The organism is Corynebacterium sp. HMSC062E11 (assembly GCF_001811845.1).
GTDB classification, from domain to species: Bacteria; Actinomycetota; Actinomycetes; order Mycobacteriales; family Mycobacteriaceae; genus Corynebacterium; species Corynebacterium hesseae.
This window is the reverse complement of record NZ_KV806831.1, coordinates 57,672-113,625: the sequence shown is the minus strand read 5'-3', so window position 1 is coordinate 113,625 and position 55,954 is coordinate 57,672. Positions and strand designations below refer to the sequence as shown.

Sequence of the window (55,954 nt, the reverse complement as noted above, 5' to 3'; positions counted from 1 at the left end):
CGGAAGATCGCGTAGAGGCAGGCGAAGATCAGCGCATCCGAGAGGACGATCATGATATCGCCCGCAAGGGCGTCGCTCATCCAGTCAAAGGCTGTCAGCGGCACCATGACCAGTGCCCCGAAGGGCGGGTAGATAAAGGGGAGTGCCAAATCCCCAGCGTACATGGGCTCCGAGTAGACCGAGCGGCCCTCCATGAAGGCGCGGACGCCCTCACGGTAAATGATCATGTCCACAGGGTAGTCCGTGTGGAGAACATGGCGTATGACGCCCACCAGGCCAATGATGAGCCCGGCGGCGGTCAGGAGTGTGCGCCTTGCGGCGATAGTGGCGAAATTCATCGCCCCATACTCTAATTGACGTAACCATCCACCACGCGCACCGCACCACGGTCAGCGGACGTGGCCATGTTGGCATAGGCACGCAGGGCCTTGGTGACCGGGCGGTTGCGGTCCTTCGGCGTCCAGGGCTTCTCGCGTTGCTCCTCGGTGGCGCGGCGGCGTTCCAAGACTTCTTCGTCTACATCGAGAGTGAGCTGGCGCTCGCGGATGTTGATGGTGATGGGGTCACCGTTTTCCACTAGGCCGATGAGGCCGCCGTGGGCAGCCTCGGGGGAGATGTGTCCGATGGACAGGCCGGAGGTGCCGCCGGAGAAGCGGCCATCGGTAATCAAGGCGCAGGCCTTGCCCAAACCGGAACCCTTGAGGAAGGAGGTCGGGTGCAGCATCTCCTGCATGCCGGGACCGCCCGCGGGGCCCTCGTAGCGGATGACGATGACATCGCCAGGCTGGACCTCCTTTTTCAGGATGATGGACACGGCCTCTTCCTGGGATTCCACCACGCGGGCTGGGCCGGTAAAGGTCCACAGTTCCTCTTCAACGCCGGCGGCCTTGACGATGGCTCCGTTGGGGGCGAGGTTGCCGCGCAGGACAACGAGGCCGCCGTCGGAGGAGAAGGCATGCTCGGCGTCGTGGATGCAGCCATTGGAAGCGTCAGTATCCAGCTCATCCCAGCGGTTGGACTGGCTGAAAGGCTCGGTAGTGCGCACGCCGCCGGGGGCGGCGAAGAAGAGCTCGCGGGCAGCGTCGGTAGCCTTGCCGCCGCGGATATCCCACTCGTCGAGCCACTCCTCGGCGTTGTCGTAGAGGGCGGTATGGACCTTGAGGTTCAAGTGGTCGGCGCGGCGCAGCTCGCCCAGAATGGCGGGGATGCCGCCGGCGCGGTGCACGTCCTCGATGTGGTAGGTGCCGTTGGGCGCCACCTTGGACAGGCAAGGCACGCGGTAGGAAATCTCGTTGATATCCTCCAGCGTGAAGTCCACCTCGCCCTCCTGCGCGGCGGCCAGCGTGTGGAGGATGGTGTTGGTGGAACCGCCCATGGCCATATCCAGCGCCATGGCGTTGGTGAAAGCTTCCTTGGTCGCAATCGAGCGGGGGAGGACTGCGTCATCCTCTTCGCCGTAGTAGCGCTGGCACATCTCGACGATGGTGTGGCCTGCTTGTTCGAAGAGATCGCGGCGTGCGCTGTGGGTGGCCAGCGTGGTGCCGTTGCCTGGCAGTGCGAGTCCGAGCGCTTCGGTGAGGCAGTTCATGGAGTTGGCGGTGAACATGCCGGAGCAGGAACCACAGGTGGGGCAGGCGGATTCCTCCACGCGGGTTAGGCCCTCGTCGGAGACGGCGTCGCTTGCCGACGCCGTGATTGCCGTAATCAGATCCGTCGGCGCGTGCGCCACGCCATCGACAACAACGGCCTTGCCGGCTTCCATCGGGCCGCCGGAGACGAAGATGGTGGGGATGTTGAGGCGCAGCGCGGCGTTCAACATACCCGGGGTGATCTTGTCGCAGTTGGAGATGCACACTAGGGCGTCGGCAGTGTGGGCGTTGACCATGTACTCGATGGAATCGGAGATGATTTCGCGTGAAGGCAGGGAGTACAGCATGCCGCCGTGGCCCATGGCGATGCCATCGTCGACGGCAATGGTGTTGAATTCCTTGGGCACACCGCCGGCTTCGCGCACGGCATCGGCCACGATGTCACCGACGTTCTTGAGGTGGACGTGGCCGGGGACGAACTGGGTAAAGGAGTTGGCAATAGCGACGATTGGCTTGCCAAAGTCACTCTCCTTGGAGCCGGTAGCGCGCCATAGTGCGCGCGCACCGGATGCCTGGCGGCCAACAGTCGTGACTTTGGAGCGGAGCGGGTACATGGTTAATCCTTTAATTCGGGGTGTTTCTTGAGGTACTCGGCGTATTCCTCCTTGGTGAGGAGGACTTGCTGGCCATCGCGGTGGACGATGATGACCTTGTCGTCGGCGGCGTTGCGGCCTGCAGTCAATGCGTCGGGGATGCGCCCATTGGAAGCGGCGGCAAGGCGGGGGAGGGAGTTGAAGGTCACTCCCGGCAGGTTGAAGTTGTTGCCGCTTGTGGTGCGGGCGTAGGCCCGCGAGCGCTGGAAGCCGATTCCCTTGAAGTTGCCCCACTCGATGTTCTTGGGGCCGCGGAAGCCATAGGTGATGTGGATGCCCTTGCCGTCGACGGTGGTGCGTGCGCGTAGAACCCACCAGATGGCCAGCACTGGGAAGATGAGTACCCAGAAGAGGTACTTCGGGGCCCAGCCAATGCTGAGAAAAGCAATGGCGGCGAGGCTGCCAATGCCGAGGAGGTGTTCGCGGGTGGGCTTGAACGTTTCGGCCGTGGGGTGTTCGGCACGAGTTGATGCGTTCTGCGGATGTGAGGACGTCATAGTGGGCCATCGTAATTGACTGTGCGGCGCGGTGGCGAACCGCCCCACCTGTGCAATCTCGCAAAATGAGAAAAAGATCCCAAAAATGGGGGTAAATGCCAGCGGTGGTGTTTCTATCAGTGTACAGTTTGTCCCATGATCATTATTCGACTTCACCTCGTAGTAGTACCCGGGCGGCGCGAGCCGTAGCGAGTCCACAAGTGACGTCGACCAGCAAGCGCCCCCGTTACCTTCACACCCAGGAAGGAAAGACGGGGGCGTTACTCGTTGGATGATCTCTTCACCACCCACCCCACTGAAGGAGCACATCAACCGTGACAGCTTCCACACCGCCACAGCGGGCGCCCGAGCGCATCACGGGCGCACACGCCATTGTCCGCACCCTCGAAGATCTCGGCACCGAGCTTGTCTTCGGCATTCCGGGTGGCGCCGTGCTTCCGCTGTACGACGCCCTCTTTGAATCCACGAAGCTGCGCCACGTGCTCACCCGCCACGAGCAGGGGGCCGGCCATGCAGCCGAAGGCTACGCCCAAGCATCCGGAAAGGTCGGCGTCATGATTGCTACCTCCGGCCCGGGTGCGACCAACCTGGTGACCCCGCTGGCTGACGCCAACCTGGACTCGATTCCCGTCGTGGCAATCACGGGCCAGGTGGGCAGCTCCCTGCTGGGCACCGATGCCTTCCAAGAGGCTGATATCCGTGGCGTGACGATGCCGATTACGAAGCACAACTTCATCGTCACCAAGGCAGAAGATATCCCCGGGGCGATCGCGGCCGCCTTCCATTTGGCCGCCACTGGGCGCCCTGGGCCTGTGCTCGTGGATATTCCGAAGGACGTGCAGAACGCTTATATGGAATATTCGGGCCCAAAGATGCCGGAGCTACCGGGGTACAAGCCCACGACTACTCCGCATCCGCGCCAGATTACCCAGGCCGTTCAGCGCATTGCGCGCGCCGAGCGTCCGGTGCTCTACGTTGGCGGCGGCGTCATCAAGGCCGAGGCCTCCCGCGAGCTGCGCGAGTTCGCGGAGCTGACCGGAATCCCTGTGGTGACCACGCTCATGGCTCTCGGTGCCTTCCCGGATAATCACCCGCAGCACATGGGTATGCCCGGCATGCACGGTACCGTTCCCGCGGTGGCGGCCCTGCAGCGCGCGGACCTTATCATCGCCGTGGGCGCACGCTTCGACGACCGCGTGACCGGTGATACGGACACCTTTGCTCCCCACGCCGAGGTGATCCATGCCGACATTGACCCGGCGGAAATCGGCAAAATCCGCGAGGTGGCTGTTCCCATCGTGGGTGATGCCCGCGAGGTGCTCCTGCGCCTGACCAAGGCTTATGCCAATGACGCGGAGCTGGATGCCCCGCGCATCGGGCCGTGGATGGAGTATTTGGGGGACCTGCAGAGCCGCTTCCCGCGCGGTTTCGAGCCGACAGCAGACGGCCTGCTCAATCCGCAAGAGGTTATTCAGCAACTCAGCTCCATTGTTGGCCCGGAGGCCATCTACTGTGCGGGCGTGGGCCAGCACCAGATGTGGTCGGCGCAGTTCTTAGACTTCGAGCACCCGCGCAGCTGGATCAACTCCGGTGGCGCCGGCACGATGGGTTACGCAGTGCCCGCGGCGCTCGGTGCAAAGGCTGCCTGCCCGGAGCGAGAGGTCTGGGCAATCGATGGCGATGGCTGCTTCCAGATGACGAACCAGGAGCTGACCACCGCTGCAGTGGAGGGATTCCCCATCAAGGTTGCTGTGATCAATAACGGCAACTTGGGCATGGTGCGCCAGTGGCAGACGCTCTTCTATGACAACAAGTACTCCCATACCAAGCTGCGCGAGCGCGACGAGTATGTTCCGGACTTTGTCAAACTCAGCGAAGCCCTGGGCTGCGAATCAATTCGCGTAACCACGGTAGAAGAAATCGGCCCCGCTATTGAGCGTGCGCGCTCAATTAATGACCGTCCGGTGGTCATTGACTTCATCGTCGGGCATGACGCCCAGGTGTGGCCGATGATTGGCGGTGGTGCCTCGAATGAGGAAATCCAATACGCCTTGGGCCTGCGCCCGCTGTTTGATGAAAATGAGTCAGCGGCCGAGGAACCGGCCGACATCCACGAATCTCTCGAGGAGGCCGAAAACAATGGCTAAAGACGACATCACCCGACACATCCTCTCCGTTCGGGTTCAGGATATTGAGGGCATCATCTCCCGTGTGACCGGCATGTTCACTCGCCGTGGCTATAACCTCATTTCGCTGGTGTCCGCTCGGACCGAGACGGAGGGTATTAACCGCCTGACCATCGTCGTGGATGCCTCCGAGGTCATCATCGAGCAGGTGACGAAGCAGCTCAACAAAATCGTCCCGGTGCTCAAGGTGGTTGAGCTCGAGGAAGAGAACACGATTGCGCGCTCCATCATGTTGGTGAAGGTAGCCGCGGATAACTCTTACCGCCCCCAGGTGGTCGATGCAGTGAACATCTTCCGCGCGCGCATCGTGGACGTATCGCCGGAGTCCGTGGTGGTTGAGGCCACCGGTACCCCGGGCAAGCTGCAGGCGCTTCTCGACGTCCTCGAGCCCTTCGGTATCCGCGAACTGGTGCAATCTGGCAACGTCGCACTGGGGCGCGGCCCGAAGGCAATGGCGCCGACGAAATAAAATCTCACAAGGTGGGCACATCGTCCCAAAGTGTGATACAAATTCAATAGACCGAGTCACTACTGGATGCGTAGTGCGAACGAACCCAAAGAGAAAAGGAACATCAAACATGGCTATTGAGACTCTGTACGATTCTGATGCAGACCTGACCATCATCCAGGGCCGCAAGGTCGCCATCATCGGCTATGGCTCCCAGGGCCACGCCCACGCTATGAACCTGCGTGATTCCGGCGTTGAGGTCGCCATCGGCCTGCGCGAAGGCTCGAAGTCCCGCGAGAAGGCTGAAGAGGCTGGCTTCAAGGTTTTCAGCAACGCTGAGGCCGCCAAGTGGGCTGATGTCATCATGCTGCTGGCACCGGATACCTCCCAGGCGGCGATCTTTACAGAGGATATCGAACCGAACCTGGAGGACGGCAACGCGCTGTTCTTCGGTCACGGCCTCAACATCCACTTTGGCCTGATCAAGCCGGCGGAGAATATCACCATCGGCATGGTTGCTCCGAAGGGCCCGGGCCACCTGGTTCGCCGCCAGTTCGTCGACGGCAAGGGCGTTCCCTGCCTGATTGCAACCGAGCAGGATCCGAAGGGCGAGGGGCGCGAGCTGACCCTGTCCTATGCTGCGGCCATCGGCGGTGCCCGAGCCGGCGTTATCCCAACCACCTTCAAGGATGAGACCGAGACCGATCTCTTCGGTGAGCAGGCGGTCCTGTGCGGTGGCGTGGAGTACCTGATCATGAACGGCTTCGAGGTCCTGACTGATGCTGGCTATGAGCCTGAGATGGCTTATTTTGAGGTCTGCCACGAGCTGAAGCTCATCGTTGACCTCATCGTTGAGGGTGGCATCAAGAACATGAACTACTCCTGTTCCGACACCGCTGAGTTCGGTGGCTACCTCTCTGGCCCGCGCGTCATCGACGCCTCCGTGAAGGAACGCATGAAGGATGTCCTCACTGATATTCAGGACGGCACCTTCGTCAAGCGCCTCGTCGCCAACGTTGAAGGCGGCAATAAGGAGCTGGAGGAGCTGCGCGCCAAGGTGAACTCCCACCCGATTGAGCAGACCGGCTCCCAGCTGCGTGATCTCATGAGCTGGGTCAAGAATCCGTTGGATGCAACTGCCTAAACTGCGCTTCGACTAAAGAATCCCGTTGGCCATTGGTCAGCGGGATTTCCTTTTGATGTGATGTTCGCACATAAACGGGCATATTCCCACATTTAGTTGTAGGCTCGGGGCCATGGGTTTCTCTACGCCAAGCTATGACCTTAATGACCTTTTCGCTCGCATCGATCGCGGTGATATTCAGCTGCCCGATTTCCAGCGCTCCTATGCCTGGGATGAAGACCGAATTCGATCGCTGATCGTCACCGTCCTGCGCGGCTACCCGCTCGGTGCATTCATGGCCTTGGATACCCGCAATGAAGCCATGCGCTTTCGGCCACGGCCTCTCGCGGGCGCGCCTAACACTGGGGTGAACCCCGGCCTGCTCCTGCTCGATGGGCAACAGAGGCTCACCACCCTGTATCACTGCTTCCGCGGTGAGGGCTTTGTGGATACCACCGATTTCCGCTCCAAGAAAGTCTCCCGCAAGTACTTCGTGGACCTGCGCAAAGCTACCTCCGAGGACATCATGCCGGATGAAGCTGTCTTCGCCATCAACCAGCACGGCGAACTGCGCTCCCACTTCGCGCCGGACATCGAGGGCACCTTGGATAGTCGCGAGGCCGCAGTGCAGGCGTGCTGCATCCCGGTTTCGGCGTTGCTGAGTGAGGAAGGCACCAGCATGCTCTTCGAGCTCGCCGCTGCCAACGATGGCGCCACCCGTGACGTCGTCGCTGCCTTCAATAACCGGATTCTACGGCCCCTGTCCGGCTACACGGTGCCGATGATTCGCCTCTCCCGCGAGACGGCGAGCTCGGGAATTGGCTCCATTTTCGCTCAGGCCAACTCGGCCGGTTTGCAGATGGACGTCTTCGATCTCCTGACGGCTGTCTTTGCCTCTGAAGATCCGGACTTTCACCTGGCGGAGGATTGGGCAGGCGTCGAGAAGCAGCTGCGTGCCTTCCCTGCGCTCGACGGCATCGGCCGCAACGAGTTCCTTTCGGCAGTATCGCTGCTGGTGTCCGGGGAGAAGGGGAACGCTGGCGGCCAGCGCGAAGATATCTTGCAGCTGTCACTGAATGAGTACCGCAAGGCCTCGCAAACCCTGGTGATTACTTTCCGTGAGGTCGCTGAGTTCTTGGCCGAGCGCTGCATTCTCTCCCTTGAGCAGGTGCCTTATTCCGAGCAGATCATTCCGCTGGCTGTCATCCTTGCGCGCCTGGCAGAAAAGAAGGGCGTGCTGTCCAGCCAGGACGCATGGGACCGCCTCAACCAGTGGTTCTGGAGCGGCGTCTTTGGTGAGCTTTATGGCTCTTCTGCAGTGAGGCTGCGCGCTGCGCGTGATGTCGATGAGGTCACCGCTTGGGTCGCGGGTGAGACCGAGGATGTCCCGAAGACTGTGCGCGATGCCTCCTTCCGCGAGTCCCGCTTGTTGTCTGTGGGGGAGCACGACGGGGTGTGGCACGGCCTCTATGCTCTGCTCATGGCACGCGGCGCGAAGGACTGGCGTACCGGCCGCCCGTTCAACCGCCACAGCTTCGAGGAGCTGCAACCAGGCTTCTTCCCGGTCTTCCCGCTTCGTTGGTGTGAGCGCCACGGCGTCAGCGGTGTACTGGCTAATTCCGTGCTCAACCGCACGCCGATGGGCAAGCGCACCGAGGTTGTCCTCGACGGGCACTCGCCGGAGCGCTACCTGCCGCGCGTGCAGTCGAAGTCGATTATGGAAGACGCCGAGTTCGACAGCGTGCTGGCCTCCCATGACTTAGAGCCGGAGCTGCTGACCGCGAAGACTGCGCATCAGTTCTTCGCCGATCGCCGCGAGCGCTTCGTGGGCATCGTTGAGTACGCGCTCAACAAGAAGGTTGTGCGCGACGTGGATGAGGCGAACCTTTCCGGCGGCGAAGAGGGCCCGCAGGCCTTTGCACGTTAAGGTGTCGTCGCCGGGCGCGCTGCGGGCCGTGCCTGTAGCGCTGCTGCTGGGCATGAGCGCGCTTGCGGCCGTGGGCTGCTCCTCGCTTGGGCGCGGTGAGCCAATCCTGACGCAGGACATCACCGCCCGCCCTGAGGCGGAGATTGACCTAGCCCGCGCGAGCGAAGAAAACCGTCTGCGGCTTATTGACCCGCAATTCGCCAACGAGGTTACGGTGGTTGAGGACCGCTGGGGAATTGACTCCGCGCGTTTGTTCTTCAAGGAAAGCAATACGCTGATCTTGGCCGAAGACTCAGATGCCGCTGCCCTGCGGGCCGCGACGCTGAGCGTATCGCAGCGCGTGCCAATGGTGACCTACGATTCCTCGATTCGCCCGCAGATCTCGCAGCTGCTTACCGACCTTGACGTTGACCAGATCCTCGTCATCGGGGATGTCCCATGGGCTAGCCACAATGGCGAACGCGAAGTGGTGCACGATCCGGGAAACACCAAGGCGCTGGGGGAGTACACCGCATTCCGCTTTGAATCCAAGGTGGTGGTGAATCGCGAACGCATGGTGGACAGCATCACGCGCCTAGATTCTTCGACCAAGACGGAGTTGAAGGCCGCGTGGGAACCCCTGCCGCAGCACCTTACGAAGGAAAAGATGCCAGCGATTCCTGCCCAGGCGCGCCGTGATGCGCAGATGGCACCGGTGATCGTGGCGACGAAGGACAGCCCTTTAGCAAACGTGGTGAACGCCACCGCGTATGGCGGTACGGTGTTCGTGATGGCGCAACCGGATCCGACGGCAACGAAAGCCGGCGCGGCGATTACTGCGGGGTTGGCGGATGGCCCGATCGTGGCCCTCGGGCCGGAATTCGGTTCAGTGACAGAATTCACGCATAAAATCGCTCAGGGCTGGAAAGAATAAACTACACTTCTCGGCATCCACATTTCAGACTAGTGAAGGAAGTTATGTCGAAGCCGGTCGTACTTATCGCCGATAAGCTTGCAGAATCCACCGTCGATGCTCTCGGGGACAAAGTTGAGGTCCGCTGGGTTGACGGCCCCAACCGCGCGGAGCTGCTTGCCGCGGTGCCGGAGGCAGACGCCCTCCTCGTCCGCTCCGCTACGACCGTGGACGCGGAGGTGTTGACCGCAGCGAAGAACCTGAAGATTGTGGGGCGTGCTGGCGTCGGCTTGGACAACGTTGATATCCCCGCTGCTACCGAGCGTGGCGTCATGGTCGTCAACGCGCCGACCTCCAACATCCACTCCGCCTGCGAGCAGGCGATCGCGCTGCTTCTCGCTACCGCGCGTCAAGTTCCGGCGGCGGATCAGTCCCTGCGCCAAGGTGAGTGGAAGCGTTCCTCCTTCAAGGGTGTTGAGGTGTACGGCAAGACCATCGGCATCGTGGGTTTCGGTCATATCGGCCAGCTCTTTGCCCAGCGCCTGCTGGCATTTGAGACCACCGTCATCGCACACGACCCTTATGCCAACCCGGCCCGTGCGGCAGCGCTGGGCGTGGAATTGGTGCCCCTTGAGGAGCTCATGTCTCGCGCTGACTTCGTGACCATTCACCTGCCCAAGACCCCGGAGACCGCCGGCATGTTTGACGCCGAGCTCCTGGCGAAGGCCAAGAAGGGGCAGATCATTATCAACGCTGCCCGCGGCGGCTTGGTCGACGAGGCAGCCTTGGCTGCTTCGATCAAGTCCGGTCACCACCGCGGCGCCGGTTTCGATGTCTATGCTTCCGAGCCCTGCACGGATTCCCCGCTCTTCGAGCTTCCGCAGGTGACCGTCTCCCCACACCTTGGCGCGTCTACGGTAGAGGCCCAGGACCGCGCGGGTACCGATGTGGCTGCCTCCGTGCTCAAGGCACTGGCCGGCGAGTTCGTTGCGGATGCCGTCAACGTCGAAGGCGGCCGGGTCGGCGAAGAGGTTGCCGGCTGGTTGGATCTGACGCGCAAGCTGGGCCTCGTCGCAGGCAACCTGTTGGACGCTGCGCCGGTTGCCGTCGAAGTGGAGGCTTGCGGCGAGCTGGCCAACGAGGATGTTTCGGCTCTTGGTTTGTCCGCTGCTCGCGGGCTGTTTTCTGGCGTGGTCTCGGAGACCGTTACTTTTGTGAACGCGATGCAGATCGCCGAAAGCCGCGGCGTGAGCGTGGACGTCAAGACCAACGTGGAATCGAAGGGGCACCGCTCCTCCGTGAGGGTCAAGGTTATCGGCCCCGACGGCTTGGTTTCGCAGCTCACTGGTGCCCTGACTGGCATCGACGGCGTCGAAAAGATCATCCGCATCAATGGCCGTGGCGTCGACATGCGCGCAACGGGCCGCAATCTCTTCTTCTCCTACAAGGATGCCCCGGGTGCCTTGGGCACTGTGGGCACGAAGCTTGGCGCTGCCGGCATCAACATTGTGGCGGCTGCATTGACCCAGGGCAAGGATGTCTCCGATGCAGTCCTTATCTTGCGAGTTGAGCGCGAGGTACCGGAGGAGCTTGTCGAGGAAATCAACGCGGCGCTGGGTGCTACCTGCCGCCAGCTTGATTTGGATGCCTAGTCTGGACAGCTGAACCTTTCATCCCAGCCCCCCGTGAAGGACCGAGAACGGTTCTTTGCGGGGGTTTCGCCGCCCTCAAGGCAGAGGGGGTGGTACTCTCACATATATCCAATATGTGAGAAAGGAATCCCACAAAATGAAACTGGCAGTGATTGGCGGCGATGGAATCGGTCCCGAGGTAACCGCGGAAGCACTCAAGGTCCTGCGCGCGGTACGCCAGGATGTCGAGGTAACGGACTATGACCTCGGTGCCCGACGCTACCTGCGCAACGGGGAGCTGCTTACCGACGCCGACCTGGCCTCCCTGCGCGAACACGACGCCATCCTGCTCGGCGCCATTGGTGCGCCCGATGAGGTCCCGCCCGGTGTGCTTGAGCGCGGCTTGCTGCTGAAGATGCGTTTCGCCCTGGACCATCACGTCAACCTGCGCCCCTCCAAGCTGTACCCGACGTCCACCTCTCCGCTGGCAAACCCGGGCGATATCGACTTTGTCGTCGTCCGTGAGGGCACCGAAGGTCTGTACTGCGGAAACGGCGGCACGCTGCGCGAAGGTACCGAACACGAGGTGGCCTCGGAGGTCTCCCAGAACACGCGCTTCGGCGTTGAACGCGTGGTGCGTGATGCCTTTCAGCGTGCGATGGGCCGCCGCAAGCACGTGACTTTGGTGCACAAGACCAATGTCCTTGTTAATGCCGGTGGCCTCTGGCAGCGCACGGTGGACGAGGTTGCGAAGGAATTCCCCGAGGTCACCGTAGATTACAACCACATCGATGCCGCAACGATCTACATGGTCACCGACCCAGCGCGCTATGACGTCATCGTGACCGACAACCTCTTCGGCGACATCCTGACCGACTTGGCGGGTGCAGTTACCGGCGGTATTGGTCTGGCTGCCTCCGGCAACATCGATGCCTCCGGCGCTAACCCCTCCATGTTCGAGCCGGTCCACGGCTCCGCCCCGGATATCGCAGGCAAGGGCATCGCGGATCCCACCGCGGCGATCCTGTCGGCGGCCATGCTGTTGCGCCACCTCGGGGATGAGGAGAACACCGTGCGCATCGAGGAGGCCGTGGCTGCCGACGTCTCCTCCCGCGGCGACGCACCGGCGGGCACCACCGAAATTGGTGATCGAATCGCCTCCGCGCTCAGCGCCTAGCCCTGTATGGTTGGCGCATGAGCGTCGAAATAGACGAGGTCACCAGCTTCCTGGCCAAGAATGAGCCTTTCTCCCACTTGCCGGAGGAAGAGCTTAACGCGCTGTCCTCACAGTTGAGCATGATCTACCTGCGCCGAGGGGATATCCCCATCAAGCTGGGGCAAGAAAATGCCAACCTGCACATCATCCGCACCGGCGCGATTGATGTGCTGGGGGAGGACGGCATGCTGCTAGACCGCCGCGAATCCGGCCTCACCTTTGGCTATTCCACGCTGCAGGGGGAGCCTCACTCCGCTTATGAGATGGTCGCGGTGGAGGACAGCCTCGTCTTCACCCTGGCGCAGGAGGACTTCAGCGAGTTGTCCCGCCGGAACCCCGACATTGGGCGATTCTTTTCAGCGCAATCGCGCCAGATCCGCGCCGCAGCGCGCGAGCTTTCTGAATCCACTTCGACCGACGTTTTACGCACGCCGCTGCGAGAGCTCATTCGCGCCGACATACTGACTGCGCCGGCTGCCACTACCATCCGTGAAGCCGCGATGCTAATGACGGACCGCGGTGTGTCCTCACTGCTCGTTGTTACACCGGGTTCAGATTCAGCCAAGCATCTTGCCGGCATTGTGACCGACCGTGATCTGCGCACCCGCGTGCTCGCCGCGGAGCGCGACCCTGCTGAATCGGTGGGGGAGATCATGACGCCTCAGCCCCTCACGGTGTCGGCGGATGCCCCGGCCATGGAAGCACTCTTGCACATGGCCGAGCGCGGAATCCACCACCTGCCGGTGGTTAAAGAAGGCAGCCTACAGGGAATAGTCACGCAATCGGACATCACGCGGCTGCTCTACAATGATCCGGTCTACCTCGCAGCAGATCTCTCGCGGCGCGCCAATGCCGCTGAGCTTAGTGAAGCCTTCAGCGAAGCCACGCTTCTTGCCGGGCGTTTCGTGGAACGCGGCTCTACGCCGGCGGAAGCGTCCAGCCTGGTCACGCTGGCCGCCGATGCGGTAGCGCGCCGTCTGTGCACCCTCGCCGAGGAAGAACTGGGTCCTCCGCCAGTGGAGTATGCCTTCGTGGCCGTGGGTTCGCAGGGGCGGCGCGAGATGGCGCTGGCCTCGGATCAGGATAATGCGCTCGTCCTCGCGGATGATTATGATGCCAGCGCGCACGGCGAGTATTTCGCTCGGCTTAGTACCTTCGTGTGCCAGGGCCTTGCCGCCGCCGGTCAGGCTCTGTGCCCAGGTGACATGATGGCCATGAACGCCGAGTGGCGGATGACGCGCTCCCAATGGATCGACACCTTCCGCAAATGGATCCGGGACCCCCAACCGGAGGCGCTGCTCAACGCCCAGATTTTCTTCGACTTCCGCGTGCTCTACGGAAGCGAGGAGCTGGCCCGCGAGGTCCACACTGCCGCCGTGGAGATGGGCAAGGGTGCGACGCGCCTGCACGCCCACCTGGCTAGCCTGGCCGCGCGCCGCGAGCCGCCGCTGACGCTTTTTCGCGGACTCGTGGTGGAGCGCGATGGCGACTATGCACATACCCTCGACATCAAAAAGGGAGGTACCGCGGGTATTGTCCAGATGGCCCGGCTCTTTGCCCTAGCATCCGGCTCCACGGTTGTGGACACCCGCCAGCGCCTAAGCGAAGCCGCCGGGAACGCGGTGAGCCGCCGCGGTGCACAGGAGCTTCTCGACGCCTTCGACTACCTCCGATCCCTTTCCTTCGAGCACCAAGCCCGACAGTTGCGAGAAGGGCACAAGCCGGACTACCACATTGACCCCAAGAGCTTGGGCCGCATGGACCGCGAGCACCTGCGCGATGCTTTCCGTGCGATCAAATCCATGCAGAACGCGCTTGCCACCAAGTACCCGGTGAGGAGTATCTAGATGTGGAGCCGGTGGAGCCGCCGCGCGGATTGGGGCGCGCCTGTACGAAGTACCCCGCTCGATGAGCTGGGATTGCTCGCCGTAGATATGGAGACCACGAGTCTTGATCCGCGCACAGGAAATATTGTTTCTATTGGGTGGGTACCGGTGAACGGCGGTGTTATCGACCTATCTGGCGCCGGCTATACCGTGGTGCGCGGCGCGAAGGTGGCCGAAGATGCACATGTCCACCTGCTGACGCAGGAGGTTATTGATGCCGGCGAGGAACGCGAAGTGGCGATGAAGCAGTTGCGAAAGGCCCTGAACGGCCGAGCGCTACTCGCTCACTTCGCGCCTGTGGAGGTGGGCTTCATAGAAGCGGCTTCCAAAGAGATATTTGGTCAGGTCCCTCGGCTGAGCGTGGTTGATACCTTTGCTATCGAGCGGCGCCACATGGAACGCATGGGCACTTATCCGCGCGGCGAGGACCTGCGGCTTCCCCGAGTTCGCGCGAGATACGGTTTGCCACGCTATGGCAATCACAATGCGCTGAGTGATGCTTTGGCCTGCGCTGAGCTATATCTAGCACTGCGGGGGAGCACGCGGGCGGTGACCTTGGGGGACGTCGCCAAGCGCTAGGCGGCCGAGCGGGCGTTGTACCACAAGTTGGACGCCTGCAGTATCATCGCGTTCTTTGCAAGCTTTACACCTAGCCCCTGAACGCGAGTGAAAAACCCTTGCGAGTAGTATGGCCGTCATGCGTTTAGGACGAATTGCTCACACCGAAGGTATTTGTTTCGCCATCATTGATGGCCCCGCCGACGCCCCGCTTGACCAGCTGGTGGCCAAGGAAATCTCCGGCACCCCGTTTACCCCGCCGGAGCCAACTGGCCGCGAGTGGCCGCTGAGCGAGGTGCGCTTGCTGGCGCCGACCCTGCCCACCAAGGTCGTGGCGCTTGGCCGAAACTACGCCGACCACGTGGCTGAGGTCTTCAAGGAATCCGCGGAGCACCTGCCGCCGACGATCTTTATTAAGCCCTCCACCGCGGTCATTGGCCCTGGTGCCCCCATCAAGATCCCGGAGTTCGCCACCAACGTGGAGTTCGAGGGAGAGCTCGCGGTGGTGATCTCAAAGGTCTCGAAGAATATTGATCCGGAGAAGTGGCGGGATCACGTCGTTGGCTACACCATCTGCAACGACGTTTCTTCGCGCGACCTGCAGTTCCAGGATGGCCAGTGGGCACGTGCGAAGGGCATTGACACCTTCTGCCCGCTGGGCCCGTGGATTGAGACGGACCTGGACTGCATCGACCTTGATGACCAGAAGATCAACGCTTACCTGACCCACGATGGCAAGCGCGAGCAAAAGCAGGATTCCAACACCGACCAGATGATCGTGAAGATGGGCGGCATCATCGCGGAGATCTCGCAGTCGTACACGCTTCTGCCCGGCGATGTCATCACCACAGGTTCCCCGGCTGGTACGGCGCCGATGGTGCCGGGCGATACCATCGAAATTGAGATCCCCGGCGTGGGCAGCCTGACCAACCCGATTGAGCGCGCCTAAAGGCCGCTTTAGAGGCCGAGTGCTTTGAGAATGGTACGCAACTTCGCCGTGGTTTCCTGAAGCTCGGCCGTCGGGTCGGAATCCACGACGATTCCGCCGCCCGCCCACGCGCGGGCGGAGAGTCCATCGCCGGCTACTTCGGCGCAGCGGATGGCCACCATGTACTCGCCATCGCCGGAGTCATCGCACCAGCCCACTGCACCGGCGTAGAAGCCGCGGTCGGCTTCGGCGGTTTCGATCAGCGCTTGCGCGGCTTCCGTGGGGGTACCGCAGATAGCGGGGGTGGGGTAGACCAGCTCGGCCAGTTCGAGTGCCGTGAAATTCGAATCCTTCAGTGTTCCCGCAATCGGGGTCCCCAGATGCCACATCTCGTTCGTGGAGGTCAGCTGCGGGGTGGTGGGGGCGTCGAGAGTACTGCACAGCGGCTGCAAGATCCGGCGGATGTGGTCCACGACGAAGGCATGCTCGCGCAGATCCTTGCCTGAGTTTTGGAGGTCTTGACCGGCCTTGATATCGCGTGCTTTATCGGTCTGGCGGGGCGCCGAGCCAGCTAGGGGGAAGGCCGTAACCGTTGAGCCTTGCTTCTTAATCAACACTTCCGGGGAGGAGCCCACGAGCATAGATCCTGGGCGTCCCGCCGGTGACAGGTCGGCGATGAAGCCATCGCGGTGCGAGGATAGATCGATCAACCGCGCGGCCACGAGAAGCGGATCCACCGGAGCATTGAACTCAATGTCAACGGCGCGAGCAAGAACCACCTTGTCCAGTTTGGAGGCTTCGATCGTAGCGATGGCGGCCTCAATGCGGCGCAGGTGCTCTTCCGGCTCCGGATCAAAACCGGTCACGCGCGCATTGAGCTTGCCGCTGCGGTAGTAGGCATGGGGCTCAAGAGGCCCGTCCTCACGAATGATGCTGCGCGGCACGGTGAGCGCAGCTGGATCACCCTTGTGAAAGGGAAGTGCGCCGACGACCATGGGCGCGCTGCCGGCACGTAGTGCGGACACTGCATCATCGACAGCGCTAAAGGTGGTGGTTGAACCTTGGGTACGCACAGACCCCGTCGCGCGGGACAGGAGGAAGTCGGGGGCGGTAGAGGGTCTGTTTTCACACATAAGGAATAACTCTAGTTCCTTCCGCTGCTAGCGCCGAAACCAGATCCCTTGCTTTTGTGATATGACCGGTATCGAGGTGCTAGTCGCGATTGCGCGGGCGGAAGAACTGCACGGCAACAAACAGCCCGATACCAAGTAGCAGGGCCAGGGAGCCCATGCCTGCGAGGAAGCCTGCCCAGAAGCCGACCATCGGGGCTCCATAGCTCATGGCCTGGATGTTTTCGGCGTCAGCATAGTCTTCGTTGGAGTCGGACGCAGAGTGCTGTTGCTGTGCTTCCTGCTTTGCGCCGCGTTCCCGGTTGGCAGCGGTGTTGCGCGTGGAGCCTTTTTCTCCTGAGGAAGCAGTGCTTTGCGACGCCCCACGATGTGCCGAATCTCTCTGTCCTTGCGCTGTGTGGGCTACACCGTTCTGTGCCGAGTTCTGGGACTGCGACACTGAGCGCTGGCCATCAGCTGGGCGTTCAGTACTGGGCTCTTTAGACGTTGGTGATGTTCCTGGTTGTTCTTTACTGCGCGCACTCGGACGCGTGGAGTGCCGCGAATCCTGAGCCCGACTTGTTTCGGAGGGCTTTCCACCGTTGAGGAGGGTATCTGCCTCCTTGAGTGTTTTGTCCATAGTCTTATCCAACTGTGCGATGGACTTGGAGGTGTCATTGATGTCCTTGGCCAGTTGCTGCGGCCGGTTCTTCGGGCTGCCCGAGCCGGCATTGTCGCCTTCGCTGGAGTCCCACTCCAATTCGCAGATGTCGGAGGCATCGGCGTCGCCGACCAAGAACGGTACGTCGATGGAGTGCTCGGAGCCATCGTTGAGCGTGAACGTGAAGGTAGCGGCGTATGCTCCCGGTTCGGTGAAGATTATCCCGGTGTGGCTGTGGAAGTGATCGGGGTAGTCCCAAGTGATATCCGGGTTATCTGAATCAAAGAGCACGGTGGGCGCAGCGCCCAAGGTGTTCTGGAAGCCCACCATGCGTCCGCCGTCCGGCGCGGCGTGCAGCGTTAAGGATAGGGTGGCGTCGGCTGCCGCAGCCTCGTCGAGGTAGCTGGTGTTGAATCCAACCCACGGGATATCCGGGTTCTGGGTTTGGGGAATCTGCCAGCCTTTCGATGGGATGTCGTTGCCTGCGGATTCTTCAAAGGCGGCGTTGCTGCCCACCTCCACGTAAAACTCGCCAGAGGTGTAGTCCTTGCCTGACTCGTCATCGCGGGCCAAGAAGGAGAGGTTTCCGGAATCTCCGACCAATGCTAGGTCTTGGTGCCCGCGGGTAAAGGCGTGCAGGGAGTCGGCATCGCAGGAGGCCTCGCTCGCGTGCTCTTCGGCGAGGGCTGGCGGTGCAGCGGCCACCAAGGGCGGGGTACTGAGAGCTAGTGCAGCGACAGCGGTCAGGGTAAGCGGGCGGAAGCTCATACGTGTCATATGGAAAGAGTTCATGCGGACAAGGTCTCCTTCGAGGTGTGTGATTGCGAGGTGGATGCCGCGTCGCGGCGGGAATGCAGTAGAGGGGAGAGTGCCCACGCCACAAGGAAGCAGGCGGTAAGCAGCAGCACGATGGTTGCGCCGGCGGGAAGATCGATGGCCCATGCGAGGTAGATTCCGAAGAAACTGCCCAGCGAACCGATCACCGCGGAGGCGACCATCATTGACCCCAGCGAGTCACAAAGCAGCCTGGCGGTCGCGGCTGGGGTGATGAGGAGGGCCAGGACGAGGACGTTGCCGATGGTTCCCACGGAGATAACCACCGCGCCCGTGACGCAAAGGTAAAGCACGATGTCTAGGACAAAGACGGGAAGCCCCATGGCACGGGCAGTCTCTTTGTCCAGGCAGGTGGCTGTGAGCTGGGGGCCGAGGAGCAATACTGTGGCCACGATAAGCACCGAGACGGTGAACGCGGTGTAGAGATCTGCGTGGGAGACGCCCGTCAGCGAGCCGAAAAGAAAGCTGGTGAGCGAAGCCGTGTAACCCTCCACGCGTGAGATGATCACCATGCCGAGCGCAAAGGAAGCGGCAAAGAAGATGCCGATGACGGAATCTTCGCGCACAGTTCGCCGCTGGGAGAAGCACGCGATGAGCACGGCCACCGCGCAACCCGCCACGGCGCCGCCCAGCAGTACTGACCCGTGAAGTGCGAAGGCGATGGCCAGTCCCGGGAACACTGCGTGGGACACTGCATCGCCGATGAAGGCCATTCCACGTAGCACGACGTAGCACCCCACCACGCCGCACACGATTGCGGCGAGGAGGGAGATCCCTACTGCGCGGGCGAGGAAGTCCAAGTGCGGGTTGGTGAGGTCTTGGAAGAACTCAACTAGCGAGATGTCGATCATGCCGCCACCCCAATCGCGGAGAGCAGGGGCGAGGAGGCTGAGACTCCGAAGGTGGTGCTCCAAGGCTGTGGGGTTAAGCGCAGGGTTTCCGCTGGGCCGTCAGCGATGATGCCCCGGTTGAAGAGCACAAGCCGTGAGCAGGAATGTGCGGCCTCTGAGAGGTTGTGCGTGGACATGACAACGCTGGTGCCATCTGTAGTGAGCTTGTCAAAAAGAAGCAAGAGCTCCTCGGTATTGGGGGCGTCGAGGCCGGTGAAAGGTTCGTCGAGAAGCAGCACCTCTGGTTCGCAAGCTAAGGCGCGGGCGATGAGGACGCGCTGGCGTTGCCCGCCGGAAAGCTGGGCTATAGGACGCCGTGCGAATTCTTCCAGGTTGGTCAGCTCGATGGCCCGCCGCGCGGCCTCCTTATCGGAGCGCCCTGGGCGCCGGAACCACCCCACTAGTCCAGTGCGCCCACTCAGCACCGCCTTGGCCACGCTGATGGGGAAGTCCCACTCTACGTCGTGGCGCTGCGGGACATAGCCAAGCGAGGTGGTCACGTCGATGGTCCCGGTAAAGGGCACGAGGCCTAAGACAGCGCGCATGAGCGTGGTTTTGCCAGCACCGTTCGGGCCGAGGAGGCCGATAAACTCGCCAGGGTTAACAGAAAAGCTTGCCCCGTCGATGACGCGGCGGCCGGACAGCGATACGGACAGATCGTTTACCGTAATGAAGGGATTAGCCACGCCGCCCACCCTTCGCGCGCACGACGGCGATGATGGCACCGATGAGCACGAGGACGCCTACGCCCGCGAGCGCCCAGATCCACGTGGGCACCGACGCCGACATAGAGCCGGACGTGGCGGAGGACTCGGCATTGGGGTCCCATTCCACGGCCTGTGCTTGCGCAACGTCGGCGTCATCGCCCACAGCGAAGGTCAAGGTGGCTTCGGCAGCTACCTCTTTTCCGGCGCTTTCTCCTGCGCCCTCGCCGCTCATGCGGACCCGGATCTGGTGAATGCCGGGCTCGGTGAACACCCAATTGGCGTGGGTATGAGTGCCCAAGTCCACCCAGAAGCCTTCTGAGTCCCCGGTTGCTGTAGACCACAGCAGCTGAGGTTCTTCGAAGCCGCCGTTTTGCAGGAAGAGGGAGAACTCACCCGGGCCTTGGTGCCCGAGGAACTCCATTGTCACTCCTCGCTCAACGTTGTCTGCCAATGAGGGAGCTTGGGTATTCCAGCCCAACCACGGAACGTCAGCCTGCTCCGTTTGCGGTACGACCCACACCTGCGAGCCAGGTTCTGCGCCAACGAAGGAGAATGCCTTGTCCTCCGGCAGAGTCAACAGGGCGTTGTCACCCACCTGGAAGACCACATCCTCGGGCTGGCGCCACACGGGTGTTTCAGCCGAATCATCGCGAGCGAGGAACTCAGCTTGGCCTTCGGAGAGCAGGAGCCCTAGGTCGACGTGGCCGTGATCGATGGTGGCAGCCGTTCCAGGCGCGGCTACCTCTTCGTTAGAGCTGACCACCTGGGCGAGATCTCCGGCGAAGGCAGCTGCCGGTGCGAAAGCCAAGGCCGCGGCGGTAAGCGTTGCCGCAAGCGGCATAGTGACGGTTCGGATGGTGAGTTTAGACATGAGATTCCTTTGTTGTGTTGCTGAGACAGCGGTTGAGTGAGTGCGCGTTGAAGCGCAAGAGGTCGAGATACGTCGGAACGGCGTCATCAAGCGTGTCGCCGTAAATCGGGCATACAGCCACCCCGAGGGAATCGGCGGCTTCCCGGATGACATCCGCGCTGGCTTGTTGCGTTGGTTCTACGAATACGGCGGGAAGCTGGAGGTTCTCCAAGGTGCGGCGCAGAGCAATGACATCGCGCGGCGAGGGCTCGATGGCCGGGTTCGGAGTAACGAAGCCCGCGATATCAATGCCGTAGCCTTGCTCCAGGTAGGCGTATCCGTGGTGGGGTGTGACGAGGTGGCGGTTGCGCTCAGGAATGGCAGAGATGAGCTGCCGGACTTCGTCGTCAACGTCCCGCACCTGTGTGATGTAGTCCTGTGCGCGGGCACGGTAGTCCGCACCGTGTGAGGGGTCCGCCTGTGCAAGCTGCTCAGCGATGACCTCGGTGAAACTGACAACGTTGGCGGCGTTATGCCACAGATGTGGGTCTACTTCGCCGTGAATGTGCTTGCCCAAGACAGCTTGGGGCAGGAGATAGGTCTCATCCCCGGGCCGGCCCAAGAAACGGTAAGAGGGATCCGGCGGGATCTCCTGCAACGCGGAGTTCGGGACGCGCAACACCGTGGTCTTCGGATCAAAATGCTCGCCTTGGTCCTCCAAGTCGAGTTTTCCCGTAGCCATGTCCGCGGTGATATCCACGTGACCTGCATCGAGTGTGCGCATTCCCGCAGGGGCGCTAACGCCCACCGCCACCGTGAACTCCTGCGGGGTGCTGTTGGTAGCGCCAAAGCTCAACCTGTAGATACCGGGCTTGCTAAAAGCCCAGGAAACGTGCGTGTGGGCGTTGGCTGGCAGCGTCGTGGAATCCTCGCGCGGATCTATCCCATCGGCGCTGTTAAAGAGTGGTTCAGGTGTCCCGAACGTAGAGACCACGTAGGCCGCGACATCGCCGGGTCCTTCCACACCGAGCAGACGCATGTCGACGCTCGTGGTACCTGGGGCTGCGTTGCGCACGCGCAACCCCAGCCACACGGCGTCGAGCGCGATGTTCTCCACCAGCGGGACCAGCTTCGCTCCACGCGTGGAGGCCTGATCCGCCACCTCCGTGACGGGCACATCCGACGACTCCTTCATGGACTTCAGCAGATTCTGTGGCTCGAGAAGGAACCCGTTGGACAGCAGTACGTCTGCGTTTGCGATGTCCCGCACCGAGCGCAGGCTCGGTTCAAAGGTATGGGGATCCTTTCCCGCGGGGATCAGGGTCGTCACCGTGGCGTCATGTCCGGCCACATGCTTGGCGACGTCCCCCAGTATCGGTGTCGTCGCCACCACCTTCACCTTTGCATCGTCTCCGCTGGCAGTGCTCGCGCAGCCACTCAGCGCTGAGGCGCCGAGAGAGATGGCGGAAAGAATCGCGGTGCACGCCATCCGAGTGCGTACTTTCCGAGGCATCAATCGCGGCCCTTCAGCAGCGCGAGGCGCGCTAGCGCCAGGCCCAGCACAAGCATTCCCAGGCCGAGGATGCCGATGCCCCACGGCAACAGGTTTTGCCCACTGTCGTAGTAGCCGGCCGCAGCCACCGTGTCCACATTCTCCCCGTCCGCGGTTTCGGCGGATCGGTGAGAAGGCTTGCGCTCCTTCCTTTCCCCGCGAGCTGTGCGGTCTTTACGCTCCTTGTTGTGGGCCTGTTGTTTGGTGTTTTTGGCACCGGCAGCGGGGGCCGAACCGCGGGCAGCGCCTCCAGGGCTTCCGGCTCCGGTGCTTCCAGCGTGAGAGCGTGAGCCGGAGTTGGAGGAAGCAGGTTGCTCAGGGGAGGCGGCGCCTTGCGCTGCCTCGTGGCCATCGTCGGCACCGTCAGTGCCATCATCGACGCTGGATTCCTCGTCCCCGGAATCCTGGGGAGCGGCTTCGCCGTCGCCGACATCCCAGGTATAGGTGACCTGATTACTCGTGTCGCCGTTGGATTCAGCCTGAACAGTCATGGTGTACGTACCCGGTTCGCTAAACGCCCAATTAACGTGTCGGTGCGCCGGGTAAGCCTGATTGATGACGTCACCGGACACCAAGTCGAGCTCGCCGGCGTCTGTGACCGGTTGAATATCGCCAAAGCCTGCGGTTTCGAAGATAAAGATGTCACCGGGCCCGGTGACCTCAACAAATTCGAAGTTCACGTCCTTATATCCAGCAGATTGGGCCGCTTGCGTATCCCAACCCGGCCACAGGAGTGAGCTGTCCTGGGTCTGGGGGAGGTAGTACGTCGGTGTGCCGATGCCATCGATGCGCTCGGTCGCCTCGCTCCATGCCTCCTCAGCCACCTTGAGGGTGACATCGTTACCGGGCCTGACGACGCCACTACCGGTGACGTCTTCCTTCATCGACAACGTCAGCTGACCACCCGGCGCAGAGACATAGAAGGCATCCACGTGCCCAGAATCTATAAGCTCGCCTTCGGCGCGGGCAGTCGCTGGAAGGCCAAGGACGGACACGAGAAGTGCCACGGCGATGGCGCACACGGCGGCATTGAATGTTTTCAGCGGTGCGGAATGCAATCGAAGTGTGTCCTTTCTAGCGGTGAAGCAGACCGTTGAAGCGGGCCTCAATCTGGGCTCTGTGGTCGTTGTAGAAATTGAAGAGGCGTTGGAAAATGAGGGCCACGACGGCCGGAAGCACTAATCCCCACAGGCTGTCGAGCTTGGGCTTAGAGGACGTCGTCCCCTTATCTCCACTGGGCTTCGTGTTTCCTGGCTTCTTGCCGCCGGGTGTGTCGGTGCCTTCGCCTTCGCTTCCTCCCTTGGAGCTTGCGCAGTCCTTGATTGCGGCGTCTCCGGCCGCGACGGTGAGCACCTGGGGTTCGGAGGAAATTTCTTTGCCATCGGCGGTGGTGGCCGTGTAGCTGACTTCGAGTTTGTAGATACCCGGCTTGGTAAAGACCCAATTGCTGTGGGTATGCGAGGCAAAAGTGGTCTCGATGGACAAGTCCCCCTCCGCTGAGTTGATCAGCGGGGTAAAACCTTTGCCTAATCCTTCAGTAGTGAAGAGCCCAATTTCTGCGCCTTCAGGCTTCTCGACGGGCTTAATATTGAGCATGACCTTGCCGTCTTTATAGTCCTTGTAGTTGAGAGCTTGGGTGTTATATCCCGGCCAGATGATGCTCTGCTCTTGGGTTTGGGGGAGGAGGAAGAATTTCTCCTTGCCCAGGTAGTCGAATTCCTTGCCGTTGAGCGCGGCGGGGCGGGAGCGCAGGGCGTTGTCGTGTACTGCGAGGACGACGTCGTCAAGCGGGCGCTCGACGGTCTTCTTATCCACGATGGCCGTTTCATCCTTGAGGCGGGTGAGAAACTTATCGCCGTCACGGGATACCGAAATATCGACGTGTCCGTGGTCGAGCACTGCCTTGTCGGCGCAGACACCGGTGTTGTCGCCGGGTTCGGGCTGAGGAGTGTTATCTGGGGCTGGCGCAGGAGCCTGAGCCCCAGCGCCGAGTTTGCCCACGCGCTCGTACGTTTTTCCGAAAGCGAAATTGTCGGTCAGCGTGATGCTGCCGGAGTCTTGCGTGATGCTTGGGTGCGGAAGAATATCGAGGCGCACGGTATTGCCGTTGAAGTTTGCATTGGCACCGACGACAAATTCCGCGCGGCCGCGGGTGATAGTGCCGTCGAAATCGATGTCCGGAAGCGAGCTTCCCTTACTAAAGAAGCCACCGTGCACGTAGCCTTCCAGGTTTTTATCGGCTGCCTCCAGGATGATGCGGGTGGCGTCTTCGCCCTCCGGAACGGCGCGCGCGGACAGTCCCGTGTCAGATAGCGAAACCTCTTCTCCGGAGAAGAGTTGACGGGGGTTGGTCGTCTCCTCCCAGGACTCCGCGGACGTCTTCGAGGTGGTGGCTACTTCTGCGCCCTCGGAGTACTTGAGCTGCTCGGATACCCACCGCGGGCTGCCATCTTCTGGGGTGTACACCGCCTGAATCTCGGAGGATTCTGGGCCTAGGAACTCGTCAAAGTGGGCTTTGCCGTCGGTAACGGGCAGGTCGGTGAGGAAGTAGCCGTCGATAAGCAGCGTGAGCGTGCCGTTACTGCCCCCAGCGAAGTCGATGGAGGAAAGCCGCTCGTCTCCATCTTTGTCACGGGACTTAGCAGGGGCGATGCGCAGGCGATAGTCCTTCTGGCTAGCGTCCCCTGCGGATGCCTGTTCGAAGCGCTCCTTGAGGGAGGGAGTGCTGTGGTCTGACGGGCGCTGCCCTCCGACCTGAATGGACGTGGTTGTCGGCTTGGAGGAAATGAACTCGCCGTCTTTGTTTCGCGCGGTGGTTTGGTAGGTGAGCTGGTAGCGCCCGGGTTTGGAAAAGACAGTGAAGTTGTGGGTATGCGTGCCGCTAGTCAGCCACGCGGAGTGAGGTGCGCCCTCCGACGTGCCAAAGAATCGTTGAAGCCCGCCAGGGCCGGGGTAGTAGCCAAACATCTCTACTTCGCCCGGTCCATCGACGCTTAACAGGTCGAGGGAGGCGATGTTATCGCGGAAGGTGTCGACAGGAAGCTCAGTGTCCGCGCCAAAGCCCATCCATACCGGGTCCAGGCTGCCCTGCACGCTGGCAGGGGCCATGTAATAGGTTTCGCCCGGCTTCCCTAGGAAGGAGAGCGCAGGGTCTTCAGGCACGGTGAACTGGTATTGGTTCGTGCCGTTCTGGTCCCAGCCTTTGCCTACCCATGTGACGGTGTCGGCGAGATCGTGGTCGGATTCGGCTGAATGGCTCTTGAGGTTAAGAGAATCGTCTTCCCAGAATGCTTTGGGGGAATCGATGTGCGTTTGGGTGGCGACGTGTTTGCCGTCGTCAGGGCCGGCTACGGCGGTAGCGGGGGAGAAGAGAAGTGTGGCGCAGGTAAGCAGCGCCACGGAGCGAGTTCGAGCCACAGTGTGGAACCTTTCTTCAGTTCTGTCGAGAGAATTTCACTATAGGGAATGGAAATCAATTCCGTTTAGTCTGGATCGAAAACCCAGTTCACGCTTAGTGGAAACCGGGTTCAATTACCCCCAAGTGGGGCGGGCGGTGCCGTAACTCAGCGCTGAACTACGATGGTTGACATGACTGAAACAACTTCCGACGTCCGCGTACGTTTTTGCCCGTCGCCCACAGGAACGCCCCACGTGGGCATGGTCCGCACGGCGCTGTTCAACTGGGCCTATGCCCGCCACACCGGCGGCAAGCTCATCTTCCGCATCGAGGACACCGATGCCGCTCGTGACTCCGAGGAGTCCTTCCAGGCCATCATTGATTCGCTGAACTGGCTCGGCTTGGGCTGGGATGAAGGCGTCAATGTGGGTGGTCCGGACGAGCCGTACCGTCAGTCGCAGCGCATGGATATTTATGCCGATGTCCTGCAGAAGCTCAAGGATGGCGGCTATGTCTACCCGGCTTATTCCACCAATGAAGAAGTGCAGGCGCGCCACAAGGCAGCCGGACGCGACCCGCAGCTTGGCTACGACAACTTTGACCGCGACCTCACTCAGGAGCAGATCGATGCCTTCGAGGCGGAAGGCCGCAAGCCGGTGTGGCGCCTTCGCATGCCGGACAAGGACTGGACGTGGAATGACCTGGTGCGTGGAGAGCTGACTTTTAAGTCGGAGACCCAGCCGGATTATGTGGTGGCCCGCTCCAATGGCGCACCGCTCTACACGTTGGTTAACCCCGTCGATGACGCGCTCATGGGGGTTACCCACGTGTTGCGCGGCGAAGATCTGCTGTCTTCCACTCCGCGCCAGCTCGCCCTCTACGAGGCGCTCATTGAGTTGGGCATTGCCAAGCAGACCCCGGAGTTCGGCCACCTGCCGTTCGTGATGGGTGAGGGCAACAAGAAGCTGTCCAAGCGCGATCCGCAGTCCAACCTGTTCAACCACCGCGATGCGGGTATCATCCCGGAGGGAATGCTCAACTACCTGTCCCTGCTGGGCTGGTCCCTTTCCGCGGACAAGGACATCTTCTCCGTCGATGAGCTCATTGCCAACTTCGACGTGCACGACGTGCTGGGCAACCCCGCCCGTTTCGACCAGAAGAAGTTGGAAGCCATCAACGCCGACCACATTCGTTTGCTTGAGCCGGCTGACTTTGCCCAGCGCCTGCGGGATTACCTCACCGAGTACACCGACTTCCCTGCGGATTACCCGGAAGACAAGTTCGCCTTCGCCGCCGACCTGGTGCAGACCCGCATTAAGACGCTGTCTGACGCTTACGGGCTTATGTCCTTCCTGACCACGCCGGACGCTGAGCTGGAGCTCGACGCCAAGGCGGCCAAGAAGAACCTCAAGGAGGAGGCTGTTCAGCCTCTCGAGGTCTCCATTGCCAAGTTGGAGGAGCTCGGGGAGTGGAAGACCGAAGAGATTGAAAAGGTTCTCTCTGGCGCACTTATCGACGACCTCGGTCTCAAGCCCCGCAAGGCCTACGGCGCCCTGCGTGTCGCGGTCTCGGGACAGCAGGTTTCCCCGCCGCTGTTCGAGTCCATGGAGCTGCTGGGCAAGGAGTCCACGCTGGCTCGCCTTAAGGCAGCTCTGGCCGTGACTCCGTGGAGCGCTGAGTAGTCTCAAGCGCTAGTCTCACAGGCCTGTAATTTCGGGGCATTAAGAATCGTTCTTAATGTCCCGAAAATGCTATCTGGCCTGGCGATTTGTGTGTATCGGTGGTGCTGGATATAGTAATAAACCGTTGCAGCGAGCGGCGAGGGGTTAACCCCAAGCAAGCTCAACGCGATAGTGGCCTATGGTGTAATTGGCAACACAACGGTTTCTGGTACCGTCATTCTAGGTTCGAGTCCTGGTAGGCCAGCAGTGATAACTGCGCAAAGTGCAGCGGCACTTTGCAGTCAGCGGTCACGGTTCTATGCCCCGTTCGTCTAGCGGCCTAGGACGCCGGCCTCTCACGCCGGTAACACGGGTTCAAATCCCGTACGGGGTACCACTTAAAGAGTGGCAAGCATAACGCGCTTGCCACTCTTTTTCTTTCATCGGCCATAATCCTAGCCCGACTTATTGGTCTGGAGGCTTATAGGCCTTCTGTCATTGCTTTGAGGGCTAGAACGTGCCGTGTGTAGGCGTCTGCGCCGGTTTCGGTGAGCGTGACCCACACGGTGTCCTTGGCGCGCGTAGAGCCGTACTCCCGCGTGCGGCTTACGTAGCTGTGGTCTTCGAGGTGCTTTAGTTGCTTGGAGAGCGTATCGGCGGGGAGTTCCGTAAGCTCGGCGAGTTGACCGTACTTCATCTGCCGTCCTTCGGTGGCGCCGGCGGAGAAGAGTGTGGCGCAGATCTTGAGCCGATTGATGGGGTGGATGACTGGGTCTAGCTCAGGGGGCTGGTGAGATGCTTTCCTAGACATTGATGCCCTTTACGGCGGAGTTACTGTTCTCGTAAAGCATCCAGGCTGTCGAGCCAGTAACTATGACCCCGCAGGAGATCATCCACGGCCACGTGTTGGGGGTCGGTGTAGTAGACATGATCATGGCGAGGGGGAGGACTACTCGTGACCATGTCGCGCGATCGTTCCTCGGCCCCTTGTTGGGGTTGGGGCGAACAAAAGGGTTCGCGATTTTGTCCTTGAGGAGGAAACCGAGAATGAACGTCGGTATCAGGATTGCGAGTGTGTACCACCAGGACACCTTGGATAGCGCAAGACTGCTACCGATACCGAGCGCTACAAGTGCCACCGCCCACCAGCTTTGTGTCCAGGCGGTCCGCTGTTGGGCGTCTTGAATGATCTTGAGTTCATCGTTCATGGCCTGACTCCTTTGTTTGCATCTAATGCAAGTGTATCACTTGCATTAAGTGCAAGTAAGGGGGTGAGGGCTGTTGTAATCAAGGAGTGGTGTGGTTGTGCCCCTTACCGGAGGGTTAAAAGTCCAAGTGCAAGCGGACTTGAGAAAGTTACCAGGGGGTATACCAGTGGCCAATTGGTCTAATCCCTTCCGCTATGCCTTTGGCGGTCATACACTGCAGGTATAAGGCATTCCCGACAGAAAGGAGAGCGGATGGCGGAAGCTGATAATCATCACTATCGCCGACGCGACTCTAGCAGATAATACGAGGCGGCATCGCCATAATCCACAACTTCTTAAAGCCAACATTCGAGCGAAGTAGGAGCCTTGCACCACATGCTGTTAGCGCACGTGTTCTCCCGAACCTCTAGCGATGACTAACGAGTGCTCCGGCCCCAGCTGCCAACGGCACGCCAGCGGAATAACCACTGATTCGATCCGCGCCCGGGCCCTGAGAGTCAATGATTTCATCGCAGTCGAAAGCGGCAACGAGGTTCGGGATTTTCTTTGTGTAAAAAGCCATACTAGCTGCCGATTTGTGCATTCTTTCGCCGATCCTATAGTGTTTAGCAAGTCCGCAACGGACAGCTAAACGAGCCCCGTTCGTCTAGCGGCCTAGGACGCCGGCCTCTCACGCCGGTAACACGGGTTCAAATCCCGTACGGGGTACAAAAATAAAAGGTGGCGAGCATGATGCTCGCCACCTTTTCGCTTTGGGCTAAAGACTAGACGATGAGGACCTCGGCGTTATTGCCGCCGGTGCAGCGAATGACCTCGTGCTCATCGGTTTGGCATGTCAGTGAATAGTTCTGTTGGGTAATGGGGCTGTTGACGGTGACCTGTCCGGGGATGAAGGACCGGAGGTCGTCTTTAGAGCCTGGCGCCAAGGTCATCAAGCGGCCTGCTGTGGAACGGGCGAAATCGCAACTGGTGTTCGCACCGGCCATGACGAAAGCGATGTTATAGCCATCGCCCATCTGGCACACAGTGGCAGGCGTGCCGTAAACGTTGACTGACGCGCCGTTGGCGTCGCCCTCGGGGAGTTGTTCAGAAAGGCTGTTATACGTGGCTGTCTGTGCAGTCGGAGAAGTCTGGTGTTGGCCTGTGGCTGGTTGGGCAGCTTGGGCTCCTTGTATGTCCTGCGCTTGAGTATCCGGCTGTTGAGCCTGGTCCGCAGGCTGATCGCTAGCGTTGTCCGGCAAGGTTGGTTCAGGGCCGTCGGGGGCTGCCTCGTCGACAGTGTTCGGAACGTGAAGCTCAGCGTCATCGTTAAGCGGCTGAAATGCCGGGTAAGTGTTCTCAAACGTTGGCTCACCCGATGCCGCGTCCGTCCTCGACGGCGCTGCCATCTCGGATGACGTGGAACATCCGACTGTTAGAACACCGGCGGTGATTATGGCTGCTAAAGCTGCGATGGGACGGTGGGCGCGCGTGGAAGTCATAAAGCCCACCCTAACGAGATGTGTGGCGATGCGCTGGGGAAAACGGGGAAAGCTGCCCAATCACAGTGACGTGCACTCAGATTGGGCAGCTCAATAAACAGAATCGGGGTAGCTCTTAGTGGCAATCCCAGTGGCCGTCATGTGCCGCGTGGCGGTGACCATCATGCAGGTAGTCCACGTGGTCGCCATGGGGAATAGCGACGTGCCCGCAGCCCTCGCCGTGCTCGTGTTCGTGGGCCTCGTGAACGGTGTGCTCGGATGCTTCGCACTCGTCCCAGTGGCCTTCATGCTCGCGATGAATGTGGCCGTCGTGTACGTAGTCGGTGTGATCGCCGTGCGGGAAGGCGACGTGGCCGCAGCCTTCGCCGTGGACGTGGGTGTGCTCGTCGTGGATGGTGTGGGTCATGGCTCCTCCTGGAGGTCGGGGATTTTCACTACATTTTCAGTAGCTGTCAATGTTAGTAAAGCGCGTTTCCAATACACTTTCAATAGCGGGGGGTGGGGGTATCGCCGGAGCTGAACGCGGGGCGTGAAGGGAGAATTGGCCAAGCCCAGGCTAGAGTGGGGTGATGATGAAAAGGTCTCCGCAACTTCGCTTTTCCCGTGTCTTACCAGGCTTTGTATTCATGGCTGGCGCATGCTCGCTGGCCTTTGCTCTCGCCGCCCCCGCGACCGCTGCTGAGGGGGTGCCGGTTCGGCAAGGACAAAAGATCGCGGCTTCTGATGGCGCGTTGTGCACTGTTGGTTACGTCGAGGCTAATCGGGCGTGGACCTCGGCGCACTGTGGCTTAAATGGCGAACAAGTGTATAACGAAGCAGGCCAGCACCTAGGAACGTTGCGTTGGTTCACGCCCTCGGGGGCAGCGGGGCATGACTTGGCCTATATTCAATTCGCCGGCGGAACCTATTCGGCAGGCAACCCGCTCACCGGGGATGGCATGGCACCGGTGCCTGGTGAAGGCTCAACGGTGTGCTTCGACGGACAGGCCGCGTCGCGTCAGTGTGGCACCGCGGTGAAGGGGCCGGGTGTCTTTCCGGGCATGAACTATGCGGCCGATGTGTCGCTGGCGCCTGGGGATAGCGGTGGAGCAGTGTCCGTCCCAGGGCAGCCGGGCGTTGTGGGCATTTACCAGGGGATCACCCAGGCTAATCGGGGTGGCCGGACAGTTACTTTCTCAAATTATGCGCGCATGCCACATGCGGATGAGCTAGCGCGCCTGCCACACCAGGGTTGGGTGCCGCGCCGCCCCAACCGGGAGCCAGGAAATCCAGTCCGGGTGGCCCAAGAAACAGGTGAGGCATTGTCCTCGACGAGTAGCGCGGGACCGGAAGGGCTGCGCGGCCTTGCGATGTATTTCGGTCTCGGTATTTAGGAACGCAGCCTCGAGGCTTTAGACTCCTCTGCGCTGCATTGCGCTGCGCTAAGTGGCCAGTTCTTAGCGGGTTGTCTTAGCGGTGGCCGTCGCGTGGCGTGCCATTGGAGAGTGCGGCACTTAAGCGGTTGGATGCGCTAACCAGGACATCTGCGAACTTTTCTGCCGGGGAAGGGCGGAAGCGTTCGGCGGAACCGGAGACGGAAAGGACGGCGATGAAGTTTCCTGCGCCGTCGAAGACGGGGGCGGAAACGGAAGCGAGGTCTGACTCGCGCTCTTCGATGGATTCGGAGTAGCCGTTGGTGCGCGCGAGCTCGACATCGTGCTCACTAAAGATGGCATCGGGAACATGGACATCAGCAAAGGCGGCGAAGACGCGGGCGGCGGAACCGGAGGTGAGTGGAAGCTGGCGGCCTACGGGCACCACGTTGTGGAGTCCGATCTCCGGCTCACGCGTGGCGATGCACGTGCGCGTGGTGCCGGAGAGTTCGTAAAGCTGGACGGACTCACCGGTGGCGTCGAGAAGCTCCTCCATAATGGGGCCTGCGGTTTCGATTATGCGATCACGGTTGCCGGGTAGGGCTGGCCCAGCGCCCCACTTTCCATCGGGGGTGCGGGTGAGGATTCGGTGCGCCTCGAGCGCTGTGGCGAGACGGTGTGCCGTTGCCCGAGGCAGTCCGGTGGTCTCGCAAAGCTCGTTGAGCGTAGAAGGTTGATTGGTCGCGGCCATCATGATGGCTACTGCGCGATCCAATACCTTAATTCCTGATACTGCGCTATACTCTCCCATATAATGAAATCTACGTCCCATTAATTGAGATTTCAAGTGGAGAGGCACATGACTGAGAAACTGACACTCGCAGAGAAGGTATGGCGCGACCATGTCGTGCGTAAAGGTGAGAACGGTGAGCCCGATCTCCTTTATATTGACTTCCAGCTCTTGCATGAAGTTACCAGCCCGCAGGCTTTCGATGGTCTTCGCCTGGCCGGTCGTAGGATGCGCCACCCAGAGCTGCACCTGGCCACTGAGGACCATAACGTTCCGACCGTGGGTATTAAGTCCGGCAACCTTTTAGAAATCAAGGATGAGGTCTCCCGCACGCAGGTGTCCACGCTGCGCAAGAACTGTGAAGAGTTCGGCGTGCGCCTGCATTCGATGGGTGATGCGCAACAGGGCATCGTTCACACAGTGGGTCCTCAGCTGGGCATTACCCAGCCCGGCATGACCATCGTGTGCGGTGACTCGCACACGTCGACGCACGGCGCCTTCGGTTCTATTGCCATGGGCATCGGTACCTCTGAGGTGGAGCACGTCATGGCCACCCAGACACTTTCACTTAAGCCCTTTAAAACAATGGCCATCGAGGTCAGCGGTGAGCTGGCGGAGGACGTTTCCGCCAAGGATTTGATTTTGGCGATCATTGCCAAGATTGGCACCGGCGGCGGCCAAGGCCACATCATCGAGTACCGCGGTGAGGCCATTCGCAAGATGTCGATGGAAGCCCGCATGACCATCTGCAATATGTCCATCGAGGCCGGTGCCCGCGCCGGCATGGTGGCTCCGGATGAGACCACTTTTGAGTACGTCAAGGGCCGTGAGTTCGCACCCCAAGGAGAAGATTGGGACGCGGCCGTCGAGTACTGGAAGACGCTGCCGACTGACGACGGCGCCGAATTCGACACCGTCGTGGAGATCGACGGCTCCGCGCTGACGCCTTTCGTGACTTGGGGTACTAACCCGGGACAGGGCTTGCCATTGAGCGCTGCGGTGCCCGACCCAGAGGAGTGCGGCGACGACGGCGAAAAAGCCGCCGTCGAGAAGGCCTTGGCCTACATGGACCTGAAACCCGGCACGCCGCTGCGCGATATCCAGATCGACACGGTCTTCCTTGGATCGTGCACGAACGCGCGCATCGAGGATCTGCGCGCGGCCGCCGAAGTGGTCAAGGGGCGCAGCATCGCGGCTGATACCCGCATGATGGTGGTTCCGTCTTCGGCCGTGGTCAAGGCCCAGGCTGAGGAGGAAGGGCTGGACAAGATCTTCACCGACTTCGGCGCCGAGTGGCGCACCGCTGGCTGCTCGATGTGCTTGGGCATGAACCCGGACCAGCTGAAGCCGGGGGAGAGGTCGGCGTCGACAAGCAACCGCAACTTTGAGGGCCGTCAGGGCCCTGGTGGCCGCACCCACCTGGTGTCCCCGGCCGTCGCTGCGGCAACTGCCGTTCTGGGCCACCTGGCCGCACCAGCAGACATCGACGATTCCGCTTTCGCCGGCGCTTAAGGAAAGGAAAAAGACAATGGAGAAGTTTATTACTCACACGGGCGTCGGCGTTCCGCTGCGTGTCTCCAATGTGGACACCGACCAGATTATTCCCGCGCGTTACCTGAAATCCGTGAAGCGCACCGGCTTTGCCGACGGCCTGTTCTCCAATTGGCGCAGCGATAAGAACTTCGTGCTCAACCAAGAACCGTTTAAAGAGGGCTCCGTGCTCTTCGCAGGCCCGGACTTTGGTACCGGTTCTTCCCGTGAGCATGCGGTGTGGGCGCTTGCGGAATTCGGCTTCAAGGCGGTGTTCTCCTCGCGCTTCGCAGATATCTTCCGCGGCAACTCCGGTAAAGCGGGCTTGCTGACGGGACTCATGGAACAAGAAGACATTGAGCTTATCTGGAAGCAGCTAGAGGCCGGGGAGACCGAAACCACCGTCGACTTGGAGGCGCGCACGGTTACCGTGGGCGGCAATAGCTATACCTTCGATATCGATGACTACACCCGTTGGCGCCTTATGGAGGGGCTCGACGACATCGGCCTGACCTTGCGTAACGAGGACGATATCGATGCCTTTGAATCCAATCGCCCGGGATTCAAACCGCGCGTCCTTGCGTCTTAGCGGAGGCGGCACCGGTGGGGTAGTATTCCCCGCCTCCTGTGGCGCAGTGCACATAGCGTCGTTAACATCCTCAGCATGACTAATCCTTTTGACGGCTTTAGCGGAGAGAACGGCAATCAATTCGGCGGCACCACCGGGTACGGTGGCTACGACTATCACCAGCCCGGTGGCTACGACTATCAACAATCCGGGAGTTACGGCTACCAGCAACCCAACGGCTACGGCTACCAGCAGACGGGAAGCTACGGGTACCAGCAGACGGGAAGCTACGGGTACCACCAGCCCGGCGCCGCGCCTGGCAACCCACCCGGCGGGGCAGGAGCGCCGCCCATTGACGCCATGGATATTCTGGGCCAGTCATTCAAGGGTTACTTAAAGCAACCGGTGCCAGGGATGCTAGCCATGCTGGTGCATCTCATTATCACGTTTGCTCTTCTTCTTGTGCCGGGAACCGTTGTAGGCGGTGTATTCGCAGTAATGGAAGGAAATGGCACGGACATCGAGCCTTTAGCGACTACCGTGGGGATCCCTCTCATGGTTGTCATGGGGCTAGCCGCCTTCGCTTATCTTTTCTGGCTGATGGCGAACCTCTTTAATGGCTCCCGGAAGATCGCTGATGGGGAGAAGGTCACCTTCCGTGACTACTTTAGGTTTGCCCAGCTGAATGGTTGCGCCGGCGTCTATGCTTGCTTCTTTATTTTGGCAATGCTCGGAACAATTGCGGGCGGCTTCCCCGGACTGATTCTCTTTGCGCTTCTGTGGCCAGCGCCTGTAATCAAGGCTGATGCCCCGGATAAGCCTCTCATGGAGTGCTTCCGGGAGGCTTTGAACTTGGTCATTGAGAACCTGGGTCAATCCCTGCTCTTTATTCTGGTCTGTTCCCTCATCACGAGCTTTGTCATATTTATCCCCATTGTCGGCTTCCTTGCCGCCTACCCGATCTGGGCTTTGGGGATGGTCCTGTTTACCCGCGCTATGCAGCGCCGCCCTGCTGTGCGGTGGGAATAGAGCAGCAGGGCGGCGAAAGGTACCTAGTGAAGTGGCGATGTAGTGCTTATCGCACGGGCAGCGGGCTAGCGAGGTAGTCTGCGCCGGTAAGTTCACCGTCGTTGAAGGAGAGCACCCACACCGAAGCCTTCTTGAACTTGAGCTCGTCGATGGGAGTCGTGATGAACTTCGGCGCGAAGGATTCGATAATCCCCGGAATGGTTAGTCCCTGGCTCACGATGACGGGGACACCGCCGCCGTCAACAACGCGCTGGAAGGCCGCGCGGGCGTCTTCAGGGGATTCAGCAAACACATCGTCACCGAATGCTTTGTTCACAGCGATGTCCATGCCGAGCTCATCCGCCAACGGTGCGGCGGTGTGCTGGCAGCGCTGCGGCGGGGCGCTGTAAATCGCGGTCGGGTGAAAAGGCGTGAGCATCGGCACGAGCATCTCTGCTTGGCGGCGGCCTTTCTTATCCAGCGGGCGCAGGTCATCATCGCCCTCCCAGGAGCGGCGCTGGTGAGCACGTGCATGGCGTACATACAGCACACGCGTCGTCGGAGCCAGGCGGAGGCGCTTCTTGGCCTTCGCCAGCACCTGCGTATCAACGTCATAGGAGAGCAGCGTGCAGGCCTCGTCGATTGTCATCCAACGCAGCTCATCGGTCTCCGAATTCGTGGTGTATTCGCCGTCGAGTACACGTGCCAGCCAGTAGTAGACAACCTTCGTGCGTCCTTGAACGGGATAAGCCACCTTGCCAATGAGCTTGCCCAGGCGCACGGTGTAGCCGGTTTCCTCGAAGATCTCGCGCGCGGCGGTGACGGGAAGGGATTCGCCCGGATCGACCTTGCCCTTAGGCAGCGACCAATCGTCGTAGTGCGGGCGGTGGATGATAGCAACCTCCGGATCGTGCGGATCCCCACGCCAGAGAACCGCACCAGCGGCAAGCGTCGTCCGCTTGAACTCATCCGCCGGATCGACAGGGATCTCCTGGTGGCGACCAGAGATGAAGACCTCCGATCGGATATCTTTATCCGTCTCATGCATGTTCTTTGCCTTGGGCATGCTGCTCCTTTGTGCCTGTAGCTTGTGACCTTCTCCATCTTCCTCCACTCTCCGCCACGATGCAGCTTTACGCGCCGAACGTATTTCAATGCCGGGCGTGCTTTAATGGGAAAAGTCGATGCAGTGGAATTGATTGTGAGGTGGCACATGGCAAACGTGGCAGTAATGGGCGCGGGTTCGTGGGGAACCACGCTGGCGAAAGTCTTTGCTGACGCCGGCAATGACGTCCGCTTGTGGGCGCGCCGCGAGGAACTGGCAAACACCATCAACACGCGCCACGAAAACCCGGACTATCTCCCGGAGCTCTCACTGCCTGAGTCGATCCGGGCAACCACCGAACCCGCCGCTGCTTTGGAAGCCGCAGACATCGTCATCTTCGGCGTTCCTTCTCAGACCCTTCGCGGAAACCTGGAGAAATGGGCGCCGCTCTTGCCGGAGGACGCTACATTGGTCTCAATCTCGAAGGGCGTGGAGAAAGCTACGCTTAACTTGATGAGCGAGGTCATCGCGGATGCCGCCGGCGTATCCACTGACCGCATTGCCGTGCTCTCCGGGCCCAACTTGGCCAAGGAGGTGGCCCAGGAACAGCCGGCCGCTACGGTTATTGCCTGCAGCGATGCTGCCCGCGCGGAGGCCGTCCAGCATGCAGCTGCCGCTCCATATTTCCGCCCCTATACCAACACCGATGTTATCGGCGCAGAAATTGGTGGCGCCTGCAAGAACGTTATTGCTCTTGCGTGTGGTATGGCCGCTGGCAAGGGGTTGGGCAATAACACGATGGCGACCATTATCACGCGCGGGCTTGCTGAGATTACCCGCCTTGGTGTGAAACTGGGCGCGGATCCATTTACCTTCTCTGGTCTAGCTGGAATGGGTGACCTTGTGGCGACGTGCAGCTCGACGCTCTCGCGCAACCGTACCTTTGGCTACCGCCTTGGCCAGGGCGGGACTCTGGAGGAAGCTACCGCGGCTACCAACGGGCAGGTCGCGGAAGGCGTTATCTCTTCCGATTCCATTTTTAGGTTGGCGCAGCGCGCGGGCGTGGAGATGCCCATTACCCAGGCGGTCTATGGAGTGTGTCACCGTGGCGTGACTGTCGACGACATGATCGTCGCTCTGATGGGTCGTACCAAGAAAGCTGAGTAAAGCCGAGTAAAGTTGCTCGGTATGACTGAAGCGAAACCTGTGCGCGTAGCCGTTGTGTACGGCGGCCGCAGCTCCGAGCACTCGGTGTCATGCATTTCCGCCGGCGCGATCATGGAGCACCTAGATCCAGAAAAGTATGAGGTCGTGCCGATCGGTATCACGCGGGAAGGCACCTGGACCCAGGGCAACCGCGCGGGCCTTGCCATCGTCGATGGGCGCCTGCCTGAGGTGGAACTCCACGATGAGTTGGCGCTATCCCTCAACCCCGCAACACGCGGGCGCATCCACAATGTCACCCGCCACGAGCACTACACAGAGGTGGATGTCATCGTTCCAGTTCTCCATGGACCCTATGGGGAAGATGGCACGGTGCAGGGCCTTTTTGAGCTTTCCGGAATCCCCTACGTCGGCGCGGGCGTACTGGCCTCTGCGGTGGGTATGGACAAGGAGTTCACCAAGAAGCTCCTGGTGGCCGAAGGTCTTCCCGTCGCACCCCAAGAAGTGCTTAGCGGTGGAGATACGCTGAATGATGCTCAGAAAGAGCGCCTTGGTTTGCCTGTCTTCGTGAAGCCGGCGCGGGGCGGTTCCTCCATCGGTGTCTCCAAGGTTTCCGCGTGGGAAGATTTTGACGCGGCGCTGGCCCTGGCTTATGAGTCCGATGACAAGGTCCTAGTCGAGCCAGAGATCCGCGGAGACGAGGTTGAGGTGGGCGTCCTCGAGCACCCGGACGGAAGCCTGCAAGCCTCTGTTCCGGCCAAGCTTTTGGGGACCACCGAGTCGGAGGAAGGCTTTTATGACTTCGACGCCAAGTACATCGATGAGGGAGTGTCGGCGGCGATTCCTGCGCCGCTGAGCGCGGAGCTCATCGACGAGCTGCGTCAGCGCGCCATCGAGGCCTTCCGGGCGCTGGGCGCAACGGGGCTGTCGCGCGTGGATTTCTTCGTTAGCGAAGACTCTTATTGCATCAACGAGATCAATACCTTCCCTGGATTCACGCCGATTTCGATGTACCCGCAGGTCTTCGCCGCCGTGGGAGTGGGTTACGCCGAGCTGCTCGATACTCTCATCCAGACCGCTCTCGCGCGTTCCTAGTCCCTGAGCAGTGCGCGAAAGGAAGGTGGTGAAGAAAGAGGCCGCGACACCTACTGAGCGGGGGTGGCTTCAACGAGGGCGTCGCTAAGCCGCACCAGTGCCGAGTTCGCCGCTTCTTGCGGGGCAGACAGCGCGAGGTCCTCCGCGCGGCCGAGCGCGAACCACGTGCCGGCCGTGGTGCCTTCCGCCAGCGTGGTGTCCTCGAACCAAGGGACGTCGTTAACCTGCTGGAGCTGAACGCCCGCGCGGTAGTTCTCCGGAGCGGCGACACCGCAGCGCACGACTATTTCCTCATGGCCCGGCGCGCTGTAGACCCAGGTGTTCTTAGCGCCAGCATCCGTGCGGCGCGTATAGCCCTCCGCGAGTGAGTCTGGCAGAGCCTTGTCCAGCGCGGGGCACATGGAATCCGGACCTGCCTTGAGTTTGGATAGCGGTGCCGGATTGGGGTCTTGAGGCTTTTTATCTAGTTTGTTGAGGGCTTCTGTTAGCCCTTGCGGGGCGTCGGAATGTGCGTCGCCTGTAGACGTAGTCACGGCGACCGCAGGAGTGCGCTGGGTGCTGTACCACGTCGTGAGGTTCGAGCCGGGGGTGGCGTCAATGACCTGCAACCAGGATTCGCCGTCGGCCTCGATGGTCTGGGAATAATCCGTAAACTGCTGCGGCAGGTCAACGCCACAGCGCAGGGTTACTTTGTCCTCCGAGCTCTTCGTCCAGGCTGCGGCACCCGCCGGGGCTGGGTCGACGAGTTCGACCCGTGAGTATCCCATGAGCTTTTCCGGCAGAGAGTCGACGACAGCGGCGCATTCGGGGGAGTCCGCTGCTTCAGACGGAGTGGGAGGCAGCGCGACCGGCTGTTGCGCGGCGCTGGTGATGACGTACTTTGCCCCAAAAATCACCGCGAAGACCATCGCGATGGCAATCCCGAGTGAGATGTATATAGCGGTGCGGTTAAATTGGGTATCCATAGGGGCTTATCCTATCGCTGATAGCCCAAGAAGAACGAACGTTGAAGGCGTGCCAGAATGGTGCGCCATCTGCGCAAGGAAAAGGAGTCCGTGACGGTGGGTTTATCCCATACCCTCGACCAAGCCGGCGAACGGCACGTTATCCATGAAATCGTCACCGCAGCGCCGAGTGCACTCAACGGCGATGATGCCGCGGTGCTTTATCCGGCGGCGCCTAATTCGCGCACTGTGGCCTCGACGGACATGATGGTGGAGGGCCGGCATTTTCGGCGGGACTGGTCCACCGCCGCGGAAGTCGGTCACAAGGCCATCGTGCGCAACTTTGCCGATATTGAGGCAATGGGGGCTCGGCCCACTGCAGCGCTTCTGGCGATCGCCGCCCCGGGCGATACCCCGGTGGATTTCGTGCGTGGGATAGCGCAAGGCATTGCTGAGCGCTGCGCGGTGTACAACGCTGAGCTGGTCGGCGGTGATTTGACCCGCAGCGACAGCCTGGTCATCAACGTCACAGCGATGGGCTCTTTGGGCGGAAGCGGCGCACCGTTGACTCTGGATGGTGCGCGTGCGGGCCAGAAGCTAGTGGCGCACGGCAAGATTGGGTATTCCGGGGCGGGCTTGGCCCTCTTGCAACGTTATGGCCGCGCGCTGCCCCCGGAGCTGGACGAGCTCTGGCCGTTGATCGACGCCCACTGCGCGCCCACCCTCGCACCCGGGCGCGGCGTCATCGCTCGGGCAACCGGCTCGACCGCGATGACGGATAACTCGGATGGTCTCGTGCGCGATGTGGGGCACTTGGCTGAGCGCTCCGGGGTGCGCATCGATTTTGACCGCGGCGCCATTGCTCCCGATCCGCTTGTGGCCGCCGCCGGTGCGGTGCTCGGCATCGACCCTTGGGAGTGGGTCTTGGCGGGTGGGGAGGACCACACGCTGTTGGCTACGACGTTTAAGGCTGCCCCCTCCGGGTTCCGGGAAATTGGCCGAGTGATGCGCGGCACCGGCGTGACCATTGACGGAGAGGAACCTCGCTATAGCGAGGGCTGGGAGGGATTTGCGTGAGCCACATCGATACTTCTCACATCCACTATTCGTGGATGCCGCACATCAGGCAGGCCTTGGAGGACAACCTCCCACGCATCGAGCGTGAGATTGGGGCAGCGTTCTTGCCGCCGGCCGAGGACGTCTTTGCCGCCCTGTCGATGCCCCTCGAGGACGTGCGGGTGCTCATCGTGGGCCAGGATCCCTATCCCACACCGGGGCATGCCATGGGCTTGTCCTTTTCCACGCGGCCGGGTGTTCCGGCCCCGCGTTCGCTGAAGAATATCTACGCCGAGCTTGGCGCCGACCTCGGCATCCCCGGCCGCGCCGATGGTGACCTGCGGGCCTGGTTTGACCAGGGCGTGCTACTGCTCAACCGGGTACTCACCGTGGCCCCGGGCCAGGCGGGCTCGCACCGCCGGCTCGGGTGGGAGGCGATTACCGAGGCAGCCATTAGGGCGCTGGCAGGGCGCGATATCGTGGCCATCCTGTGGGGCCGCGACGCCCAGTCCTGCCAGGCCTTCCTACCGGGCACGGACTGCATTATTTCCCCGCATCCCTCGCCGCTGTCAGCGCGGCGTGGCTTCTTCGGCTCGCGCCCTTTCTCCCGCGCAAACGCGGCCTTAGAGGCCCGTGGCGTCCCCGCGGTGGACTGGCGCTTGTAAACTAGCCACCATGTCATATCCCGCCGAGTTGGATGCTCGTGGCTTGCACGAGTGGGCCGCACGAACCGTGGAGGAGCTGCAGCGCCGCCGCGCTGAAATCAATGCCCTCAACGTTTTCCCGGTGCCCGATTCGGACACGGGATCCAACATGGCGCACACCATGGAGTCCGCCTTGGCGGAGGCCGATAAGGGTGAGGCGGACGTCGCCGAAGCATTGGCCATCGGCTCGGTGCGCGGTGCCCGCGGCAACTCGGGGATGGTGCTCTCGCAGGTGCTGCGTGGCGTTGCCGATGCCACAACGGACTCGCGCGTGGATGGCGCGGTCCTCGCTGATGCTTTGACGCTGGCTGTCACGTTGGTCGATCGCGCGCTTGCCGCCCCAGTAGAAGGCACCATCATCACCGTTTTGCGCGCTGCAGCGGCCGCTGCCAGTGAGGCCGCCGGGCAGCCCGGTGCCCAGCTGCACGGCATCCTGGTTGCGGCGTTAGACGCCGCACGGCAGGCCTTGGCGCAGACTCCGTCGCAACTGCCCGCGCTGCGCGAGGCGGGTGTCGTGGATGCCGGCGGTACCGGCTTCGTGATTCTGCTGGAGTGCCTGCTTGCACAGGTCACCGGTGAAGAACCCGCCAACCAGCCGTTGAGCGTTTCGGCGCCAGAGAAACCTGAGGAGCTCGCAGAGATCGAAGCCGTCTTCTTCTTCGAGGGAAACCTCGCTGAGGTTGAACAAACCTTGGCCCCGCTGGGCAATAGCCTTGTCATCGCGCGGGCGACGGACACCTCTGCCAGCGTTCACATCCATAGTTCTGAGGCCGGCACGGTGATCGAAAAGGCTTACGGCCTGGGAAAGGTCAGCAACCTGCGGCTCGAAGCGCTGCCGCCCGCAGAGGCGGGGGCGTGCGCCACGAAGCACAGCGAGGGCGAGAGCCCGCAGCGGCGCATTTTTGCTGCGGTGCCCGAAGGTGCCGCACGGGAGCTATTTGAGAAGGCTGGGGCGCGAGCAATTGGGCCCGGCGAGGATCTAGAGAATGCTGCGGTAGGCGATCTTTTCCTGCCCAACGGGTGCGGTGGGGATCCAGGCAGGGCGACAGTCATACCAACTGGCTCCATCGTGGCCGGGCTCGCTGCGCTATCGGTGTATTCGCCCAACCCCTCTCGTTCGGCCGAAGTAGTGGCCGCTATGTCCGATGCCGCGCGTTCTATGCGGGTGGCTCATCCGGAAACAGAAAGCTTCGACGGCATCATCGCGGCATGCCGCACCCAGTTGGCCTATGGGGGCGAACAAATCACTGTGTTGTCCGGCTGTGACATCGATGCTGAAGAGTTGACGCAGATTCTTGGTGTCGACGTCGTTGTGCTTCGAGTTCCCGGATTGCGCACGGAGATCGGGGTGGAGTAGACCATGCTGGGATGGCAAGACGATCGGGCGCTGACGGAAGTACTGGCAAAGAAGGATGCCGCGGCGTTCAAGCGCGCCTTCGGCTACACCACGTGCGGGGAGCTGCTTAGCCATTATCCGCGTGACTATATCCGCCACAACAAGGACGTGGGCCTCGGCGGTGCCGAGGACGGAGATCACGTCACCATCACCGGCGTCATTGAGGAGGCCCGCGTCAAGCACACCTCTAAAGCCATGGTGTTTATCCTCTACATGGATAACGGAGTCCAAGCCTCCTTCTTTAACGCGCACTACGTCCAGCGCGTGCTGGGCCGAGGTATGCGCGTCATGCTCTCCGGCAAGCTGAAATACTTTCGCGGATATCCCAGCCTGCAGCACCCCGACTTTCTCATCCTTGATCCCGGCCGCTATCAGGAGTCCCTACTGGATAGCGCAACCGGGCAGGGGACAGGCTCACTCAAGAAGCTTTCTCAGTTCGGTTCACTAGACACCTTCTTGCAACGCGAATGGATCCCCGTCTACCCGGCCAGCGGGAAGGTGACGTCGTGGTACATCATGGGTGCCATCCACAAGGTGCTCGAACACACCCCGCCTATTCCGGAGCCGCTGGACTATCGGATGATGGTGACGCTCGATCAGGCAGTGCGCGAAATCCACGAACCGGGAGACAGCGGGCCGGAACGCGCCATCCAGCGTCTGAAATACAACGAGGCCTTGTCGATCGGATTGGTCATGGCCCTTCGTCAGCGCGACGTCAAGGCGCGCACGGCAACCCCAATGCCAGCCATTCTGGAGGGCTACCGCGATGAGCTGCTTTCTGAGCTGCCCTTTGCGCTAACCGACGGCCAACGCCGCGTCATCGCCGAAATCGATGCTGATCTCTGCGGCACCGCGCCCATGATGCGACTGCTGCAAGGCGAGGTGGGTTCGGGGAAAACGCTCGTTGCCACGTGCGCCATGCTGCAAGCGGTAGACGCCGGCAAGCAGGCCGCGCTCCTGGCGCCGACGGAGGTGCTGGCGGCGCAGCATGGGGCGTCGATAAGCGCCAGCGTTCCGGATGGTGTCACCGTTACGGTCTTGACAGGGTCGATGAAGACGGCGGAGAAGCGCAAGGCGCTGCTGGAGATTGTTTCTGGTGAGGCCGATATCGTCATCGGCACCCACGCCATCATCCAGGACAGCGTAGAGTTTTTCGATCTTGGCCTGGTCATCGTGGATGAGCAACACCGTTTCGGCGTGGAGCAGCGCGATAGTCTGCGCACCAAGACGCGTGAGGGCATCAGCCCGCACGTGCTGGTGATGACAGCAACCCCCATTCCGCGCACCATTGCCATGACCGTCTTCGGTGACCTGGCAGTCTCGACGCTCAAGGAGCTTCCCGGTGGGCGCAAACCCATCCTTTCCGCGGTGGTGCCTGAATGGAAACCGGAATGGGTGCGCCGCGCCATCGAGCGCATTCGCGAAGAGGTGAGCAAAGGCCACCAGGCCTATATCGTCTGCCCGCGAATTGAAGGCGAGGGCGGGGTGGAAACCATGTCTTTGCAATTGCGCAACCTACCTTTTCGCGGGCTTCGAGTGGAGATGCTCCACGGCAAGATGCCCGATAAGGATGAGGTGATGGAGCGATTCGCCCGCGGGGAGATTGACGTCCTCGTGGCCACCACGGTCATCGAGGTCGGCGTCGATGTGCCCAACGCCACCGTCATGCTCATCCGTGAATCGGAGAATTTTGGAGTTTCGCAGTTACATCAGCTGCGCGGGCGCGTGGGCCGCGGGGGAAACGAATCCGTGTGTTTGCTGCATACGCTGGCCGAGCCAGACAGCAAGTCCTTTCGGCGCATCAAAGCCATTGCGGATACGCCGTCCGGCTTTGACCTTGCCGAATTGGATCTCACGCAACGCCACGAAGGCGACATCTTAGGAACACTCCAATCCGGCACGAAGCGCACGCTCAAATTGCTCGACCTTGTTTATGACAGGGACATCATCGAGCGCACGCATGCCGATGCCGCCGCATTGGTTGAGCGCAATCCTGACCTGGCGGAGCAGTTGACGCACAATCTGAGCGCCGATGAGCAGGGATTTTTGGAGAAGAACTAGGGGAGTCTCCGCGGCTGGGACAGGGGAGATAGGGTAGAAGCCATGACCAGAATCATCGCCGGGGAGGCCCGCGGGCGCACCATCAAGGTGCCCGAAGCCGGGACGAGGCCCACGTCCGACCGTGCCCGTGAGGGCCTTTTCTCATCACTGAACGTGCGTTGGGGTTTCATTGATGCCCGCGTGCTGGATCTGTTTGCGGGTTCCGGTGCGCTGGGGCTGGAGGCGGCCAGCCGCGGTGCCGAAGAAGTCGTCCTCGTGGAGAACAACGCCGCGGCCGTAAAGGTCATCCGCCACAACATTGGGGTGGTCAAGCACCCGCGCGTCGAGGTACGAGAAATGAATGCCTCCTCCTACCTGGCCACCGCACCGCGCGGCTACTTCGACATGGTGCTCGCGGATCCGCCGTATAGCTTCGATGACGTCGACGGACTTCTCGCTGCGATCGAGCCGGTGCTGGATGATGCCGCGATAGTTGTCATCGAGCGCCATGTAGATTCGCCCCAGACACAATGGCCGGAAGGTTTCGAGCCCACCGGTCAGAAGCTCAAGAAGCGGACCTTCGGTATCGCGCGTTTTGATATGGCGATTTATCACCGCGACGCGGAGACCTCGGACACCAATCACACCGACAACCAGGAGGACTAGCCATGCCGACCCACGCCGTATGCCCCGGCTCTTTCGATCCCATCACGCTAGGGCACGTTGACGTGTTTAACCGTGCGAGCGAGCTCTTTGACAAGGTCACGGTGCTGGTGACGGGCAACCCAGACAAGCCTTCCGGGTTGTTCAGCGTGGAGGAGCGCGTGGATTTGATTCGCCGTACCGTCGCCCCGGAAATCGAGGTGGACTGGTGGGGCGGTCTGCTCGTGGACTACACCAGCGCGCATGGCATAGACACAATTGTGAAGGGCCTTCGCTCCTCCTTGGACTATGAATACGAGCTGCCCATGGCGCAGATGAACCGGCGCCTTTCCGGTATCGATACAGTCTTCTTGCTGACGGATGAGAAGTATGGCTACATTTCCTCCTCGCTATGCAAGCAGGTGGCACACTACGGAGGCGACGTCAAGGGTATGTTCCCGGAGCATGTGGCTGCTGCTGTCATGGAACGCTACCGAGGCTAAGGGGACATGTCTGTACTGGCAATACCGCTCGTTGTTCTCTTCACAGTTCTAGCTGGCTCCTGCCTGCAACGAGTGTCCGGCATGGGCCTTGGCCTCATTGGTGGACCAATCCTGACCCTCTTCCTCGGCCCGGTGGAAGGCATTATGGTCATCAATGTTTTGGCCTGCCTTAACGCTGTTCTCACGACCTATTCGATGCGTGAGAACGTGGATTGGGGAAAGTGGCTGCGCATCGGCCCCTTCATGATCCTCGGCTCAATCCCGGCAGCCCTGCTCATCGCGCGTATTGATACCGCAGCATTGTTGGTACTCGTTGGCGCGGCCTTGTTGATCGCGTTGGGTGTGGTGGTCTTCGGGCGAAAGTTCGTCCCGGAGATGCGCGGTACGGGCCCGGCCATTTCCGCGGGCATTTTGGGCGGGTTCACCAACACGCTCGCCGGCGTGGCCGGCCCTGTCATCACGGTGTATGCGCAGGCAGCACGGTGGCCGAAGGAAGTCCTCGCGCCAACCTTGCAGCCCTGTTTCTTTATCGGCGGATTGTCCTCGGTGCTAACGAAATCCTTCTTGGGTTCTGGAGGCTTCGAGGGACTGCACTGGCTGGTGTGGCCCTGTGGGGTAATTGGCATGTGCGTTGGCATCTTTTTAGGAAAGAAGATTGCCGGACGGGTCTCGCGCGATAAGGCGCACAAGCTCTCGCTTTCGCTCGCCGGCTTGGGTGCGTTGAGCGCACTACTGCGAGGCTTGTTCACTCTGGGTGCTTAGACAGCGCCTGGGTAGGGTGGGACCATGGCGAAATTCAAGATTGAGGACGCACTGTCCCTGCGCGCTGGCAAGAATTTTCAGATTGATTCGGTCGATGCTTCGGCAACGCCCGGTTTTGACGGCGATAAGGAGGAGCTCGCCGCTCGTTTCTCCAAGTACGATGATGAGCTGTATGAACTCCAAGAGCGGCTTTTTGCCAATGGCCGCAGCTATGGTGAGGACGCCCCGGCGGTACTCATTGTCTTGCAGGGCATGGATACCTCGGGCAAGGGCGGGGCTATCCGCCACGTGTTGAGCACCTTTGACCCTCAGGGAACCACGACCGTGAGCTTTGGCAAGCCCACCGAGGAGGAACTAGAACACGACTTCTTGTGGCGCATCCGTAAACACGACCCACAGCCGGGGCAAATCGTGGCCTTTGACCGCTCACACTACGAGGATGTCCTCATCCAACGCGTACACGAGTGGGTCGATGAAGAAGAAGTGGACCGACGCATCGAAGCCATCCGCGACTATGAGCTGGATCTGACGGCGAAGGGCGTCAAGGTCATCAAGGTCTTCTTGCACCTGTCCAAGGACGCGCAGAAGAAGAACCTACTGGAGCGCACGGAACGGGAGGACAAGTTCTGGAAATTTGACCCTTCCGATGTGGAAGAGCGGGCCTATTGGGATGACTACATGGCGGCCTATCAGGATGCCATTCGGCGCACAGATGAAAACTACGCACCCTGGTACGTCATCCCCACCGATAATAAAAAGTATGCCCGGATGGCGCTGAAGTTCCTCATCGTGGATCTCCTACGCCACCTGGACCTGGAATGGCCAGCGCCCGACTTTGATCCGGAAGTAGAGCGCCAGCGCATTAAGGACGCCGACTAAGAGCTAGTCGCTTTCTGCGTCATCGACGTCGCGGGCAAGTTCACGGGCCGCGGCGTTGAAGGTATCGAGAACAGAGAGCAGAGCTTCTTGGGCATTGATGACGCCCACGTTAAGCGCGTGGAAGAGCTGGTCTTCGTTCAGTCCGGCAGTGGTGACGAAGCAGGCGTCACCGCGCAGCTCCACCTCATCCTCGACCAGCCCGACGAGCGCGCGCCCATCGAATGCGCCTGCATTGAACTCATTGCACAGGACGTGGAAGATGGGGAGCATGTCGGCGTTGAGCTGCGTGGAGAGTACGCACTCGATGCGCACGAGGCCCTCTTCCACGGTGATGACCCAGTCCAGATCGTTGAGGCGGGCAACTGCGGCAGTCGCATCCTCCGGGTGCGCAGTGGCCGCCATGTCCAGTTCGGTGCTGTTCAGCGCGGTGAGCACGCGATCCCGGCTCACGGCGGGCAGTGGTGAGCCGGACATGATATCGAAGGGATCGGAACCTACGGATGCATTCTGGTTCGTTGTCGAGTTGTGGCTCATGCTTGCTCCTCCTTATCCCAGGTGACTGCCTGCGGGAAGCGCTGCGCCACGATATCGAAGATTTCCGCGAAGCTGGCGAGCGAGCTCAGCAGGAAGTGGCCCAGCTGGGCCAAGGAGAGGCCTTCGCCCACAGCCATCGCGCGGTTGGCGCCTAGGTGGATTTCCTCGTTTCCCTTTGCATCCTCTTCCATGAGGTAACTCAACGTCGGTGCAACGCTAGCCCAGTTCAGCTCCGCCACGGCGGCAGCCACGTCCTGCTCCAAGTGCGCGGGAAGCGTGCCTTCCCAGGAAGCGAAGGCGCTCAACACGTCGCCCTCGGCGTCGAGGTCACAGTGCACAGCGATATGGGGGACACCGGTCTGCAGCACGCGCCGCGCGGATGCGGTGTCGCCAGTGTCAGCGTCCTCGGTGGCTTCCGGTGCTGCCTCGACGAGGGCATAGTCGGCGTCGATAAGCTCGCACAACTGCGCCAACCGGTCGATGGTGACCGGCTCAACCACGTGGAGATCGGTCACTGCTGTTCACCCTGGGCGTCCTCGGATCCCTCGCCTGCCTGCGCGGCGGACTCGGACCCGAGCTTGGCCATTTCTTCGGCGGCGGCGACCATGGCGTTCTGGGCGTTGATGACGCCGTCCACGGAGGCGCGCAGTGCGGCTGCGAGTTGTTCGTCGGTCATCCCGGCCGCGCACGGAAGGTCGGCCTCAGTGCGAACGAGGAGCATGCCGTCGAAGTCCGCGATCACCGCGCGGGCACCCATGGCCACGGAGTTGATCTGGTTGGCCGCCAGGAAAAGGCCTGCATCAGCCTTGGCGTAGTTGACGTCCGTCGGCACATCACAGCGCACGATGGCAACGCTCTCCAACACGGCGAACATGCAGGGCAGACCGTTGAGGTTTGCAGTGGCGGCATCGTCGCGGCCGGTGACTGGCTCGAGTTCGATGTCGAAGGTCTTCATCGCCTCGATGATGCGGTCGAGGGTGACCTCCGGCAGTGCGTGCGGGTCTTCGGCGGCGGTGGTTGTCGGATTAGTCATGGTTGTGCTCCTTCCAGGTAACGAGCTGCGGGTACTGCTGTTCAATCCACTCGAAGGACTGCAACACGGCATCCAAGGTAGACATGACGAACGCGCCAAGCTGGTTGCGGGAGGCGCCATGTGTCACGTCGAGATCACGCGCACCAGACACCGCCAGGGCGTTGTCGGGCGCCTCGAAGAAGCGGAAAGTCGGGGTGAAATGGTCCTGGTTCCACGCGTTGATGTGCATGAGGAGCGCAGGTCCCTCAGAGGCGGGGACCGAGCCGCGCCACACGGAATCGACGATGAGTGAGGAGCCAACGAGCTGGAAGGCAATGGCGGCGTTGGAGAAACCGGTGCGCAGAAGGTTGACCGTCTGGCCGTCCTGGGTCTTTTGCTCTTCGATGCGGTACTCCAAGTTCTCTGACTCAAAGATCTCCGCGATGCGCTCGAGGGTGACCTCCTCGATGGGGGTGTCGGGCTGCAGCTGGCGCTGCTGCGTGTCGTCGTGATTAGTGGTGTCCGTCAATTCTTCTACTCACTTTGCTACTTGCTACATATTTCTTAATCTTTTCCGGCCCCGACACTACCGGAGCCGTCCTCCTCGGGTGCGCAGGTGGGGGCATCGACGAGCTGTTCGCCGCCGAGTTCGTGGGCAAGCGCTGGTTTTAGCTCTGGGTAGCGGAAGACGTGGCCCAGATTCTCCAGCCGGCTGGGCACCACCTTCTGGTTAGCCAGTGCGAGCTCGCGTGCGCCTTCCTTACCCAGCAGCAGGGCGGGCCCGACGCTGGGAATGGGGATGAAGGTGGGACGGTGGAGCAGGGCGCCGAGGGCGTCGACATAGTCTCGGTTGAGCACCGGCTGCGGGGAGACCCCGTTGATCGCGCCCTGCGACTCTGGGTCGAGTGCGGCGCGGACAAACATGTCTGAAAGATCGTCCTGTGCAACCCAGCTATTCCACATGGTGCCCTTGCCGAACGCGCCGCCGAGTCCAGTAGAAAACAATGCACGTAGCAGCGGGAGGATACCCGCGTTGGCTGATTGCACTATGCCGGTGCGCAGGTTCACCACGCGCTTTCCCGCCTCGCGCGCCGGCGCGCAGGCCTCCTCCCACGCCCCCACGACGTCGGCGAGGAAACCATCCCCACGCTCCGATTCTTCGGTGAGATCCTCGTCGCCCCGGTCCGGACCGTAGATGCCGATGGCGGAGGCGCAGACCATCGCTGACACGGACGGTGTCTGGGCTACAAGCTGGGCCAACAGGTGAGTGGGGCCCACGCGCGAATCCCGGATCGCCTCCTTGTGAGCGGTGTTAAAACGACCGAAGATTGGCTCCCCGGCTAGGTGGATGAGAACATCGATTCCCTCCAATAAATCCTTGGCGGGAATGTTTGGGCGCCACAAGCGTTCGCCGGCGCCCGGGGAGGAGCGCACTAGAGGCACGACGGTATGACCCAAGGTGCCGAGTTGCGAGGCTACAGCAGCGCCAACCGTCCCGTGTGTTCCCGTAATCGCTATAGTGCGGGGCTCGGCGTTGAGCTCACCGAGCCGTTGGGCAAAGCGAAAGTCTTCGATGAGCTGTTGCTGGCGGTAGGCAAAGACCGACTCCACCGCACCCGTGGGAATGCGTGTGTCCACCTTGTCGGTGATGAGCGTGCCTTCCGGGTGATCCTCAAAGAGGTGTTCATGGCGCCAGTTGGCCAGCGAACGGAAGGGGGCGTTGATGCACACATCCGCAAAGGAACGCCGCGGCTGGTACCTACTCAAATCATGCCGGGCAACCCATTTCAGGCCGCCAGGCAAGCTCAAGACCGATGTTCCGTCGGCCAGTGACTCTGCCTGCTGCAGGGGAGACATGAATCCAAATGGCGCGGTGAGGCGGGCGAGCGCCCCGGGGCGGGTGTGCCATTGCCATACCTCTTCGCGCGGGGCTGGAACAACGTGCTGGGTAGTAAAACTCACTGTCTATGGACCTGCCTCAGAAAATTCGGGGGTGCGAGGGCGTATACAGCACGGATGAAGAGTGCTATGGTTGGTGCTGGCTTTCAAGCATAGACAAGTCCTATTAACCATTGTCCGACATCCTTTAAAGACCGCACCGTGAGGCGGGGAAGGAGGTCACGATGAGTGAAACCGGCACCCACGCGGAGTCCAACGAGCTGCTGAGCTCGAAAGACGTCGCGCGTACTGTCGCACGCATCGCGCACCAGATCATTGAGAAAACGGCGCTTGATTCGAGTGAATCTCCTCGGGTCCTGCTCTTAGGCATTCCCTCTGGTGGCGTGCCTTTAGCGCAGCGCCTTGCCGAAAAGATTGAGGAATTCTCCGGGGTGGAGGTTCCCTGGGGCTCCCTTGACATCACGTTGTATCGCGACGATCTATATGCCCGCCCGCACCGGGCATTGCAGCCCACCACAGTCCCAGCCGGTGGTATCAACGGCGCCACGGTCATCCTTGTTGATGATGTGCTGTATTCCGGCCGCACCATCCGCGCTGCGTTAGATGCCCTGGCAGATATCGGGCGCCCCGACATCATCCAACTTGCCGTCCTCGTGGACCGCGGACACCGCCAGGTGCCTATCCGCGCCGATTACGTGGGCAAGAATATCCCCACTGCGCGCGACGAGGACGTCACCGTCTACAACGCCGACATCGACGGCCGGGATGCCGTCATTCTTACCCGCTTCACTGCACAGCCCGGCAAGGAGGCATAAATGAAGCACCTCATCAATATCGCCGACCACAGCGCCGAGGAAATCCTCGGGCTCATGGATGAGGCCGACCGTTTCCGGGAAGCCTTGGACGGCCGCGAAGTTAAGAAGCTGCCGACTCTGCGCGGGCGAACCGTGTTTACGTTGTTCTATGAGAACTCCACCCGTACTCGCTCTTCCTTTGAAACGGCGGGAAAGTGGATGTCGGCGGATGTCATCAACCTGTCTGCCTCGACGTCCTCGGTGAAGAAGGGCGAGTCCCTCAAGGACACTGGGCTGACGCTGACCTCCATCGGCGCCGATGCCATCATCATCCGCCATCCTTCCTCCGGCGCGGCGCAGCAGCTGGCCGGTTGGGTAGCACCGGGAGGACAGGGACCGAGCGTGATTAACGCCGGCGATGGTGCCCACCAGCACCCCACGCAGGCGCTTCTCGACGCCGTCACGATGCGCCAGCGCCTACACCTTGGTACGGATCGCTCCGCCTCTGGCACCGGCTTCGAGGGCCTGAACGTCACCATCGTCGGTGACTGCCTGCACTCCCGCGTCGTGCGCTCCAACGTGGACCTGCTGTCGACGTTGGGCGCTGAGGTTACGCTTGTCGCTCCGCCGACGCTGCTGCCCTTTGGCGTCGACACCTGGCCGGTGCGCGTCTCCCATGACTTCGACTCCGAGGTGGCCAAGGCTGATGTCGTCATGATGCTGCGCGTCCAAGCAGAGCGTATGAACGGCGGCTTCTTCCCCTCGCACCGCGAGTATGCAGCTCTTTACGGGATGTCCAAGGACCGCGCTGCTGCCATGAAGAAGGACGCCATCATCATGCACCCGGGCCCCATGGTCCGCGGCATGGAAATCAACTACGCGGTGGCTGACTATGACAACACCGCGGTGCTCCAGCAGGTCCACAACGGTGTCCACGTGCGCATGGCCACCCTCTTTACGCTGCTCACCAACGGCGAGAACGCCGGTATCTAAAACGAGTTATCTCATAAATCAACGAGGAGAGCTTTTCAGAAACCATGACTACTTATCCAGACACCGGCGTGCTCTCTGCTCCCGCGGCGGGCACCTTGCTCATCACCAATGTTCGCCCCTATGGGGAAGGGGAACCCACTAACATCCTGATCAAGGATGGCGTCATCGAGGCGATCGGCGCCACCGACATCACCCCAGCGGAAGGCGTCGACCGCACCATCGACGGGGGCGGCAACGTGCTGCTGCCGGGCCTGGTGGACATGCACGTCCACCTGCGTGAGCCAGGCCGCGAGGACACAGAAACCATCGAGACCGGCTCGCGGGCCGCCGCCAAGGGAGGGTTTACTGCCGTGTTCACCATGGCGAATACCTCCCCGGTCACGGACCAGCCGATCATCGCGGAGTCCGTTTGGGCCAAGGGACAGGCGCGCGGTTTGTGCGACGTCCATCCGGTTGGCTCCATCACGAAGGGCTTGGAGGGTAAAACGCTGACCGAGTTCGGCATGATGGCCCGCTCGGATGCCAAGGTGCGCATGTTCTCCGACGACGGCAAGTGTGTCCAAGACCCGCAGCTCATGCGCCGTGCCTTGGAATACGCCAAGGGGCTCGACGTCCTGCTGGCCCAGCACGCGGAGGATCACCGGATGACCGAAGGCGCGAGTGCCCATGAGGGCGAGGTTGCCGCCCGCCTCGGTCTGCGCGGCTGGCCGCGCGTGGCTGAGGAATCGATCGTGGCGCGCGACGCACTGCTCGCGCGTGACTACGGCAACCGCATGCACATCTGCCACGCTTCGACGAAGGGCACAGTCGAGCTGCTCAAGTGGGCCAAGGAACAGGGGATTCCGCTGACTGCTGAGGTGACCCCGCACCACCTTTTGCTGACCGATGACAAGCTGGTGACCTACGACGGCGTCTTCCGCGTCAACCCACCGCTGCGCGAGGAATCCGACACCCTGGCCCTGCGCCAGGCATTGCTCGACGGGCTTATCGACGTCGTGGCAACGGACCACGCCCCGCACGGCAGCGAAGACAAGTGTGTCGAGTTCGAGCACGCCAAGCCGGGCATGTTGGGACTTGAATCCTCCCTGGCGGTCATCGCCAAGCTCTTTGTCGCCACCGGTCTGGCGGATTGGCGCTTCGTTGCTCGCGTCATGTCGGAGCGTCCGGCGGAGATTACCCGCCTGCCCGGCCATGGTCGCCCGATTGCGGTCGGCGAGCCGGCCAACCTCACCATCGTTGATCCGGAACATGAGTGGGTATCAGATTCCACTCGCCTGGCCTCGAAGTCGGAGAACAACCCCTATGAGGGGGAGGAGTTTGGCGCGCGCGTTACCTACACCATCCTGCGCGGCGCGGTGACCTACGACCTCTCTGCTGAAAGTGGTGACGAGGCAGACGAATAATCGGGATAATCGAGAGTCAGAGTTGCTCAACCCGAGTACCCAACGCTCATAGCCAACACAACCAACCCTTCACCGACAAATTCACTGAAAGGTTTAACGCACAGTGACTTCCACTAGCACCACTCCCGCCATCTTGGTCCTCGCCGATGGCCGCACTTTCCGTGGCTTCGGCTTCGGTGCCACGGGCACAACCCTGGGCGAGGCCGTCTTTACTACCGCCATGACTGGCTACCAAGAGACCATGACTGACCCGTCTTATCACCGTCAGATCGTCGTGGCCTCCGCGCCCCAGATTGGTAACACCGGCTGGAACGATGAGGACAGCGAGTCCCACGGCGACCAGATTTGGGTTGCCGGCCTGGTTATCCGTGACCTTGCCCGCCGTGTTTCCAACTGGCGCGCCGCCCGTTCCCTGCCGGAGGAGATGGAGAAGCAGGGAATCATCGGCATCGGCGGAATTGATACCCGTACCCTGGTGCGTCACCTGCGTAACCACGGTTCCATCAAGGCCGGTATCTTCTCCGGCGAGGCAGCTGAGCGGGACGTCGAGGAGCTCATCGCTGAGGTCAAGAATCAGCCATCCATGGCAGGTCTTGACCTGTCCGAAGAAGTCTCGACCGATGAGGTCTACACCTTCCCAGCTGTAGGGGAGAAGCGCTTCACCGTCGTGGCCTATGACATGGGTGTTAAGACCGCAACCCCGAAGAATTTCGCCGAGCGCGGCATCGAGACCATCGTGGTTCCAGCCAACACCCCCTTCGAGAAGATCAAGCAGTACAACCCGGATGGCGTGTTTGTCTCCAACGGTCCGGGCGACCCGGCTACCGCCGATACCATGGTGGGCATCGTGCGCGATATCCTTGCTGCCAAGTACCCCTTCTTTGGCATCTGCTTTGGCAACCAAATCCTCGGCCGCGCGCTGGGTATGGACACCTACAAGCTGAAGTTCGGCCACCGCGGCATCAACGTCCCGGTGCGCAACCAGCTCACCGGCAAGATCGACATCACCTCCCAGAACCACGGCTTCGCCCTGGCCAGCCCTTCGGGCAAGGAGAACCCGGCGGGCGAGGAGTTCGATACTGACTTCGGCCCGGCAGTTGTGTCCCACACCTGCCTCAACGACAACACCATCGAGGGCGTAGCGCTCAAGAACGGCATGGCCTACTCCGTGCAGTACCACCCCGAGTCCGCCGCCGGTCCGCACGATGCTAACCCGCTCTTTGACCAGTTCATCGAGCTCATGACTGAGAAGTCCCCGAACAAGTAGAACGCAACCAGGAAGAGGAAGAAGAAACTAATGCCAAAGCGCAACGACATCAATCACGTCCTGGTTATCGGCTCCGGCCCGATCGTTATTGGCCAGGCCTGTGAGTTCGATTACTCCGGCACCCAGGCCTGCCGCGTGCTCAAGGAGGAAGGCCTGCGCGTCACGCTGGTCAATTCCAACCCGGCAACGATTATGACCGACCCGGAGTTCGCAGACCACACCTACGTGGAACCCATCGAACCCGAGTTCATCGAGAAGATCTTCCAGAAGGAAAAAGAAGAGGGCAATCCTATCGACGCCGTCCTGGCAACCCTCGGTGGCCAGACCGCCCTCAACGCCGCCGTACAGCTGGACCGCCTGGGCATCCTGAAGAAGTACGATATCGAGCTCATCGGTGCCGATATCGACGCCATCGAGCGCGGCGAGGACCGCCAGAAGTTCAAGGACATCGTGGCCTCCATCGGCGGCGAATCCGCGCGCTCCCGCGTGTGCCACACCATGGAAGAGGTCCACGAGACCGTCGCCGAGCTCGGCCTCCCGGTCGTTGTACGCCCATCGTTTACGATGGGCGGTCTGGGCTCTGGTCTGGCCTTCAACGAGGAGGACCTCGACCGTATCGCCGGCGGCGGCCTGGCCGCCTCGCCGGAAGCGAACGTCCTCATCGAGGAGTCCATCCTGGGCTGGAAGGAG

At 61.3% G+C, this 55,954-nt stretch carries 54 protein-coding genes and 3 tRNA genes (2 of these 57 only partly in view); 33 read left to right on the top strand and 24 right to left on the bottom strand.

Annotation, left to right across the window (positions count from 1 at the left end; all coding sequences use genetic code 11):
• The 3 genes in view from HMPREF2822_RS10510 to HMPREF2822_RS10500 are tightly spaced (at most 11 nt apart) and all read right to left on the bottom strand, a layout consistent with a single transcriptional unit that may run on beyond the window.
• On the bottom strand, positions 1–338 hold the beginning of the coding sequence (locus tag HMPREF2822_RS10510) for a glycosyltransferase family 87 protein (RefSeq protein WP_070524435.1). Its footprint begins 922 nt before the window's first position; 338 of the gene's 1,260 nt are visible here — the first part of the coding sequence; its start codon is at positions 336–338; its stop codon lies off the left edge, out of view.
• Between the two features lie 11 nt (positions 339–349).
• Positions 350–2,203 (bottom strand): dihydroxy-acid dehydratase, encoded by a 1,854-nt coding sequence (gene ilvD / locus HMPREF2822_RS10505; protein ID WP_070524433.1) that lies wholly within the window; start codon positions 2,201–2,203, stop codon positions 350–352.
• Between the two features lie 2 nt (positions 2,204–2,205).
• A complete protein-coding gene (locus HMPREF2822_RS10500; protein ID WP_070524431.1) occupies positions 2,206–2,739 on the bottom strand; it encodes a PH domain-containing protein in 534 nt (177 codons plus the stop codon).
• 314 nt (positions 2,740–3,053) lie between these two features.
• Here HMPREF2822_RS10500 and HMPREF2822_RS10495 point away from each other — a divergent pair, with 314 nt between their 5' ends.
• The 10 genes from HMPREF2822_RS10495 (at position 3,054) to HMPREF2822_RS10450 (ending at position 15,555) form a co-directional block, all read left to right on the top strand.
• Positions 3,054–4,886 carry an acetolactate synthase large subunit gene (locus HMPREF2822_RS10495; RefSeq protein ID WP_070524429.1) on the top strand — a complete coding sequence of 611 codons (1,833 nt, stop codon included), beginning with the start codon at positions 3,054–3,056 and terminating at the stop codon, positions 4,884–4,886.
• On the top strand, positions 4,879–5,394 hold the full coding sequence (ilvN, locus tag HMPREF2822_RS10490) for an acetolactate synthase small subunit (protein ID WP_070524427.1): 516 nt from the start codon (positions 4,879–4,881) through the stop codon (positions 5,392–5,394). Before HMPREF2822_RS10495 ends, ilvN begins: the two co-directional genes overlap by 8 nt.
• A gap of 109 nt (positions 5,395–5,503) precedes the next feature.
• A complete protein-coding gene (ilvC, locus tag HMPREF2822_RS10485; RefSeq protein WP_070524425.1) occupies positions 5,504–6,517 on the top strand; it encodes a ketol-acid reductoisomerase in 1,014 nt (337 codons plus the stop codon).
• 112 nt (positions 6,518–6,629) lie between these two features.
• Positions 6,630–8,423, top strand: a complete 1,794-nt coding sequence (locus HMPREF2822_RS10480) for a GmrSD restriction endonuclease domain-containing protein (RefSeq protein ID WP_070524423.1) — start codon at positions 6,630–6,632, stop codon at positions 8,421–8,423.
• Between the two features lie 28 nt (positions 8,424–8,451).
• Positions 8,452–9,336, top strand: a complete 885-nt coding sequence (locus HMPREF2822_RS10475) for a hypothetical protein (protein WP_118790712.1) — start codon at positions 8,452–8,454, stop codon at positions 9,334–9,336.
• Positions 9,337–9,380: 44 nt separating this feature from the next.
• Entirely contained in the window at positions 9,381–10,967 is a 1,587-nt protein-coding gene (gene serA, locus HMPREF2822_RS10470) for a phosphoglycerate dehydrogenase (RefSeq protein WP_070524421.1), read from the top strand.
• A gap of 136 nt (positions 10,968–11,103) precedes the next feature.
• Positions 11,104–12,123 carry a 3-isopropylmalate dehydrogenase gene (locus tag HMPREF2822_RS10465; RefSeq protein ID WP_070524419.1) on the top strand — a complete coding sequence of 340 codons (1,020 nt, stop codon included), beginning with the start codon at positions 11,104–11,106 and terminating at the stop codon, positions 12,121–12,123.
• A gap of 17 nt (positions 12,124–12,140) precedes the next feature.
• On the top strand, positions 12,141–14,009 hold the full coding sequence (locus tag HMPREF2822_RS10460) for a DUF294 nucleotidyltransferase-like domain-containing protein (RefSeq protein WP_070524417.1): 1,869 nt from the start codon (positions 12,141–12,143) through the stop codon (positions 14,007–14,009).
• Complete coding sequence (locus HMPREF2822_RS10455; RefSeq protein ID WP_070524415.1) at positions 14,010–14,627, top strand: exonuclease domain-containing protein; 618 nt, start codon at positions 14,010–14,012, stop codon at positions 14,625–14,627. It abuts the gene before it with no gap.
• 118 nt (positions 14,628–14,745) lie between these two features.
• Entirely contained in the window at positions 14,746–15,555 is an 810-nt protein-coding gene (locus HMPREF2822_RS10450) for a fumarylacetoacetate hydrolase family protein (RefSeq protein WP_185963178.1), read from the top strand.
• A gap of 8 nt (positions 15,556–15,563) precedes the next feature.
• Here HMPREF2822_RS10450 and HMPREF2822_RS10445 read toward each other — a convergent pair whose 3' ends face one another.
• From HMPREF2822_RS10445 to HMPREF2822_RS10410, 8 genes are all read right to left on the bottom strand, one after another.
• Positions 15,564–16,667, bottom strand: a complete 1,104-nt coding sequence (locus HMPREF2822_RS10445; protein ID WP_070524411.1) for an isochorismate synthase — start codon at positions 16,665–16,667, stop codon at positions 15,564–15,566.
• A 79-nt stretch (positions 16,668–16,746) separates the two neighbouring features.
• Entirely contained in the window at positions 16,747–18,096 is a 1,350-nt protein-coding gene (locus HMPREF2822_RS10440) for a choice-of-anchor M domain-containing protein (RefSeq protein ID WP_070524409.1), read from the bottom strand.
• The gene (locus HMPREF2822_RS10435; RefSeq protein ID WP_070524407.1) at positions 18,093–18,989 is read right to left on the bottom strand and encodes an anchored repeat-type ABC transporter permease subunit; all 897 of its coding nucleotides are present in this window, start codon (positions 18,987–18,989) and stop codon (positions 18,093–18,095) included. The genes HMPREF2822_RS10440 and HMPREF2822_RS10435 overlap by 4 nt, the downstream gene beginning before the upstream one ends.
• Positions 18,986–19,714 carry an anchored repeat-type ABC transporter ATP-binding subunit gene (locus tag HMPREF2822_RS10430; protein WP_070524404.1) on the bottom strand — a complete coding sequence of 243 codons (729 nt, stop codon included), beginning with the start codon at positions 19,712–19,714 and terminating at the stop codon, positions 18,986–18,988. Before HMPREF2822_RS10430 ends, HMPREF2822_RS10435 begins: the two co-directional genes overlap by 4 nt.
• The gene (locus tag HMPREF2822_RS10425; RefSeq protein ID WP_070524402.1) at positions 19,707–20,606 is read right to left on the bottom strand and encodes a choice-of-anchor M domain-containing protein; all 900 of its coding nucleotides are present in this window, start codon (positions 20,604–20,606) and stop codon (positions 19,707–19,709) included. The genes HMPREF2822_RS10430 and HMPREF2822_RS10425 overlap by 8 nt, the downstream gene beginning before the upstream one ends.
• Positions 20,599–22,098, bottom strand: coding sequence for an anchored repeat ABC transporter, substrate-binding protein (locus HMPREF2822_RS10420; RefSeq protein WP_070524400.1), 1,500 nt, complete (start codon positions 22,096–22,098; stop codon positions 20,599–20,601). The genes HMPREF2822_RS10425 and HMPREF2822_RS10420 overlap by 8 nt, the downstream gene beginning before the upstream one ends.
• On the bottom strand, positions 22,098–23,195 hold the full coding sequence (locus tag HMPREF2822_RS10415) for a choice-of-anchor M domain-containing protein (protein WP_232755682.1): 1,098 nt from the start codon (positions 23,193–23,195) through the stop codon (positions 22,098–22,100). Before HMPREF2822_RS10415 ends, HMPREF2822_RS10420 begins: the two co-directional genes overlap by 1 nt.
• Positions 23,196–23,211: 16 nt before the next feature.
• On the bottom strand, positions 23,212–25,554 hold the full coding sequence (locus HMPREF2822_RS10410) for a choice-of-anchor M domain-containing protein (RefSeq protein ID WP_070524396.1): 2,343 nt from the start codon (positions 25,552–25,554) through the stop codon (positions 23,212–23,214).
• Positions 25,555–25,716: 162 nt separating this feature from the next.
• On the opposite strand from HMPREF2822_RS10410, the gene gltX reads away from it, so the two are divergent.
• The 3 genes from gltX (at position 25,717) to HMPREF2822_RS10395 (ending at position 27,592) form a co-directional block, all read left to right on the top strand.
• Positions 25,717–27,216 carry a glutamate--tRNA ligase gene (gene gltX / locus HMPREF2822_RS10405; RefSeq protein ID WP_083306845.1) on the top strand — a complete coding sequence of 500 codons (1,500 nt, stop codon included), beginning with the start codon at positions 25,717–25,719 and terminating at the stop codon, positions 27,214–27,216.
• A gap of 172 nt (positions 27,217–27,388) precedes the next feature.
• Positions 27,389–27,460: transfer RNA gene (locus tag HMPREF2822_RS10400), tRNA-Gln, on the top strand.
• Between the two features lie 56 nt (positions 27,461–27,516).
• Positions 27,517–27,592 (top strand) — tRNA-Glu (locus HMPREF2822_RS10395).
• Positions 27,593–27,676: 84 nt separating this feature from the next.
• On the opposite strand, the gene HMPREF2822_RS10390 is transcribed toward HMPREF2822_RS10395, so the two are convergent.
• From HMPREF2822_RS10390 to HMPREF2822_RS13365, 3 genes are all read right to left on the bottom strand, one after another.
• Positions 27,677–28,006 (bottom strand): transcriptional regulator, encoded by a 330-nt coding sequence (locus HMPREF2822_RS10390; RefSeq protein ID WP_070524394.1) that lies wholly within the window; start codon positions 28,004–28,006, stop codon positions 27,677–27,679.
• Positions 27,999–28,403, bottom strand: coding sequence for a hypothetical protein (locus HMPREF2822_RS10385; protein WP_070524393.1), 405 nt, complete (start codon positions 28,401–28,403; stop codon positions 27,999–28,001). The genes HMPREF2822_RS10390 and HMPREF2822_RS10385 overlap by 8 nt, the downstream gene beginning before the upstream one ends.
• A 406-nt stretch (positions 28,404–28,809) precedes the next feature.
• The gene (locus HMPREF2822_RS13365; RefSeq protein ID WP_154761985.1) at positions 28,810–28,965 is read right to left on the bottom strand and encodes a hypothetical protein; all 156 of its coding nucleotides are present in this window, start codon (positions 28,963–28,965) and stop codon (positions 28,810–28,812) included.
• A 73-nt stretch (positions 28,966–29,038) separates the two neighbouring features.
• On the opposite strand from HMPREF2822_RS13365, the gene HMPREF2822_RS10380 reads away from it, so the two are divergent.
• Positions 29,039–29,111 (top strand) — tRNA-Glu (locus HMPREF2822_RS10380).
• A 56-nt stretch (positions 29,112–29,167) separates the two neighbouring features.
• Here the strand turns inward: HMPREF2822_RS10380 and HMPREF2822_RS10375 are convergent.
• Positions 29,168–29,884, bottom strand: coding sequence for a hypothetical protein (locus tag HMPREF2822_RS10375; RefSeq protein WP_232755680.1), 717 nt, complete (start codon positions 29,882–29,884; stop codon positions 29,168–29,170).
• A 115-nt stretch (positions 29,885–29,999) separates the two neighbouring features.
• The gene (locus HMPREF2822_RS10370; protein ID WP_070524389.1) at positions 30,000–30,290 is read right to left on the bottom strand and encodes a hypothetical protein; all 291 of its coding nucleotides are present in this window, start codon (positions 30,288–30,290) and stop codon (positions 30,000–30,002) included.
• A gap of 220 nt (positions 30,291–30,510) precedes the next feature.
• Here HMPREF2822_RS10370 and HMPREF2822_RS10365 point away from each other — a divergent pair, with 220 nt between their 5' ends.
• On the top strand, positions 30,511–31,257 hold the full coding sequence (locus HMPREF2822_RS10365; RefSeq protein ID WP_232755678.1) for a S1 family peptidase: 747 nt from the start codon (positions 30,511–30,513) through the stop codon (positions 31,255–31,257).
• Positions 31,258–31,333: 76 nt separating this feature from the next.
• On the opposite strand, the gene HMPREF2822_RS10360 is transcribed toward HMPREF2822_RS10365, so the two are convergent.
• Positions 31,334–32,047, bottom strand: a complete 714-nt coding sequence (locus HMPREF2822_RS10360) for an IclR family transcriptional regulator (RefSeq protein WP_070524385.1) — start codon at positions 32,045–32,047, stop codon at positions 31,334–31,336.
• A gap of 48 nt (positions 32,048–32,095) precedes the next feature.
• Between HMPREF2822_RS10360 and leuC the strand changes: the two genes are divergently transcribed.
• The 3 genes from leuC (at position 32,096) to HMPREF2822_RS10345 (ending at position 35,153) form a co-directional block, all read left to right on the top strand.
• A complete protein-coding gene (leuC, locus tag HMPREF2822_RS10355; protein WP_070524383.1) occupies positions 32,096–33,538 on the top strand; it encodes a 3-isopropylmalate dehydratase large subunit in 1,443 nt (480 codons plus the stop codon).
• 16 nt (positions 33,539–33,554) lie between these two features.
• On the top strand, positions 33,555–34,145 hold the full coding sequence (gene leuD / locus HMPREF2822_RS10350) for a 3-isopropylmalate dehydratase small subunit (RefSeq protein WP_070524381.1): 591 nt from the start codon (positions 33,555–33,557) through the stop codon (positions 34,143–34,145).
• 75 nt (positions 34,146–34,220) lie between these two features.
• Positions 34,221–35,153 carry an EI24 domain-containing protein gene (locus HMPREF2822_RS10345; RefSeq protein ID WP_070524379.1) on the top strand — a complete coding sequence of 311 codons (933 nt, stop codon included), beginning with the start codon at positions 34,221–34,223 and terminating at the stop codon, positions 35,151–35,153.
• A gap of 46 nt (positions 35,154–35,199) precedes the next feature.
• On the opposite strand, the gene HMPREF2822_RS10340 is transcribed toward HMPREF2822_RS10345, so the two are convergent.
• The gene (locus HMPREF2822_RS10340; protein WP_070524377.1) at positions 35,200–36,198 is read right to left on the bottom strand and encodes an NUDIX hydrolase; all 999 of its coding nucleotides are present in this window, start codon (positions 36,196–36,198) and stop codon (positions 35,200–35,202) included.
• Positions 36,199–36,345: 147 nt separating this feature from the next.
• Here HMPREF2822_RS10340 and HMPREF2822_RS10335 point away from each other — a divergent pair, with 147 nt between their 5' ends.
• Together HMPREF2822_RS10335 and HMPREF2822_RS10330 are read left to right on the top strand one after the other, a co-directional pair.
• Positions 36,346–37,344, top strand: coding sequence for an NAD(P)H-dependent glycerol-3-phosphate dehydrogenase (locus HMPREF2822_RS10335; protein ID WP_070524374.1), 999 nt, complete (start codon positions 36,346–36,348; stop codon positions 37,342–37,344).
• 21 nt (positions 37,345–37,365) lie between these two features.
• Complete coding sequence (locus HMPREF2822_RS10330; RefSeq protein WP_070524372.1) at positions 37,366–38,436, top strand: D-alanine--D-alanine ligase family protein; 1,071 nt, start codon at positions 37,366–37,368, stop codon at positions 38,434–38,436.
• Positions 38,437–38,486: 50 nt separating this feature from the next.
• Here the strand turns inward: HMPREF2822_RS10330 and HMPREF2822_RS10325 are convergent, their stop codons facing one another.
• A complete protein-coding gene (locus HMPREF2822_RS10325) occupies positions 38,487–39,401 on the bottom strand; it encodes a DUF3515 domain-containing protein (protein WP_070524370.1) in 915 nt (304 codons plus the stop codon).
• Between the two features lie 57 nt (positions 39,402–39,458).
• Here HMPREF2822_RS10325 and HMPREF2822_RS10320 point away from each other — a divergent pair, with 57 nt between their 5' ends.
• Genes HMPREF2822_RS10320 through HMPREF2822_RS10285 form a run of 8 tightly spaced genes read left to right on the top strand, consistent with a single transcriptional unit; the run spans position 39,459 to position 47,362 of the window.
• On the top strand, positions 39,459–40,457 hold the full coding sequence (locus HMPREF2822_RS10320) for a thiamine-phosphate kinase (RefSeq protein WP_070524368.1): 999 nt from the start codon (positions 39,459–39,461) through the stop codon (positions 40,455–40,457).
• 35 nt (positions 40,458–40,492) lie between these two features.
• A complete protein-coding gene (locus HMPREF2822_RS10315; RefSeq protein ID WP_209167807.1) occupies positions 40,493–41,101 on the top strand; it encodes a uracil-DNA glycosylase in 609 nt (202 codons plus the stop codon).
• A 10-nt stretch (positions 41,102–41,111) separates the two neighbouring features.
• The gene (locus tag HMPREF2822_RS10310) at positions 41,112–42,497 is read left to right on the top strand and encodes a DAK2 domain-containing protein (RefSeq protein ID WP_070524363.1); all 1,386 of its coding nucleotides are present in this window, start codon (positions 41,112–41,114) and stop codon (positions 42,495–42,497) included.
• A gap of 3 nt (positions 42,498–42,500) precedes the next feature.
• The gene (locus tag HMPREF2822_RS10305; protein WP_070524361.1) at positions 42,501–44,597 is read left to right on the top strand and encodes an ATP-dependent DNA helicase RecG; all 2,097 of its coding nucleotides are present in this window, start codon (positions 42,501–42,503) and stop codon (positions 44,595–44,597) included.
• A gap of 42 nt (positions 44,598–44,639) precedes the next feature.
• The gene (rsmD, locus tag HMPREF2822_RS10300) at positions 44,640–45,242 is read left to right on the top strand and encodes a 16S rRNA (guanine(966)-N(2))-methyltransferase RsmD (protein WP_070524359.1); all 603 of its coding nucleotides are present in this window, start codon (positions 44,640–44,642) and stop codon (positions 45,240–45,242) included.
• A 2-nt stretch (positions 45,243–45,244) separates the two neighbouring features.
• Positions 45,245–45,721, top strand: a complete 477-nt coding sequence (gene coaD, locus HMPREF2822_RS10295; protein ID WP_070524357.1) for a pantetheine-phosphate adenylyltransferase — start codon at positions 45,245–45,247, stop codon at positions 45,719–45,721.
• A gap of 6 nt (positions 45,722–45,727) precedes the next feature.
• On the top strand, positions 45,728–46,483 hold the full coding sequence (locus HMPREF2822_RS10290; protein WP_070524354.1) for a sulfite exporter TauE/SafE family protein: 756 nt from the start codon (positions 45,728–45,730) through the stop codon (positions 46,481–46,483).
• A gap of 24 nt (positions 46,484–46,507) precedes the next feature.
• Positions 46,508–47,362, top strand: coding sequence for a PPK2 family polyphosphate kinase (locus HMPREF2822_RS10285; protein WP_070524352.1), 855 nt, complete (start codon positions 46,508–46,510; stop codon positions 47,360–47,362).
• 3 nt (positions 47,363–47,365) lie between these two features.
• On the opposite strand, the gene HMPREF2822_RS10280 is transcribed toward HMPREF2822_RS10285, so the two are convergent.
• From HMPREF2822_RS10280 to HMPREF2822_RS10260, 5 genes are read right to left on the bottom strand one after another with little or no spacing between them, the layout of a single operon-like run.
• Entirely contained in the window at positions 47,366–47,896 is a 531-nt protein-coding gene (locus tag HMPREF2822_RS10280; RefSeq protein WP_070524349.1) for a hypothetical protein, read from the bottom strand.
• Positions 47,893–48,411: a hypothetical protein gene (locus HMPREF2822_RS10275; protein ID WP_070524348.1), complete on the bottom strand. Its 519-nt coding sequence runs from the start codon at positions 48,409–48,411 to the stop codon at positions 47,893–47,895. Before HMPREF2822_RS10275 ends, HMPREF2822_RS10280 begins: the two co-directional genes overlap by 4 nt.
• Positions 48,408–48,929, bottom strand: coding sequence for a YbjN domain-containing protein (locus tag HMPREF2822_RS10270; protein WP_070524347.1), 522 nt, complete (start codon positions 48,927–48,929; stop codon positions 48,408–48,410). Before HMPREF2822_RS10270 ends, HMPREF2822_RS10275 begins: the two co-directional genes overlap by 4 nt.
• Positions 48,922–49,437 carry a YbjN domain-containing protein gene (locus tag HMPREF2822_RS10265; protein ID WP_070524343.1) on the bottom strand — a complete coding sequence of 172 codons (516 nt, stop codon included), beginning with the start codon at positions 49,435–49,437 and terminating at the stop codon, positions 48,922–48,924. Before HMPREF2822_RS10265 ends, HMPREF2822_RS10270 begins: the two co-directional genes overlap by 8 nt.
• 35 nt (positions 49,438–49,472) lie before the next feature.
• Positions 49,473–50,870, bottom strand: coding sequence for a TIGR01777 family oxidoreductase (locus HMPREF2822_RS10260; RefSeq protein WP_070524342.1), 1,398 nt, complete (start codon positions 50,868–50,870; stop codon positions 49,473–49,475).
• 161 nt (positions 50,871–51,031) lie between these two features.
• Between HMPREF2822_RS10260 and pyrR the strand changes: the two genes are divergently transcribed.
• The 5 genes from pyrR to carB all read left to right on the top strand — a co-directional run.
• Positions 51,032–51,622, top strand: coding sequence for a bifunctional pyr operon transcriptional regulator/uracil phosphoribosyltransferase PyrR (gene pyrR / locus HMPREF2822_RS10255; RefSeq protein WP_070524339.1), 591 nt, complete (start codon positions 51,032–51,034; stop codon positions 51,620–51,622).
• The gene (locus HMPREF2822_RS10250; protein WP_070524337.1) at positions 51,623–52,594 is read left to right on the top strand and encodes an aspartate carbamoyltransferase catalytic subunit; all 972 of its coding nucleotides are present in this window, start codon (positions 51,623–51,625) and stop codon (positions 52,592–52,594) included.
• A gap of 44 nt (positions 52,595–52,638) precedes the next feature.
• Positions 52,639–53,997, top strand: coding sequence for a dihydroorotase (locus tag HMPREF2822_RS10245; protein WP_070524335.1), 1,359 nt, complete (start codon positions 52,639–52,641; stop codon positions 53,995–53,997).
• Positions 53,998–54,100: 103 nt separating this feature from the next.
• Positions 54,101–55,264, top strand: a complete 1,164-nt coding sequence (gene carA, locus HMPREF2822_RS10240) for a glutamine-hydrolyzing carbamoyl-phosphate synthase small subunit (RefSeq protein ID WP_070524331.1) — start codon at positions 54,101–54,103, stop codon at positions 55,262–55,264.
• Between the two features lie 30 nt (positions 55,265–55,294).
• On the top strand, positions 55,295–55,954 hold the 5' portion of the coding sequence (gene carB / locus HMPREF2822_RS10235) for a carbamoyl-phosphate synthase large subunit (RefSeq protein WP_070524328.1). Its footprint extends 2,682 nt past the window's final position; only the first 660 of its 3,342 coding nucleotides appear in the window; it begins with the start codon at positions 55,295–55,297; the stop codon falls past the right edge of the window.

Bases quoted from the DNA above. Each gene is read 5' to 3' on its own strand.
- HMPREF2822_RS10360 (WP_070524385.1), bottom strand. From the start codon at position 32,047: ATGGGAGAGTATAGCGCAGTATCAGGAATTAAGGTATTGGATCGCGCA.
- HMPREF2822_RS10385 (WP_070524393.1), bottom strand. From the start codon at position 28,403: ATGAACGATGAACTCAAGATCATTCAAGACGCCCAACAGCGGACCGCC.
- HMPREF2822_RS10305 (WP_070524361.1), top strand. From the start codon at position 42,501: ATGCTGGGATGGCAAGACGATCGGGCGCTGACGGAAGTACTGGCAAAG.
- HMPREF2822_RS10365 (WP_232755678.1), top strand. From the start codon at position 30,511: ATGGCTGGCGCATGCTCGCTGGCCTTTGCTCTCGCCGCCCCCGCGACC.
- HMPREF2822_RS10435 (WP_070524407.1), bottom strand. From the start codon at position 18,989: ATGATCGACATCTCGCTAGTTGAGTTCTTCCAAGACCTCACCAACCCG.
- HMPREF2822_RS10450 (WP_185963178.1), top strand. From the start codon at position 14,746: ATGCGTTTAGGACGAATTGCTCACACCGAAGGTATTTGTTTCGCCATC.
- coaD (WP_070524357.1), top strand. From the start codon at position 45,245: ATGCCGACCCACGCCGTATGCCCCGGCTCTTTCGATCCCATCACGCTA.
- HMPREF2822_RS10425 (WP_070524402.1), bottom strand. From the start codon at position 20,606: ATGTCTAAACTCACCATCCGAACCGTCACTATGCCGCTTGCGGCAACG.
- serA (WP_070524421.1), top strand. From the start codon at position 9,381: ATGTCGAAGCCGGTCGTACTTATCGCCGATAAGCTTGCAGAATCCACC.
- HMPREF2822_RS10455 (WP_070524415.1), top strand. From the start codon at position 14,010: ATGTGGAGCCGGTGGAGCCGCCGCGCGGATTGGGGCGCGCCTGTACGA.
- HMPREF2822_RS13365 (WP_154761985.1), bottom strand. From the start codon at position 28,965: ATGGCTTTTTACACAAAGAAAATCCCGAACCTCGTTGCCGCTTTCGAC.
- HMPREF2822_RS10340 (WP_070524377.1), bottom strand. From the start codon at position 36,198: ATGCCCAAGGCAAAGAACATGCATGAGACGGATAAAGATATCCGATCG.
- HMPREF2822_RS10315 (WP_209167807.1), top strand. From the start codon at position 40,493: ATGCCGCACATCAGGCAGGCCTTGGAGGACAACCTCCCACGCATCGAG.
- HMPREF2822_RS10320 (WP_070524368.1), top strand. From the start codon at position 39,459: ATGGTGCGCCATCTGCGCAAGGAAAAGGAGTCCGTGACGGTGGGTTTA.
- HMPREF2822_RS10310 (WP_070524363.1), top strand. From the start codon at position 41,112: ATGTCATATCCCGCCGAGTTGGATGCTCGTGGCTTGCACGAGTGGGCC.
- HMPREF2822_RS10325 (WP_070524370.1), bottom strand. From the start codon at position 39,401: ATGGATACCCAATTTAACCGCACCGCTATATACATCTCACTCGGGATT.
- HMPREF2822_RS10440 (WP_070524409.1), bottom strand. From the start codon at position 18,096: ATGAACTCTTTCCATATGACACGTATGAGCTTCCGCCCGCTTACCCTG.
- ilvD (WP_070524433.1), bottom strand. From the start codon at position 2,203: ATGTACCCGCTCCGCTCCAAAGTCACGACTGTTGGCCGCCAGGCATCC.
- HMPREF2822_RS10465 (WP_070524419.1), top strand. From the start codon at position 11,104: ATGAAACTGGCAGTGATTGGCGGCGATGGAATCGGTCCCGAGGTAACC.
- HMPREF2822_RS10420 (WP_070524400.1), bottom strand. From the start codon at position 22,098: ATGCCTCGGAAAGTACGCACTCGGATGGCGTGCACCGCGATTCTTTCC.
- HMPREF2822_RS10250 (WP_070524337.1), top strand. From the start codon at position 51,623: ATGAAGCACCTCATCAATATCGCCGACCACAGCGCCGAGGAAATCCTC.
- HMPREF2822_RS10335 (WP_070524374.1), top strand. From the start codon at position 36,346: ATGGCAAACGTGGCAGTAATGGGCGCGGGTTCGTGGGGAACCACGCTG.
- HMPREF2822_RS10370 (WP_070524389.1), bottom strand. From the start codon at position 30,290: ATGACCCACACCATCCACGACGAGCACACCCACGTCCACGGCGAAGGC.
- HMPREF2822_RS10245 (WP_070524335.1), top strand. From the start codon at position 52,639: ATGACTACTTATCCAGACACCGGCGTGCTCTCTGCTCCCGCGGCGGGC.
- gltX (WP_083306845.1), top strand. From the start codon at position 25,717: ATGGTTGACATGACTGAAACAACTTCCGACGTCCGCGTACGTTTTTGC.
- HMPREF2822_RS10375 (WP_232755680.1), bottom strand. From the start codon at position 29,884: ATGACTTCCACGCGCGCCCACCGTCCCATCGCAGCTTTAGCAGCCATA.
- HMPREF2822_RS10290 (WP_070524354.1), top strand. From the start codon at position 45,728: ATGTCTGTACTGGCAATACCGCTCGTTGTTCTCTTCACAGTTCTAGCT.
- HMPREF2822_RS10280 (WP_070524349.1), bottom strand. From the start codon at position 47,896: ATGAGCCACAACTCGACAACGAACCAGAATGCATCCGTAGGTTCCGAT.
- pyrR (WP_070524339.1), top strand. From the start codon at position 51,032: ATGAGTGAAACCGGCACCCACGCGGAGTCCAACGAGCTGCTGAGCTCG.
- HMPREF2822_RS10390 (WP_070524394.1), bottom strand. From the start codon at position 28,006: ATGTCTAGGAAAGCATCTCACCAGCCCCCTGAGCTAGACCCAGTCATC.
- HMPREF2822_RS10330 (WP_070524372.1), top strand. From the start codon at position 37,366: ATGACTGAAGCGAAACCTGTGCGCGTAGCCGTTGTGTACGGCGGCCGC.
- ilvN (WP_070524427.1), top strand. From the start codon at position 4,879: ATGGCTAAAGACGACATCACCCGACACATCCTCTCCGTTCGGGTTCAG.
- rsmD (WP_070524359.1), top strand. From the start codon at position 44,640: ATGACCAGAATCATCGCCGGGGAGGCCCGCGGGCGCACCATCAAGGTG.
- leuC (WP_070524383.1), top strand. From the start codon at position 32,096: ATGACTGAGAAACTGACACTCGCAGAGAAGGTATGGCGCGACCATGTC.
- leuD (WP_070524381.1), top strand. From the start codon at position 33,555: ATGGAGAAGTTTATTACTCACACGGGCGTCGGCGTTCCGCTGCGTGTC.
- HMPREF2822_RS10460 (WP_070524417.1), top strand. From the start codon at position 12,141: ATGAGCGTCGAAATAGACGAGGTCACCAGCTTCCTGGCCAAGAATGAG.
- HMPREF2822_RS10285 (WP_070524352.1), top strand. From the start codon at position 46,508: ATGGCGAAATTCAAGATTGAGGACGCACTGTCCCTGCGCGCTGGCAAG.
- HMPREF2822_RS10345 (WP_070524379.1), top strand. From the start codon at position 34,221: ATGACTAATCCTTTTGACGGCTTTAGCGGAGAGAACGGCAATCAATTC.
- HMPREF2822_RS10480 (WP_070524423.1), top strand. From the start codon at position 6,630: ATGGGTTTCTCTACGCCAAGCTATGACCTTAATGACCTTTTCGCTCGC.
- HMPREF2822_RS10270 (WP_070524347.1), bottom strand. From the start codon at position 48,929: ATGACTAATCCGACAACCACCGCCGCCGAAGACCCGCACGCACTGCCG.
- HMPREF2822_RS10445 (WP_070524411.1), bottom strand. From the start codon at position 16,667: ATGTGTGAAAACAGACCCTCTACCGCCCCCGACTTCCTCCTGTCCCGC.
- HMPREF2822_RS10500 (WP_070524431.1), bottom strand. From the start codon at position 2,739: ATGACGTCCTCACATCCGCAGAACGCATCAACTCGTGCCGAACACCCC.
- ilvC (WP_070524425.1), top strand. From the start codon at position 5,504: ATGGCTATTGAGACTCTGTACGATTCTGATGCAGACCTGACCATCATC.